This window comes from Arthrobacter rhizophilus (assembly GCF_026241105.1).
Classification (GTDB): Bacteria; Actinomycetota; Actinomycetes; order Actinomycetales; family Micrococcaceae; genus Arthrobacter.
Window position 1 is genome coordinate 1 of sequence record NZ_JAPFFT010000010.1, and the last position, 55745, is coordinate 55745.

General features: G+C 63.4%; 59 protein-coding genes (1 of these 59 running past the window's edge). 25 read left to right on the top strand and 34 right to left on the bottom strand.

Going from position 1 to position 55745, the window contains the following annotated elements; all coding sequences use genetic code 11:
* Positions 1-254 precede the first annotated feature (254 nt).
* Genes rpsN through rpmB form a run of 3 tightly spaced genes read right to left on the bottom strand, consistent with a single transcriptional unit; the run spans position 255 to position 968 of the window.
* On the bottom strand, positions 255-560 hold the full coding sequence (gene rpsN, locus OOZ51_RS10255; RefSeq protein ID WP_265979378.1) for a 30S ribosomal protein S14: 306 nt from the start codon (positions 558-560) through the stop codon (positions 255-257).
* 4 nt (positions 561-564) lie between these two features.
* Positions 565-732, bottom strand: coding sequence for a 50S ribosomal protein L33 (rpmG, locus tag OOZ51_RS10260; protein WP_003798558.1), 168 nt, complete (start codon positions 730-732; stop codon positions 565-567).
* On the bottom strand, positions 732-968 hold the full coding sequence (gene rpmB / locus OOZ51_RS10265) for a 50S ribosomal protein L28 (protein ID WP_011693744.1): 237 nt from the start codon (positions 966-968) through the stop codon (positions 732-734). Before rpmB ends, rpmG begins: the two co-directional genes overlap by 1 nt.
* A gap of 440 nt (positions 969-1408) precedes the next feature.
* Between rpmB and OOZ51_RS10270 the strand changes: the two genes are divergently transcribed.
* The 3 genes from OOZ51_RS10270 to OOZ51_RS10280 all read left to right on the top strand — a co-directional run bounded on the left by OOZ51_RS10270 (position 1409) and on the right by OOZ51_RS10280 (position 4309).
* A complete protein-coding gene (locus tag OOZ51_RS10270) occupies positions 1409-2905 on the top strand; it encodes a ferredoxin reductase family protein (protein ID WP_265979387.1) in 1497 nt (498 codons plus the stop codon).
* Positions 2902-3477 (top strand): FMN-binding protein, encoded by a 576-nt coding sequence (locus tag OOZ51_RS10275; RefSeq protein WP_265979388.1) that lies wholly within the window; start codon positions 2902-2904, stop codon positions 3475-3477. Before OOZ51_RS10270 ends, OOZ51_RS10275 begins: the two co-directional genes overlap by 4 nt.
* Before the next feature lie 61 nt (positions 3478-3538).
* A complete protein-coding gene (locus OOZ51_RS10280) occupies positions 3539-4309 on the top strand; it encodes an FAD:protein FMN transferase (RefSeq protein ID WP_265979389.1) in 771 nt (256 codons plus the stop codon).
* Here OOZ51_RS10280 and OOZ51_RS10285 read toward each other — a convergent pair.
* Both OOZ51_RS10285 and OOZ51_RS10290 read right to left on the bottom strand, forming a co-directional pair.
* Positions 4306-5067: an SGNH/GDSL hydrolase family protein gene (locus OOZ51_RS10285; protein WP_265979390.1), complete on the bottom strand. Its 762-nt coding sequence runs from the start codon at positions 5065-5067 to the stop codon at positions 4306-4308. The genes OOZ51_RS10280 and OOZ51_RS10285 overlap by 4 nt on opposite strands.
* A gap of 81 nt (positions 5068-5148) precedes the next feature.
* Positions 5149-5628, bottom strand: a complete 480-nt coding sequence (locus OOZ51_RS10290) for a MarR family winged helix-turn-helix transcriptional regulator (RefSeq protein ID WP_265979391.1) — start codon at positions 5626-5628, stop codon at positions 5149-5151.
* A 129-nt stretch (positions 5629-5757) separates the two neighbouring features.
* Here OOZ51_RS10290 and OOZ51_RS10295 point away from each other — a divergent pair, with 129 nt between their 5' ends.
* Together OOZ51_RS10295 and OOZ51_RS10300 are read left to right on the top strand one after the other, a co-directional pair.
* Positions 5758-6390: an NADPH-dependent F420 reductase gene (locus tag OOZ51_RS10295; protein ID WP_265979392.1), complete on the top strand. Its 633-nt coding sequence runs from the start codon at positions 5758-5760 to the stop codon at positions 6388-6390.
* A 60-nt stretch (positions 6391-6450) separates the two neighbouring features.
* The gene (locus OOZ51_RS10300) at positions 6451-6735 is read left to right on the top strand and encodes a YciI family protein (protein WP_265979393.1); all 285 of its coding nucleotides are present in this window, start codon (positions 6451-6453) and stop codon (positions 6733-6735) included.
* A gap of 129 nt (positions 6736-6864) precedes the next feature.
* Here the strand turns inward: OOZ51_RS10300 and OOZ51_RS10305 are convergent, their stop codons facing one another.
* The 5 genes from OOZ51_RS10305 to OOZ51_RS10325 all read right to left on the bottom strand — a co-directional run bounded on the left by OOZ51_RS10305 (position 6865) and on the right by OOZ51_RS10325 (position 14526).
* Complete coding sequence (locus OOZ51_RS10305; RefSeq protein ID WP_265979395.1) at positions 6865-7677, bottom strand: SGNH/GDSL hydrolase family protein; 813 nt, start codon at positions 7675-7677, stop codon at positions 6865-6867.
* A complete protein-coding gene (locus OOZ51_RS10310) occupies positions 7674-8582 on the bottom strand; it encodes an SGNH/GDSL hydrolase family protein (protein ID WP_265979397.1) in 909 nt (302 codons plus the stop codon). The genes OOZ51_RS10305 and OOZ51_RS10310 overlap by 4 nt, the downstream gene beginning before the upstream one ends.
* A gap of 163 nt (positions 8583-8745) precedes the next feature.
* Complete coding sequence (locus tag OOZ51_RS10315) at positions 8746-12198, bottom strand: ATP-binding protein (RefSeq protein ID WP_265979399.1); 3453 nt, start codon at positions 12196-12198, stop codon at positions 8746-8748.
* Positions 12195-13076, bottom strand: coding sequence for a DUF4194 domain-containing protein (locus OOZ51_RS10320; RefSeq protein WP_265979401.1), 882 nt, complete (start codon positions 13074-13076; stop codon positions 12195-12197). The genes OOZ51_RS10315 and OOZ51_RS10320 overlap by 4 nt, the downstream gene beginning before the upstream one ends.
* Entirely contained in the window at positions 13069-14526 is a 1458-nt protein-coding gene (locus OOZ51_RS10325; RefSeq protein ID WP_265979403.1) for a DUF3375 family protein, read from the bottom strand. Before OOZ51_RS10325 ends, OOZ51_RS10320 begins: the two co-directional genes overlap by 8 nt.
* Before the next feature lie 246 nt (positions 14527-14772).
* Between OOZ51_RS10325 and OOZ51_RS10330 the strand changes: the two genes are divergently transcribed.
* Both OOZ51_RS10330 and OOZ51_RS10335 read left to right on the top strand, forming a co-directional pair.
* Positions 14773-15075, top strand: coding sequence for a hypothetical protein (locus tag OOZ51_RS10330; protein WP_265979405.1), 303 nt, complete (start codon positions 14773-14775; stop codon positions 15073-15075).
* Between the two features lie 64 nt (positions 15076-15139).
* On the top strand, positions 15140-17092 hold the full coding sequence (locus OOZ51_RS10335; RefSeq protein ID WP_265979407.1) for an acyl-CoA dehydrogenase family protein: 1953 nt from the start codon (positions 15140-15142) through the stop codon (positions 17090-17092).
* A gap of 33 nt (positions 17093-17125) precedes the next feature.
* Here OOZ51_RS10335 and OOZ51_RS10340 read toward each other — a convergent pair whose 3' ends face one another.
* Complete coding sequence (locus tag OOZ51_RS10340; protein ID WP_265979408.1) at positions 17126-17530, bottom strand: YchJ family protein; 405 nt, start codon at positions 17528-17530, stop codon at positions 17126-17128.
* Between the two features lie 193 nt (positions 17531-17723).
* On the opposite strand from OOZ51_RS10340, the gene OOZ51_RS10345 reads away from it, so the two are divergent.
* Positions 17724-18443, top strand: coding sequence for a hypothetical protein (locus tag OOZ51_RS10345; RefSeq protein ID WP_265979409.1), 720 nt, complete (start codon positions 17724-17726; stop codon positions 18441-18443).
* Between the two features lie 99 nt (positions 18444-18542).
* Here OOZ51_RS10345 and OOZ51_RS10350 read toward each other — a convergent pair whose 3' ends face one another.
* Positions 18543-19034, bottom strand: coding sequence for a flavin reductase family protein (locus OOZ51_RS10350; RefSeq protein WP_265979410.1), 492 nt, complete (start codon positions 19032-19034; stop codon positions 18543-18545).
* A 243-nt stretch (positions 19035-19277) separates the two neighbouring features.
* Between OOZ51_RS10350 and OOZ51_RS10355 the strand changes: the two genes are divergently transcribed.
* A complete protein-coding gene (locus OOZ51_RS10355; protein ID WP_265979411.1) occupies positions 19278-20312 on the top strand; it encodes an aldo/keto reductase in 1035 nt (344 codons plus the stop codon).
* Here OOZ51_RS10355 and OOZ51_RS10360 read toward each other — a convergent pair whose 3' ends face one another.
* From OOZ51_RS10360 to OOZ51_RS10375, 4 genes are read right to left on the bottom strand one after another with little or no spacing between them, the layout of a single operon-like run.
* Positions 20313-21077 carry an IclR family transcriptional regulator gene (locus OOZ51_RS10360; protein ID WP_265979412.1) on the bottom strand — a complete coding sequence of 255 codons (765 nt, stop codon included), beginning with the start codon at positions 21075-21077 and terminating at the stop codon, positions 20313-20315.
* A 41-nt stretch (positions 21078-21118) separates the two neighbouring features.
* On the bottom strand, positions 21119-21544 hold the full coding sequence (locus OOZ51_RS10365; protein WP_265979413.1) for an RbsD/FucU domain-containing protein: 426 nt from the start codon (positions 21542-21544) through the stop codon (positions 21119-21121).
* Positions 21541-22302, bottom strand: a complete 762-nt coding sequence (locus OOZ51_RS10370; protein WP_265979414.1) for an SDR family NAD(P)-dependent oxidoreductase — start codon at positions 22300-22302, stop codon at positions 21541-21543. The genes OOZ51_RS10365 and OOZ51_RS10370 overlap by 4 nt, the downstream gene beginning before the upstream one ends.
* 40 nt (positions 22303-22342) lie before the next feature.
* On the bottom strand, positions 22343-23713 hold the full coding sequence (locus OOZ51_RS10375; RefSeq protein WP_265979415.1) for an MFS transporter: 1371 nt from the start codon (positions 23711-23713) through the stop codon (positions 22343-22345).
* A gap of 205 nt (positions 23714-23918) precedes the next feature.
* On the opposite strand from OOZ51_RS10375, the gene OOZ51_RS10380 reads away from it, so the two are divergent.
* Together OOZ51_RS10380 and OOZ51_RS10385 are read left to right on the top strand one after the other, a co-directional pair.
* Positions 23919-24299: an RNA-binding S4 domain-containing protein gene (locus OOZ51_RS10380; protein WP_265979416.1), complete on the top strand. Its 381-nt coding sequence runs from the start codon at positions 23919-23921 to the stop codon at positions 24297-24299.
* A 155-nt stretch (positions 24300-24454) separates the two neighbouring features.
* The gene (locus OOZ51_RS10385; protein ID WP_265979417.1) at positions 24455-25072 is read left to right on the top strand and encodes a uracil-DNA glycosylase family protein; all 618 of its coding nucleotides are present in this window, start codon (positions 24455-24457) and stop codon (positions 25070-25072) included.
* 81 nt (positions 25073-25153) lie between these two features.
* Here OOZ51_RS10385 and OOZ51_RS10390 read toward each other — a convergent pair whose 3' ends face one another.
* Entirely contained in the window at positions 25154-25735 is a 582-nt protein-coding gene (locus OOZ51_RS10390) for a hypothetical protein (RefSeq protein WP_265979418.1), read from the bottom strand.
* 98 nt (positions 25736-25833) lie between these two features.
* On the bottom strand, positions 25834-27084 hold the full coding sequence (locus OOZ51_RS10395; protein WP_265979419.1) for a Fic family protein: 1251 nt from the start codon (positions 27082-27084) through the stop codon (positions 25834-25836).
* A 174-nt stretch (positions 27085-27258) separates the two neighbouring features.
* Between OOZ51_RS10395 and OOZ51_RS10400 the strand changes: the two genes are divergently transcribed.
* The 10 genes from OOZ51_RS10400 to OOZ51_RS10445 all read left to right on the top strand — a co-directional run bounded on the left by OOZ51_RS10400 (position 27259) and on the right by OOZ51_RS10445 (position 37644).
* Positions 27259-28065, top strand: coding sequence for a FadR/GntR family transcriptional regulator (locus tag OOZ51_RS10400; RefSeq protein ID WP_265979420.1), 807 nt, complete (start codon positions 27259-27261; stop codon positions 28063-28065).
* 20 nt (positions 28066-28085) lie between these two features.
* A complete protein-coding gene (locus OOZ51_RS10405; RefSeq protein WP_265979421.1) occupies positions 28086-29114 on the top strand; it encodes an asparaginase in 1029 nt (342 codons plus the stop codon).
* A 36-nt stretch (positions 29115-29150) separates the two neighbouring features.
* Positions 29151-30566, top strand: coding sequence for an aspartate ammonia-lyase (locus tag OOZ51_RS10410; RefSeq protein WP_265979422.1), 1416 nt, complete (start codon positions 29151-29153; stop codon positions 30564-30566).
* A gap of 123 nt (positions 30567-30689) precedes the next feature.
* Positions 30690-32207, top strand: a complete 1518-nt coding sequence (locus OOZ51_RS10415; RefSeq protein WP_265979423.1) for an amino acid permease — start codon at positions 30690-30692, stop codon at positions 32205-32207.
* A 177-nt stretch (positions 32208-32384) separates the two neighbouring features.
* Entirely contained in the window at positions 32385-33254 is an 870-nt protein-coding gene (locus OOZ51_RS10420; protein WP_265979424.1) for a fumarylacetoacetate hydrolase family protein, read from the top strand.
* A gap of 86 nt (positions 33255-33340) precedes the next feature.
* A complete protein-coding gene (locus tag OOZ51_RS10425) occupies positions 33341-34651 on the top strand; it encodes an ATP-binding protein (RefSeq protein WP_265979425.1) in 1311 nt (436 codons plus the stop codon).
* Between the two features lie 122 nt (positions 34652-34773).
* On the top strand, positions 34774-35400 hold the full coding sequence (locus tag OOZ51_RS10430; RefSeq protein ID WP_265979426.1) for a transmembrane-type terpene cyclase: 627 nt from the start codon (positions 34774-34776) through the stop codon (positions 35398-35400).
* Positions 35401-35542: 142 nt separating this feature from the next.
* Positions 35543-35782 (top strand): helix-turn-helix transcriptional regulator, encoded by a 240-nt coding sequence (locus OOZ51_RS10435; protein ID WP_265979427.1) that lies wholly within the window; start codon positions 35543-35545, stop codon positions 35780-35782.
* On the top strand, positions 35779-36990 hold the full coding sequence (locus tag OOZ51_RS10440; protein ID WP_265979428.1) for a type II toxin-antitoxin system HipA family toxin: 1212 nt from the start codon (positions 35779-35781) through the stop codon (positions 36988-36990). The genes OOZ51_RS10435 and OOZ51_RS10440 overlap by 4 nt, the downstream gene beginning before the upstream one ends.
* Positions 36991-37098: 108 nt before the next feature.
* Positions 37099-37644, top strand: coding sequence for a DUF1003 domain-containing protein (locus OOZ51_RS10445; RefSeq protein ID WP_265979429.1), 546 nt, complete (start codon positions 37099-37101; stop codon positions 37642-37644).
* Between the two features lie 31 nt (positions 37645-37675).
* On the opposite strand, the gene OOZ51_RS10450 is transcribed toward OOZ51_RS10445, so the two are convergent.
* The 7 genes from OOZ51_RS10450 to OOZ51_RS10480 form a co-directional block, all read right to left on the bottom strand.
* A complete protein-coding gene (locus OOZ51_RS10450; protein ID WP_265979430.1) occupies positions 37676-38200 on the bottom strand; it encodes a phosphohydrolase in 525 nt (174 codons plus the stop codon).
* Positions 38197-39336 carry a serine hydrolase domain-containing protein gene (locus tag OOZ51_RS10455; protein ID WP_265979431.1) on the bottom strand — a complete coding sequence of 380 codons (1140 nt, stop codon included), beginning with the start codon at positions 39334-39336 and terminating at the stop codon, positions 38197-38199. The genes OOZ51_RS10450 and OOZ51_RS10455 overlap by 4 nt, the downstream gene beginning before the upstream one ends.
* 35 nt (positions 39337-39371) lie before the next feature.
* Entirely contained in the window at positions 39372-40418 is a 1047-nt protein-coding gene (locus OOZ51_RS10460; RefSeq protein ID WP_265979432.1) for an NADP-dependent oxidoreductase, read from the bottom strand.
* Positions 40419-41327 (bottom strand): tRNA glutamyl-Q(34) synthetase GluQRS, encoded by a 909-nt coding sequence (gene gluQRS, locus OOZ51_RS10465; RefSeq protein ID WP_265979433.1) that lies wholly within the window; start codon positions 41325-41327, stop codon positions 40419-40421.
* A 347-nt stretch (positions 41328-41674) separates the two neighbouring features.
* Positions 41675-42265: a TetR/AcrR family transcriptional regulator gene (locus tag OOZ51_RS10470; protein WP_265979434.1), complete on the bottom strand. Its 591-nt coding sequence runs from the start codon at positions 42263-42265 to the stop codon at positions 41675-41677.
* Between the two features lie 74 nt (positions 42266-42339).
* On the bottom strand, positions 42340-43437 hold the full coding sequence (locus OOZ51_RS10475) for a pyridoxal phosphate-dependent aminotransferase (RefSeq protein ID WP_265979436.1): 1098 nt from the start codon (positions 43435-43437) through the stop codon (positions 42340-42342).
* A 92-nt stretch (positions 43438-43529) separates the two neighbouring features.
* Positions 43530-44039: an SDR family NAD(P)-dependent oxidoreductase gene (locus OOZ51_RS10480; RefSeq protein ID WP_323054736.1), complete on the bottom strand. Its 510-nt coding sequence runs from the start codon at positions 44037-44039 to the stop codon at positions 43530-43532.
* Between the two features lie 334 nt (positions 44040-44373).
* Between OOZ51_RS10480 and OOZ51_RS10485 the strand changes: the two genes are divergently transcribed.
* Complete coding sequence (locus tag OOZ51_RS10485; protein ID WP_265979437.1) at positions 44374-44832, top strand: Lrp/AsnC family transcriptional regulator; 459 nt, start codon at positions 44374-44376, stop codon at positions 44830-44832.
* An 89-nt stretch (positions 44833-44921) separates the two neighbouring features.
* Here OOZ51_RS10485 and OOZ51_RS10490 read toward each other — a convergent pair whose 3' ends face one another.
* The gene (locus tag OOZ51_RS10490) at positions 44922-46610 is read right to left on the bottom strand and encodes an HNH endonuclease signature motif containing protein (RefSeq protein WP_265979438.1); all 1689 of its coding nucleotides are present in this window, start codon (positions 46608-46610) and stop codon (positions 44922-44924) included.
* A gap of 42 nt (positions 46611-46652) precedes the next feature.
* On the bottom strand, positions 46653-47108 hold the full coding sequence (locus tag OOZ51_RS10495; RefSeq protein WP_265979439.1) for an Lrp/AsnC family transcriptional regulator: 456 nt from the start codon (positions 47106-47108) through the stop codon (positions 46653-46655).
* Positions 47109-47211: 103 nt separating this feature from the next.
* Here OOZ51_RS10495 and OOZ51_RS10500 point away from each other — a divergent pair, with 103 nt between their 5' ends.
* Both OOZ51_RS10500 and OOZ51_RS10505 read left to right on the top strand, forming a co-directional pair.
* Complete coding sequence (locus OOZ51_RS10500) at positions 47212-47847, top strand: LysE family translocator (protein WP_265979440.1); 636 nt, start codon at positions 47212-47214, stop codon at positions 47845-47847.
* Positions 47848-47907: 60 nt separating this feature from the next.
* Positions 47908-48231 (top strand): hypothetical protein, encoded by a 324-nt coding sequence (locus tag OOZ51_RS10505; RefSeq protein WP_265979441.1) that lies wholly within the window; start codon positions 47908-47910, stop codon positions 48229-48231.
* Between the two features lie 9 nt (positions 48232-48240).
* Here the strand turns inward: OOZ51_RS10505 and OOZ51_RS10510 are convergent, their stop codons facing one another.
* Positions 48241-49239, bottom strand: a complete 999-nt coding sequence (locus OOZ51_RS10510) for a hypothetical protein (RefSeq protein WP_265979442.1) — start codon at positions 49237-49239, stop codon at positions 48241-48243.
* Between the two features lie 198 nt (positions 49240-49437).
* Between OOZ51_RS10510 and OOZ51_RS10515 the strand changes: the two genes are divergently transcribed.
* Entirely contained in the window at positions 49438-49911 is a 474-nt protein-coding gene (locus OOZ51_RS10515) for a DUF4383 domain-containing protein (RefSeq protein ID WP_265979443.1), read from the top strand.
* A gap of 114 nt (positions 49912-50025) precedes the next feature.
* On the opposite strand, the gene OOZ51_RS10520 is transcribed toward OOZ51_RS10515, so the two are convergent.
* The 6 genes from OOZ51_RS10520 to OOZ51_RS10545 form a co-directional block, all read right to left on the bottom strand.
* The gene (locus OOZ51_RS10520) at positions 50026-50700 is read right to left on the bottom strand and encodes a response regulator (RefSeq protein WP_265979445.1); all 675 of its coding nucleotides are present in this window, start codon (positions 50698-50700) and stop codon (positions 50026-50028) included.
* Entirely contained in the window at positions 50693-52102 is a 1410-nt protein-coding gene (locus OOZ51_RS10525; protein WP_265979446.1) for a sensor histidine kinase, read from the bottom strand. Before OOZ51_RS10525 ends, OOZ51_RS10520 begins: the two co-directional genes overlap by 8 nt.
* Before the next feature lie 240 nt (positions 52103-52342).
* Positions 52343-52846 (bottom strand): DUF456 domain-containing protein, encoded by a 504-nt coding sequence (locus OOZ51_RS10530; protein ID WP_265979447.1) that lies wholly within the window; start codon positions 52844-52846, stop codon positions 52343-52345.
* Between the two features lie 108 nt (positions 52847-52954).
* Complete coding sequence (locus tag OOZ51_RS10535) at positions 52955-54151, bottom strand: NAD(P)-dependent malic enzyme (RefSeq protein WP_265979449.1); 1197 nt, start codon at positions 54149-54151, stop codon at positions 52955-52957.
* 241 nt (positions 54152-54392) lie between these two features.
* Complete coding sequence (locus OOZ51_RS10540; RefSeq protein WP_265979450.1) at positions 54393-54995, bottom strand: TetR/AcrR family transcriptional regulator; 603 nt, start codon at positions 54993-54995, stop codon at positions 54393-54395.
* Between the two features lie 121 nt (positions 54996-55116).
* A protein-coding gene (locus OOZ51_RS10545; RefSeq protein ID WP_265979451.1) for an MFS transporter crosses the window boundary here: on the bottom strand, positions 55117-55745 show its final stretch. 700 nt of this gene lie beyond the right edge of the window; 629 of the gene's 1329 nt are visible here — the last part of the coding sequence; its start codon lies off the right edge, out of view; it ends in the stop codon at positions 55117-55119.

A 55745-nucleotide genomic window follows, 5' to 3' on the forward strand; every position in this document is an offset into this window, starting at 1 on the left:
GGAGTCTGTCGCAATTTTTCCGCATCAGCGGCGGCGACTCGAATTACTTTACACACCCCCAAGACCACAGGCAAATCCACGCCCAGAGGATCAAGAACCGCGGCAATCCGCGGTAAAACGGGCAGTTACGCCCAAAAAGAAGCCGTCGGCGTCGTGATCCGGCGCTGTGTGCTGCACCACTTAAACCGAAGCAACAGTTAAACGCAAGAAGGGCCAGCAACCAAACGGTTGCCGGCCCCTCTAGTGCTTCTGGATTACCAGGAAGACTTGGTGATGCCCGGAAGCTCACCACGGTGAGCCATGTCGCGGAAGCGAACACGGGAGATACCGAACTTCTGGAAGGTACCGCGCGGGCGGCCGTCGATGATGTCGCGGTTACGCAGACGGATCGGGGAGGCGTTGCGGGGCAGCTTCTGCAGGCCGAGGCGAGCAGCTTCGCGGGCTTCGTCGGTTGAGTTGGGATCAACCAGAGCCTTCTTCAGCTCGAGGCGCTTTGCAGCGTAGCGCTCAACGATGATTTTACGCTGTTCGTTCTTAGCGATCATTGACTTCTTAGCCATGTGTTTAGCGCTCCTCTCGGAATTCGACGTGCTGGCGGATTTTGGGGTCGTACTTCTTCAGGACCAGACGGTCCGGGTCGTTACGACGGTTCTTGCGAGTCACGTAGGTGTAGCCCGTGCCCGCAGTCGACTTGAGCTTGATGATCGGACGTACGTCCTTGTCCTTTGCCATTAGAGCTTCACTCCTCGTGCCAGGATTGCGGCGACGACTACGTCGATGCCACGTACGTCGATGGTCTTGATGCCACGTGCAGAGACCTGCAGGGTGACATTACGGCGCAGGGACGGAACCCAGTAGCGCTTCTTCTGGATGTTGGGGTCGAACCGACGCTTGTTGCGGCGGTGCGAGTGCGAAATGCTGTGTCCAAAGCCCGGCTCGGCTCCGGTCACCTGGCAGTGTGCTGCCATGACGACTCTCCTAAAAAATAATCTGAAACGGCCAGCAGAGTTCCTGCTTCCCGTGCGACAGGCGACGTCCGCAACCAGTCCACACCGTTTTCGGTAGTTCCCGCAGGCTGGACCGGTTGACTGGAATCAGCCAATGGTCACCGTTGCGGCGAAGGTAGTGGCTCCCGGACAACAGGCCGGGATACTGGGCGAATACTGGAATGCACGCAACTTGAGCCCCTAACTACCGGCCCGCGGATGTCCCGTTGTTGCCAACAGTCACCGCCAACCGGAGCAATTGCGCACGCTCCGCGCCACCTAGCGCCTAATAAGTCTAGGGTCTAGGGCAAATTAAGGCCAATCGGGTGTATAAGAGTCCCCCACAATACGGCCACTTAAATCATAAGTAGCGGCCAGTCCCTTCACAGGAGAACGAAAGGTTGAGAGTTCAATCTTGAGTCATGAAGTCACAACTCCTCGCCTCTCCAGGCCAACGTGTGGGAACACCCAAGGGTCAGCCTCCGGCACCCACGCGGCGCAATCCCGCCGCGGAAAGGTTTGCCGCGCAGCATCGCCGGCGCATGTTCCGAACGGACATGCTCACGGTAGCGCTGTGGGCTTCCCTCGCGGCAGCGCTGGCTTTGTGGCTAGCCGACGGCGGGGTGTCATCCATCGGCAATGTCACCCAAGCGGTTACCGCCGTCGGGATCCTGGCAGGGCTTGCCGGCATGGATCTGGTCTTCCTCATGCTTCTGCTCGCGGCGCGATTGCCTTTTGTGGACGGCGCAGTCGGGCATGACAGGGCGCTGGAATTTCATCGGAAACTCGGTAAACCGGCCCTCTATCTCCTCTTGGCACACGGACTTCTTCTGGCGATCGGCTACGGGATGGCCGAGGGTTTGGACCCCGTCAGTGAGGCCATTGCGCTCTGGGTCCTGGTACCCGATATGTGGCTGGCGTTCGTATCCATGGCACTGTTCATTGCCGTTGTTGTCACCTCGCTTGTGGCTGTACGGCGCCGCTTTCCCTATGAATTTTGGTATTTCGTTCATCTGCTCACGTATTTGGCAGTAGCAACCGCATTGCCGCACCAATTCAGTGTGGGCGGCCTGTTCGCTGAAGGCACTTGGCAACGCTGGTACTGGCTGCTCCTGTGCATCGCCACGGGTTCGGCGTTGACTTGGTTCCGCGTCGCCCAGCCCGTGATGGCCACATTCCGGCACCAGCTGACCGTGCGCCGCGTGGTGCGTCTTGCGCCGGGCGTCTTCAGCGTCGCAATGAGCGGTCTGCGATTGAACGAATTGTCGGGTAGCGGCGGCCGGTTCTTCGTATGGCGCTTCTTGGCTCCCGGCATGTGGTGGCAGGCACACCCGTTCAGTTTGTCGGCGGAACCGCAGGTCGCGCCGCCGCACACCGGGCCGTCGTCGGGCTTCATGCCGCGGCAAGGAAGCTTGCGTATCACCGTCCGGAACCTGGGCGCGGGTTCGGCCCGCTTGGCCTCGCTCAGGCCGGGAACGAAAGTGGCCATCGAAGGTCCTTATGGGGTCTTCAGTACGGCAGCCCGAAGCCGGGAACGCGTGGTGATGATCGGGGCAGGAATCGGGATCACGCCTCTCCGGGCGCTTCTGGAGTCCACTCCATTTTCTCCGGGCCAAGCGACGGTCCTGCTGCGGGGCAGCAGTGTGGATGAGCTATTCCTCGGCGACGAGATCCTGGAGTTGTGCAGAAAGCGCGGTGCCACGCTCTTCCACCTCACCGGCCCGCGGTCCGAGAATCCTCAGATCACGTGGTTGCCGGCCTCGGCAGGTGCCACCAGGCTGCGGGACTACGTGCCGGACATCGCCGACGCCGATGTCTACATCTGCGGCCCGTCCGCTTGGGCCCGCAACGTCTTGGCAGACGCGAAAAGCGCCGGTGTGCGGGAGGAACAACTCCACTACGAAAGGTTCGACTGGTGAGGCTCAGGGCAGGAATATCAGCAGCGCTGGCGTCGGCGGCGATCCTCCTGGTCGGTTGGCAGGCAGGTTCACACGTGTCGGACTCCAACGCCTCGGCGGTCACGACGTCCGCCACGGGCGCGACGGGCACCACCGGCGGGACCGGCAGCACCGGCAGCACGGGCTCGACGACGAACGGAACCACCGGGAGCGGCGCTTCCGGATCAACCTCTGGAACCGCAGCCGGCTCTAGTTCCAGCTCCGGTTCCGGCTCAGGCACCGGCACGAGCGCCAAGGCAGGCGCTGCGGCCAAGGCAGGCGGCACCTACGCGGGAACCTCGGTGCAAACCCGTTTTGGAACAGTACAGGTCCAGATAACGGTCAAGGCCGGCGTGATCACGGATGTCACCGCCCTGCATCTGACCGACAATGAGCAACGGTCCGTCCAGATCAGCAGCAGGGCGGCGCCCCTGCTCCGATCCGAGGTCCTCAGTGCGCAGTCGGCGAACGTCCAGACCATCGGCGGGGCCACCGTGACCAGCGATGCGTACTTGACGTCGCTCCAGGCAGCTCTCGATGCAGCCCACCTCTAAGCCCAGTGGGCCTCATCAGGGCAAAAATGAGCCGCGACTTCGTTCCCGCACGTTCACGAGCATGGGCACTGTGGTGAGCCTGGCCGTCCCCGCTGGTCCGGCGACCTCTCCCCAAGCTGCGGTGGACGAGCTCGAGGTGGCCATCGCCGTCGTCGAGCAGTTGTTCAACGGGCTGGATCAGACGTTTAGTCTCTACCGTCCCGACTCGGAGGCGAGCGCGATGGCCCGGGGCGAGTTGGCCCTGCCGGACGCCTCAGCGGACATGCGCCGGCTGTATGTCGAGGCCTCGGAGTGGCGCAGGCTCACCGAAAGTGCGTTCACAGCGGAACGGCCCGACGGCGTCGTGGACTTGGCCGGGATTGTCAAGGCACATGCGATACGGGAAGCCGGAACGTCGCTGCTGGCACTGGGCCTGAAGGACTGGTGCCTCAATGCGGGTGGGGATGTGCTGGTGGACGGTTCGCCGACACCGGGCAGCCTGCGGCCGTGGCTGGCGGGGATTGTCGACCCGGCGGATCGGACGACACTCCTGACCGCGTTTCCGCTTGTCAGCATCAAGCGAGCGCTGGCAACCTCCGGAACCAGCGAACGCGGCCACCACATTTGGTCAGCAGGCCTTCAAACTGAACGCGCCAAGGAGTTCCGCCAAGTTTCTGTCGCAGCGGCCGACATCATCACGGCCGATGTCCTGGCCACCGCCATCATGGCCGGGGGCGCCCGAACCCTCGCGCTGGCCACCGACCGCTGGGACGTGGACGTGCTCGCCGTGAAGAACGACGGCGGACTGCTCGCCACGCCGGGATTCAGGAAACTTGCTGCCCAGAACAGCTAGGGCCGGGTGAGTTGCGGATACTTCGGGCTCAGGCCGTCGCCCGACGATTTGCCCGTAACGCGGCGGACGACCCACGGGGCAGCGTGTTCACGGGCCCACCGCGCGTTGGCACGCAAAGCTTCCACCCGGGCAAGCTGGGGTTGAGGGACAGGTGGGGGCACCTCCAAGGAGCCCTCGTGTTCCAGCACTGCCAGGACGCGGTTTGCCATGTTGATGTGGCCAGCAGTGGACATATGCATTCGGTCCTGCGCCCACATGTGCCAGTCGTGGTATTCGCTGAAGCGCCAGTAGTCCACCAGCAGCGCACCATGGTTTTCGGCGATTTCGCGCAGCAGTTCGTTGTAGATCGCGGTGCGTCCGCGCATGGTGCCGAAAACCTTGGAACTGCGGGCGTCGAAACCGGTAAAGAGAAGCAACGTGGCGCCGGTGGCGCTTAGCTTCTCGATGCCGGCTTCGTAATCGGCCATGAGCCTGTCGATGTCCACTTTGGGGCGGAAGATGTCGTTCGCCCCGGCGTACAGGGTCACCAGCGTCGGTTGAAGCGCGACGGCGGCGTCCATCTGCTCCGCCATGACTTGCCGGAGCTTCTTGCCCCGGATGGCCAGGTTGGCGTAGCCGAAGTTGTCGTTGCTTTGGGCCAGCTGATGGGCAACGAGGTCCGCCCATCCCCTGACTCCGTTGGGGCGTGAGGGGTCGGCGTCGCCAAGCCCTTCGGTGAACGAGTCTCCCAACGCCACATACCGGGCAGAAAAATCCATGGCGCCAGTCTTTCATTACTGCGGGGCGGCCGTCACCCAGCGGCCGTCACCCAGCGTTCGCGCAGCTCAGCGTTCGCGCAGCTAGCGTTCGCGCAGGATCCAGTGATCGTCGTCCAGTCGCGCCACGATCTTCTCGCCGATCCGCGCCAGGTCCGCGACGTCGTCGTCGGTCATGGCATCCAACATCAACGAGCGGACGGCATCCACATGCCCCGGAGCGAGGGACTCAATGGTGTCCATGCCGGCGTCCGTCAGGTGCGCCACAGTGACGCGGGCATCGCCCGGGTGCGCCTCGCGCTCCACCCAGCCGCGTCTCTGCAGCTTGGTGACGACGTGCGACAGCCTGGACAGCGACGCGCTGGTGCGGGCCGCGAGCTCACTCATCGGGAGGAACCGCCCGTCCGCTTCAGACAGCATGGCGAGCACGTTGTAGTCGAACAGCGACAATTTGCCGGCCGCTTGCAGCTGGGTGTCCAAGGCCGCGGGCAGCAGGGTGTTGATACTCAGGAGGGCCAGCCAGGCACGGCGTTCGTCGGCATTGAGCCAGCGCGGTTCGGTCATGGATTCATCTTAGAAGGAAATTAATACTTGACACTTCAACTTAAGGTCATTATGATTTTAGTTGAAGCTTCAAGTAAGTGAATGCGGACCAATCCGCAGGACCATGAGCATCCAAGCAAAGGAACAACAATGGCTGACATCACCATCATCGGCACTGGCAACATGGCGTCCGGAATTGCGGCCCGCGCCGCCACCGCAGGCAAGAGCGTCCAGATCCTCGGCCGCGACGCAGGCTCCGCTGCTGCGCTGGCCGCATCGGTCAACGGAACCTCCGGCACCACGGGATCACCCGTGGAAGGCAGCATCGTGGTACTGGCCACTCCGTTCGAGGCCTCCAAGGCAGTGCTTTCTTCCTATGGCTCCGCGCTCAACGGGAAGACGATCGTGGACATCTCCAACCCCGTGAACTTCGAAACCTTCGATTCCCTCACCGTCCCCGCCGGAACCTCGGCCGCCGAAGAACTCCAGACCTTGGTCCCGGGCGCATCCGTGGTCAAGGCGTTCAACACCGTCTTCGCAGCCACGCTCGCGGAGGGCGAAGTGAACGGCCAAACCCTTGACGTGCTGGTGGCGGGCGACGACGCAGAGGCGACAGCCGCCGTCGTCGACTTCGTCAAAGGTGCCGGGCTGCGCCCGGTGAACGTCGGGCCGCTGCGCCGCTCGCGTGAGCTCGAAGCCTTCCAACTGCTCGTCATGACCCTGCAGATCAGCGAAGCCCACCCCGACTACAACTGGAACTCCGCGGTCAAGCTCCTGCCGTAGGGCGTTGCGGGTTCGGAGGGCGGCCCCTTTTGGCCGCCCTCCGCGTTGTAGGCTGGCGGCATGTTCGTCGTTTCACTGACATACAAGGTTCCCGACGAGATCGTCGACTTCCACCGCCCCGCACATATGGATTGGGTCAAAGAAGCGTTCGACGCCGGCACCTTCCTTGCGTCCGGACGCCGCGTTCCGGCGATCGGCGGTGTGCTGTTGTCCAACGTTGACCGTGCGACGCTGGACACTTCCTTGGCGACGGATCCGTTCTACGTCAATGGGGTGGCCGACTTCGAGATCATCGAATTCACGGTGACCACGGCGTCCACAGGGTACGAAAACCTGCTGGACTAGCCTGGCTGCGATTCTGGGGCGTCACGCAGAGCACATTTTTGGCGCCGCGCCTCGGCGAGAACCCCGGAAATTCGCTGCTTCGACGCCCGCCCATCCCCAAAAAGATGTCAGGCGTGACGCTGCCGCACCTCAAAGCCGGACTGGTTGAGGGAACATCCCCAGGCGCTCCGGCAAGACCACCGGCATGAGTGCGGGCCAGCGGGCACTGAGGTGATCCCCGCTCGAAACTCCCCTGAAACGGCGCGAGAGCCACGGTGCCACATCGCGCCTGAGCCAGGCGGCGTCGTCGGCCACGATCTCGGCACGGCTCCGCGGCTGCAGCGCCCCGAGCACCGGTGAGCCGAGCGAATGGGTGGCACCCAAAACTTCCAAGACCTTCTTCGCCATGTATTCGTGTCCGATTCCGGACATGTGCAGCCGGTCCGGAGCCCACATGCGGCGGTCCTGGTACTTTTCGAAGCACCAATGGTCCACCAGAAGCGTTCCGTAGGCCGCGGAAATGCGCCGGATGTGCTTGTTGAAAACGGCTGTGCGCAGCTTGAGCGGCTCCAACACCGGCGAGAGCGGCACGTTGTACTCAGTGAAAAGCAGGATTTTGGCCCCGCTCTCCGCGATCCTGGCAACGGCGTCCTCGAATCCGCCGATCAGGTCGCGCATGTCCAGCCGTGCACCGAGGAGATCGTTGCCGCCGGCGTGGAAACTGACCAGCGTGGGAGCCATGCGAAGCGCCGGCTTGAGTTGTTTCTCCACGATCTGTTTGAGCCGCAGCCCGCGGAGGGCCAAGTTGGCGTACTGCGTCTGCGGCTGGTGCCTGGCCAGTTCCTCGGCGACGCGATCGGCCCAGCCGCGGCAATCGTTCGGAAGGCGAAGGTCGGTATCGCCGACCCCTTCCGTGAAGGAATCCCCGACGGCGACGAATCGCAGCGGCATATGCGTGGTCATAGTCCTGTCCCCCCGTTGTCTTGAGCGGCGCCTTGTGCGTTGTCTGGCGCCTTGCTTCCGGTCGCGGCGGCGGCCGAGCCCGCCCCGGCGGCTTGGCGTTCCGCGAGTTTCCGCAGCCCCGCCTTCCGCGGAACCTTCACCAACTCCGGCCAACGTGGGCTCAGCATGTCCCCGAGTGTGACGCCGCGGAGCTTCCGGCCGAACAGCGGCAGGACCCACTCGTTTACCCAGCGGCGCTGACGACGTTCCCAATCTCGCAGTTTGAGGCGCTGCGGCGGTTCCCAATCCTTGGGAGAGAACTTATGCGGCACGCGGAGGTGATCCAGGACCTGCGCCGCCATGTATTTGTGTCCCGCTTTGGACATGTGGAGGCGGTCCGAGGCCCACATTCGGCGGTCGTGGTAGGCGTCAAGGCACCAATAGTCCACCAGCACGGCCCCGTACTTGGCCGCCAATTCGCGGACGCGTTCGTTGTAGAGTTCGTTCCGCTTCTTGAAGGGTTCCAGCACGGCCGAGACCTTGACGTCGTACCCCGTGAACAGGACCAAAGTGGCTCCCGTCGCTGCGAGGCGAGCCACGAGTTTTTCGTATTCGGCCATGAGTTGGTCCATATCCGTGCCGAAGTCCAGGATGTCGTTGCCGCCGGCATAGAGCGTGATGAGCGTGGGCTCCATGGCCAGGGCCCGGTCCAACTGTTCCTCAACGATATGGCGGAGGCGCTTGCTCCGGACGGCAAGGTTGGCGTACTCCCAGCCAGGTTCAGCCTTGGCCAGTTTCTCGGCCACGCGGTCGGCCCAGCCCCGGACGCCGTTCGGGAGCGTCTTGTTCCGGTCCCCCACGCCCTCGGTGAAGGAATCGCCCAAGGCAACAAACCGCCGTCGTCCGGCCTGGTCAGCATGAAGCACGTTCCCAGCCACCACGCCAGCGTAACCCCGCCCGGTTGCCCGCCGGCAAAGCCCAGGTTAATTCGACGCTCGCTCACCTATGGGGCCGTTTGGCCGAACGCTCGCTCACCTGATGTGATCGAGCGTCCGCCGAAAACACGACAAAAGTGAGCGAGCGTCGGAGTTAGCGGAGCACGATGTCCACGGGGTTGGCCTCGGAACGCCATGCACCCGGAACCCCCGGGCCGCCGATCACGGGAGCCGTGAGCACGCCGGAGCGGTTGGTCCGTTTGTCGCGCAGGATTTCGGTGACTGAGCCAAGGTGCCGGGAAAGGTCGATCACGTTCTCGGGCGCGGCCAGCAACAACTGGAAGCCGAACTCGTGCAGCGCCTTGATTCCCGCACCGGCGAATTCCTCCGAGGCCAGAACGAACGCCTCGTCCATCATCACCGTGCCGTAGGTCGTGAACCCCTGCTCGGCGATGCCCAGTTGGTAGCTCAGCGCCGCGGCCATGATGAACGCCGTGAATCGCTGCCGCTCGCCACCGGACATCGAGCCGGTGTCCGCGTGCATGTACACATCGGTCTTCTTGCCGCCCCGCGGGCCCTGGACGGACCGGTGCTCCTTGCACTGGATGAAAAGATGCCCACGGACATCCAGCACCTCGGCCCGCCAACGCCGGTCCTCCGGAGTTTGAGATCCGAGACGCTTGACGAGCGTTTCGAGCGACTTGTAGCGGTTGGTGAGTTCGACGTCGTCGTCCGCCTCGGGCGAGGCTGCGGCACCCGCCGCACGGGAGGGCCGCGTGTGACGCGTCTTCAACGCGTTGTGGATGGCGTCCTTGAACTGCTTCGCGGTGGCGGGCAGCGTCTGCTTGATGTCGAGTTCCAGGAAGCTTCCCTCATGGAAATTGACCTCGGACAGGATGCCGTTGAGGGGCAGGATGCGGCTGGTGATGGCGCGGCGTTCCTCGTCGAGCAGGTGCAGCAGCGTGCTGAACGATTCGTGCGTGCGCTGGTTGAAGAACTGCCGGAATTCGGCTTCCTGCGCGGGCAAGCCTTCGCTGACGATCTGGTGATAGCGGGACTCGAACTCCCCCGCTGCGCCGATGGAGGTGCCGTGGTCCGCGGAAATCGCGGTGCCCCATTCGCGCACGAAGCCTTCGAACATGCGCGTCAGCCGCTCGGCCAACGCCTGCCCGCGGGACTCTGCGGCGTGCAGCTCTGCCAAGAGCTTGCTCCGGACTTCCGCAGCCAGGGTGTCGAGTTCGTGGAGCTCGCTCACCTCGGCGAATGCGCTGAAGTACGGTTCGAGGGAAGTAACGGTAGTGCCCGACGGCGGCGCCTGGTCGAGGCGGTTGCGTGCGGCATCCAGGAGGGCATCAGCCGTGGTCATCTGATGGTCGAGGGTCTTGTATTCGCTCTGCAAAACCGCCGCCGACCCTGTGGAGGACTGGTGCTTTTCGCGCACGACCTCGATGTTTGCACGCAGGGGTTCCAAGTCGGCCTGCGCTGCCAGGGCATCTTTGAGCCGCTGTTCGATCTTCGCGAGCTCCTCGGCGGCCACCGCTGCCGAGACTTGTTCCCAACCACGCTCGTCGTCGGCAATGCGGCGCAGCGCCTCGAGTTGGCGCGTCATGCCTTGGTGGGAATCCTCACGGCTTTGGGCGAGTTCGGCGGCCTTCGCAAGCTCGTTTTCGAGCTCGCCGACTTTCGCAGCCAGGAGTTCCAGCTTGGAAGCATTGTCGAAACCAAGAACGTAGTCCTGCCGGCTCGTAAAGCGGTCGTCCTTCTCCACGGTGTGCCTGTTGCGCTTGACCACACCGCCCAGGCTCAGGCCTTTGTCCAGCTTTGCGAGTTCGTCCGGGTCTTCCACACATGGGTATGCGAAATCGAGGGCGATCCGCTCGCGGATCCACTCTCCGGCTTCGGCATTAGCCCCCAAGGTGAGGAGGTTCAGCTTCGTCAGCAAGTCGGCGTCGGACACGTCCTCCACAGCCAAAGCGCCGCCCGCGAGGGGTTTGGAGACGTCCACTGCGCGCAGCGCGCCGCGGACGGTGTTGTCGTTGAGGTAGCGCGTGACGGCGGCGAAATGCTCCCCCGGAACCAGCAGCGTCGTTGCGAGGTTCCGCAAGGCACGCTCGGCTGCGGGCCGCCACAGTTCCTCCCCCTCCGTGAGGTCGATCAGCTCGCCGCCGAACGGCATGCGGTCCTCGGGAACGCCGGTGGCTGCGGCGATCGCGGCGCGGTTTTCAATGCTCGACGGCGGCAGCAGGGACTTGCGCGTCTTCAGAGAGACGAGTTCCTGCTGGGCTGCCGCGAGTTCACGCTTCTTGGTGGCGTGGCCGTCGAAGGCCTCGAAGCGTAGCTCTTTCAACGCTTCGGAATCGTCTTTGAGTTCGGCGGAACGGCTCGCGGCTTGCTCGTGGGCCCGCTCCCAGCCCGCAGCCGTCCACTCAAGGTTCAGCCCGGCGTCGGCCAATGCCTGACGGGCCGCTTCCTCCACTTGCTGGCGGAGCTTGAGGCCCACCCGCGCATTTTCCAGCGACTGCTCGATCGCCGAAATCGCGTTGCCGCCCTGGTTGTTGTAATCCGATTCGAGCTGGCGCAGCTCCTTGGCCAGGGAGTCCCTGACGCCCCGCTCGGCGCTGAGTTCCTTGGCCTTCGCCTGGGCGAGGTCTTTGAAACGGGCCAAAGTCTTGGCGTGGACCGTGACGGAAAGTTGCTGCTTGTAGGCGTCGAATTCCTCGCCGCTGAGTTCCCGGAGCCGGTTGGCCTCCAGTAACGACTGGGCATACTCCTTGTTCATTCCGGGCACGGGAGCGAGCTGATCGCGCTGCTGGCGAACGTCCTCCAGCCGCTGCCTAATGGACATGAGGTTGCTGAATTCCTCGACGACGTCGTCCGCGGCAGTCAGCGTCGCGGGTGCGTCGAGCACCTGGTCGCGGAAGAACGTGTTGACGCTTCCGCCGAGCCCCTTGCCCGCCTGGATGACCCGGAGAAGGGGAAGGGCCTGGTCCGAGTTGATACCCAGAAGTCGGCGGAAACGCTCCGCAAAGGCCTTGTGCACATCGAAGATCTGGGCATCCGGAAAGATGGTCTCCAGCGCGCCTTTTGTGAAACGCTTCTCGGCGATGCCCTCGATCGCGCCTAGGTCCAGGGGCTTGTTGTCAATCACGTAGAACCGGCCGACGCTGGATTCCGTGCCGTTCTTGGGCAGGTCAAACAGGGCCGAGATGGTGATCTTGGTACCGGCTGCGTTGTCGAACGTCAGTGCGACGGCGGACCACGTGGCACCAGGGCGCTGAAAGGCACTCGCTGAGCCCTCGCCCACGGCCTTGTCGCCCACCTTTCCACGCATGTACGTGAACGTGGTCCTCTTGTCCTCCACAGCCCCGCCAGCCCGCTGCGCGGCAGCCTCGTTTGAGCGCGGCCGCGCATCGAAAACGCGGAGCATGGCATCGAACAACGTCGACTTCCCGACGCCCGAATTGCCCGTGAGCAGCGTGCCGTTGCGGTCCACGTGCATAGTGTGGGCGCCATGGAACGTGCCCCAGTTGACCACCTGGACCAAGGCAAGGCGCATCTGGCCCGGGTTGGTGAGTTCGCCGATCGGAAGCATGGTTGCAATGGTCACTTGGCTGCCTCCTTCTCAAGCGAAGCCCCGCCGGAGCTGTGGTCACCTGTCGCGACGTCGTCATCGGGGACCTCGGGTGACTCGCCGTCGTCGTCCGTTTCTGTTAGTTCGATCAGGGGTTCGGTGCCTGATTCGTCGGCTGCTACGGCAATCAGCCCTTCGATCTGGGCCGGGATGTCGCCGATATTTTCGAAGGGGAGGGCTAGCGGGAGGGCCTTGGAGATCGCGAAGGTGTCTTCGATGCCCGTCGCCAGGAGGAGTTGGCGGGCTAGGAGCTTCGTGACGGTGCGGTTGACGACGTCGGTGTCGCGGAGGGCGTCTTGTTGGCCGGATGGCTGGTAATGGGCCACGAGTTCGGCAATCTCTTCGCGGGTGATGACGGGATCGGTCTGGGCCGTGGCGTGGCGGTCCAGGAGGAGCCTCAGTCGCAGCAGCACGATGGTCTCGACACGGCTCAACGCGCGTTGTTGGCGAAGGATGCTCGAACGGGCGCTGCCGCCGATGGCTTCCGGATCAACGGGCCGGAGCACCGCGATCTTCCGTTCGTGGTCAAGCTGCAGGTTCAGGAAGAGCTCCGAGAGCCTGCTTCGGAGAATCACTTGGTTGTCCAGGAGGGTGGTCCAGAGCTTTTCGTCGCGGCCGCCGTCGATATACGGCCCCTTGAGCAGCCGCACGAGGGCCTGACGGACCTTCATGGGCAGCACGCCGGTATCGCCCGGGAACAGCGCCGCGCCGTCAACAAACGTGTCGCGAGGAGTGACGCGGAAAGGATCCGAGCGGACATGTCCATCCTGCGAAGGTCCGGACTGGACATGCTGCGTTATGTCCACTCCTTGCTCCGGAGAGGGGGCATGCTCGGTGGGGTGGGCGTCAGTCATCGGAATCCTTTGTCAGGGTCACGAGGGGCAGGTACGCGGTGCGCGTGCTGCCGTCGATTTGTTCGAAGTCGATGTCTTCCCACGCAGCCCGGTCAAACGACGCACCGCTGTGCAGCGCTTCGGACAGGAGGGCCCGGACTGTGTTGATGTGCCGTTCTTCCTCCGGGAGGTTGGTCCAAGCCTCCGCCAGCGTGGCGGCGCCTGCCATGGCGGCGCGGACGACGGCGGGCCTCGCCTTCGCGGAGCGCAGCGACCTGACGCGGTCCGAATCGCTGAAGGCAATGGGATCGGCGAGCTTGGGAGGCGCCGCGAACTCATCCGGATCGAAGAGCTTGACCATGGCGACTGATTCGAATCCCGCATTGAACAGCACCGGTCCGCGGACCAGGCTGGGACGGTCGCGTTCGTAGGGCATGGAGCGGATCGCTTGCTCGGCCTCGCGCAAGACCTGCCTGAGCCGGACCGACTGACGGATGTCATCGCTTTGGATGTAGTTGTTCAGGCTCTCCGAAAGCCGGCCGTAGATGCGCTGGATCTGGCTGTGCTGCGCACGAAGTTCCGCCACGAGGTTCTTGAGGGTTTCCCGGTCCTCATGGCTGAGGTCGTCGGCAAACTGACGGCTCAACACGTCACCGATCGCCGAACGGAAGCGCAACTGTTGCTGCGGATCCTCAAGGAACGCAGTGAAGGAGCGGAAGGTGCGGCCTTCGGGACTCTGCCGCAAGCGTTTGTCAGCCTCCAGGACCTGCGCCATGGTGGCGCCCTTGCTGAGGGATTCCTCGATGATCTGGTTGCGGAGCTCACCGACCAGTTCCTCGATGCGGTCGCGCATTTTTTTGTAGTCCGCGGGCAGGCTTGCCGCCAGGTCCAGGATGTTCCCTGCAGCTTCGACGGCTTCTTCGTCATCCAGGAGACCATCAAAGTCGCCGGAACTAATGTCTTCGATCAGCTGCTGACGCTCTTGAATCTCCTCCGAGAGGGACTCCAGGCGGGCGCTTTGGTCCGGATTGGTCTCGTTGGCGAGCTTTTCGACGTCGCCCAACAGCGTTCCGAGCCGCGAACCGTTGAGGGTGGAGCGTTCGCTGGAGAGACTATCGAGGAAAGCAAGGACGCGTGCGGCAGGCTCGGTGATTTCGTAGACGATCTGGCCGGACTGGCTGCGACGGGTCAGGAACTGCTTGCGGGTCCATTCGTCGGCAAACGCCTTGCCGCTCGCCTGCCCTCCCAGCCCGGGATCCTGCCTCCGGAGCTGCTCGAGGAAGGCGTCGACGTCGGCGTGGAACTCTTCAAGCGGAAGCTGCGGTCTTGTGCGGGTGAAGGACGCTTGGAGTACCGCGATGACCCACGGGGCCGAGCGTGTGAGAGCCCATGCGGGGCCCTTGGTGAGAAGCTCGAGGTCCCTGAGCCGTGCGCTAATGGCATCGGCTGAGGACATTGCTGAGCGGGACACTTACTCTCCTTCAGCTGCCGCGGAACCTGTTGGCAGCGGAAATCCCGAAAACTGCCCCGTACAAGGTTAACGCAGGGTGCGTCGCAACCCTTCCGTGATCTACCTAGCGGTAGGGTTTCGATCGCGTATCAACACGCATGGCGGCCGGTGTTGTTGCTAGCTGAACTGCCGATGTCGCCCCTAGTGTCGTCTCCAACGACTTCGACATTCCGACGTCGGCTTTGGCAGCGTTGCGGAGGGGACCCAATGCAGTTCGACCTTACGACTATGGACACCAGCACCTACGTTTTCGGCGGCACACTGGTCCTAGGCCTGGTTCTGGCGGCCTTCATCGTGGTAGCCGCCATGGCCACTCTCGCGTTGGTCGGGGCGGCGAGCCTGGCTTGGTTAACCGTGAAGAACGTGCTGGGCGGCCTGGTCCACGGCATCAATTTCGCGTGGGATCAGCTGGTCCACCAGGCCGGCAAGGTCGAGCTGCCAGTGGAATTCCCATCGCAACCCTCCCCTAGCACAGGTACCTACCCGCGGGTAGCATTGAGGGACAGCTGAAGGGTCCCCCACCCGAGGCGGATCCTGGGCTCGAACCGGCACAACCGGCAAGAGGAGCCTTCCTATGACCTCCGCCACTGACAACAAGAGCACCGACGTCACAGCGGCAGAAGCCCGCGCCGTCGCCGAGGCCGCCCGCGAAACCGAATGGAACCGCCCAAGTTTTGCCAAAGGGCTGTATCTGGGCGATTTCGATCTTGGGCTGATCCACCCTTGGCCACAAGCAAGAGCCGAAGACGTAGAGCGCGGCGAAGAGTTCATGGCGAAGTTGACGGAGTTCTGCGGCACCATGTCCGGCCGCATGATCGAGCGCGATGCCAAGATCCCGGACGAATACCTCGCTGGCCTCACCGAGCTGGGCGTATTCGGCATGAAGATTCCGCGCGAGTACGGCGGCTTGGGCCTGTCGCTGGTCTACTACGGAAGAGCCTTGGCTCTCCTGGGATCAGTCCATCCGAGCCTCGGCGCGCTGCTTTCGGCCCACCAATCCATCGGCGTCCCGGAGCCGGTCAAGGTCTTCGGCACGCCCGAACAAAAGCAGGAGTACCTGCCGCGTTGCGCCGCCGGCGCCATCACGGCTTTCCTGCTGACAGAGCCCGACGTCGGCAGCGACCCCGCCCGGATGGGCTGCACTGCAGTGCCAAGCGACGACGGCGAGTCCTACCTTTTGGACGGCGTGAAACTTTGGACCACCAACGGCGTCATTGCCGAGCTGGTGGTGGTCATGGCGGTTGTTCCGGCCCGCACGGGCCCCGACGGCACGGTCGTGAAGGGCGGCATCACAGCGTTCGTGGTGGAAATGGACTCCCCCGGCATCACTGTCGAGAACCGCAATTCCTTCATGGGCCTGCGCGGCATCGAGAACGGCGTGACCCGCTTCCACCAAGTTCGGGTACCGGCAGCCAACAGGCTAGGCCGGGAGGGCCAAGGGCTCAAGATCGCGCTCACGACCCTCAACACGGGCCGTCTCTCCATCCCCGGACTATGCGTGGCCGCGGGCAAGTGGTCGCTGAAGATCGCCCGCGAATGGTCCAACGCCCGCACCCAATGGGGACGTCCGGTCGGAAAACATGAGGCCGTCGGCAAGAAGATCGCCTTTATCGCCGCCACCACTTTTGCCCTCGAAGCCGTCTTTGAGCTCTCCGCCGAAATGGCCGACGCCGGGCAGAAGGATGTGCGGATCGAGGCCGCCCTGGCCAAGCTTTGGTCCACTGAGCTGAGCTACACGGTGGCTGACGAGCTGGTGCAGATCCGTGGTGGCCGTGGCTTTGAGACGGCTGATTCCCTTGAAGCCCGGGGGGAACGCGCGGTGGCTGCTGAGCAACTGCTGCGGGACATGCGCATCAACCGGATCTTTGAAGGCTCGTCCGAGATCATGCGCCTGCTCATCGCCCGCGAAGCCGTCGACGCCCACCTTTCGGCAGCGGGCGAGCTCGCTTCCGCGGACGCGACCCTGCAGGAGAAGGCGCGTGCCGCCGTCGGCGCCTCAGGTTTTTACGCAAAGTGGCTTCCCAAGCTCGTGGCCGGAGCCGGAATGGACCCCCGTTCCTATGGTGAGTTTGGGCGCTTGGCGAAGCAATTGCGGTATGTGGAACGGGCTTCCCGAAGGCTCGCCCGGCAGACGTTCTACGGGATGGGCCGCTGGCAGGCGAGGCTCGAGTACAAGCAAGCCTTCCTCGGCAGGATTGTGGATATCGGAGCAGAGTTGTTTGCCATGGCGGCGTGCTGCTCACGGGCCGAAATGCTGCTGCAGACCTCACCTGAACAAGGCGCGGCGGCCTACGAACTTGCCGAGGCCTTTTGCGAGCAAGCCCGGATACGCGTGGACGGGTACTTCGAGCAGTTGTGGCGGAACACCGACGATGTCGATCACGAGTTGTCATCGAACGTCTTGGCGGGCGACTACGCCTGGCTCGAGGCCGGAATCTTGGATCAGTCCGAAGGTACAGGCCCATGGATCGCCGATGCCTCCCCTGGAGCGTCATCGAAGGAGAGCCTGCACCGGAAGTACCGCTGAGGCTCGCTGCTGATCGAGGCAGCCCGGAAAGAGCTAGCCGACGTCGCCGTCGAGGTAGTACCAGCGGCGGTCAATCCGCACGAAGCGGCTGTTTTCGCGCTGGACCCCGCGTTCGCCGTCGGAACGGTAGTGCGCCGCGAACTCGACCGATCCTTCAAGGTCCAAGGGACCGCCGTGGCGCGTTGCCAGGATGTCCAGCCGCCGCCACTCAATATCCGGGTCCAAGTCCAGTGCCGCCGGGCGCGTGTCCGGGTGCCACGTGCGCAGAAGGTAGTCCCTGTCAAGGACCACGAAGGCCGAGTAGCGGGCACGCATGAGCTGCGCAGCCGTGGGCGCGTCGGCCTCCCCGCGATGGAAACGTCCGCAACACCCGGCGTACTGCTCCCCGGACAGGCAAGGGCAGGTGCCGTGGCGGAGTCGAGCGGAATCGAGTGGCATTGACGCCCTATCTGGACTGAATGGTGAGAGCTAGGCAACAAATTTTGTCACACCAGATAACAGCTTCGATACAACCTAGGCGAGGCGGAGTTTGACGGATGATTCATCCAGATTTCGCCCGTAGGCTAGGAGACATGCCCGCGGACCGAACGGTTGCGGCATCCACCTCACAACTCTGGCTCGGGGAGGCTACGTGGAGGATCCAACAACACTGGCCCTCAATCTGACCTTTTTCGGCACGCTCGGACTCGCCTCGATCATGTTCCTTGCTTTGGGCTTCTTGATGGTTGTCACCTTGGTGCTGGCCGGCGTCGTGAAGTTGCTCTCGATCATCCTTCTCGCCATGGTGGGGATCTTTCCGAAGCGCGATACGGTCCGGGTTGTGCACCTGCCGCCGAGGCCTCGGCGCGTCCCAGCCCTGGCGGAGTCTGGGGAATCGACGACGGCGGAAGCCAACTCCCTGGGGACGGGTGCGGTTGCCCCCGAGAAACCGCGCCCTGGAGTCCTCAGGACCACCAAGTTGCTGTGGTCCGCGGGATGGACTGCTTTCCGGACCTTCCCTTGGAAGTCGCTCGTGAATCCACGGACGTGGCCCAAGCCCGCGCAGGTCAAGGCCGGAATCGCAACTGCTGCCGCGGCCGTGGCCACAACCCAGGCCAAGGAACATCCCTTCGTGGTTGCGGTAAAGCCGGATCCGCCGGTCCTGAACAGTCAATGGGCGGCCGCCGTTGCCGAGGCTGACGCCCGGGCCGCGGCTCGGGAGGCTGAACACGCACAAGACGCGCCTGCCCAAGAGGCAACGCCTCACGAGAATGCCACGCCGGTCCGCGAACGCCAAGAAGACCCGCATGGAGGCAAGCCGGTCTCATCCGGACGAGTGACAGCCTCCGCAGGCGCCCGCCCCCGAGCGTAGAGTCCCAAGCGCCCGGCTGACCCAACTGACTCGCATTTGTTGTCGTTTTGGTGGCTCATAATGACACCTACTGCGAGTCAGTTGGGGCTGCGTCCAGTCTCAGGCGACCAGTTGCCTGAAGCCGGCCCCGTGGTAGATGAGGGGCTCGGCGTCGTGGTTGATCTCCACGGACTTCACCTCAAGGACGACGATCGTGTGGTCCCCGGCAGGGGTCTCGGAGACCACCTCGCATTCAAGCAGCAGTGCCGCGCCGTCGATCAGCACCGCACCGGCGTCGCTCGTGGACGTCGCAAGGCCCGCGAAACGGTCCTGGGTCCGGGAGGAAAGCTGCAGGCACGCGGCTTCCTGGCCCTGGGCCAGGACGGAAACGCCCAGCCGCGGGGCTCGACGGAGCTTGGGCCACGTAGTGGAGGAGTTCTGCACCGCGAACATGACCAGCGGTGGTTCCAGCGAGACACCCACAGTGAAGCTGGATGCCACCAGGGCCTCCGGCACGAAACCGACCATGGCACTGAACGCTGCCACGCCTGAGGGAAATTGGGCAAACGCCTGCTTGATCGAAGCGGCTCCATCCACCGTAGCCTGGGTCATGGCGGTTCCTTTCTCTGTAGTTTCGTGCCTGCCTTTCTACTAATTCACTCGACGCCGAGAACGGCAATATTTGTGTATTCGCATGTCGATTCAAGTCAATTCATAATTCGTCACTCGCTGTTTCATTACCTCGCAATACGAAAAGCGAAGAATTTGTACGCTTTTCGAGTGCCTCGGGCGCGACATGTGTAGCGTCGTGCCAATCCATTGCACAGCCTTGATTCTTCACGGAGGAAGCCGGAGATGAGCCTCAGCGAGCTTCGAACCCTGGGACGCACAGGCGCCCTGATCAGCCCGCTTACATTGGGCACCCTTAACCTTGGGACAGGCTCGGCGCCCACGGGCGCCGAAGAAAGCCTCCGCATTGTCCGTGCGGCCCTCGACGCCGGTATTACCAGCATCGACACCGCGGACATCTATTCACAAGGCGATGCGGAGACCATTGTGGGCCGGGCTCTCCATGGCCGGCGGGATGACATTTTCCTTTCCACCAAGTTCCATGGACAAATGGGACCGAATCCCACGCACGCCGGGAATTCCAGGCGCTGGATCATGAAAGCGGTGGAGGGCAGCCTGAACCGCTTGCAAACGGACAGGATCGACCTCTACCAAGCGCATCGTCCGGACTACAACACGGACGTCCTGGAAACCATCACGGCACTCAACGACCTCATCCGGCAGGGCAAGATCCTCTACTACGGAACGTCGGTATTCACGCCGTCCCAGCTTGTGGAGGCACAGTGGATCGCCACAACGAACCACCTCATACCGCCGGTTGTGGATCAGGTTCCCTATTCCTTGCTGGTTCGCGCGAATGAACGCGACGTCTTCGCGATCACGCAGCAGTACAACCTCGGCGTGCTTAGTTATGGACCGCTCGACGGCGGCTGGCTCTCCGGGAACTACCGCGTAGGAGCTCCCCAGCCGGCCAGCTCCCGCGCTTCGGCGGTTCCCGGGCGCTTCGACATCGCGGCACCATTCAACAGAAATAAACTCCTGGCAGCAGATGCCTTGGCCCGCGTCGCCGGACGGTATGGACTCACCCTCATCCAGCTAGCTGTCGGCTTCGCGCTGAACCATCCCGCAGTCAGCAGCGTGGTTGTCGGTCCACGCACGGAGGACCACCTGACCGATTACCTCAAGGCCGCGGACGTTGTCCTCAACGAAGCAGTCCTGGATGCCATTGACGACATCGTGGCGCCCGGCACCAACTTCCTGGAGCGGGACGCGGGGACAGTCGTCCCGCACCTTGAATACGCGGAACTACGACGCCGGTAATCAGCCCTCCGCGGGCGCCCCCGGCTCGCGCCAGCCCAGTTCCTGGGAGATTGCGTGGGTGGTCTCAAGCAGCTGGGGCAACAACAGCTTGAGGGCATCCAAATCGGCACGTTCTTTGAAAGCAGTGATCGAGATAGCACCCGCAACCGCCCCGGTATGGCTGTGGACGGGGGCGGCAATGCAATTGGAGAAGGACTCATACTCTCCCCGGTCCGCAGCCCAGCCATTTTTCCGGACGTCCTCAAGTACTCGGAGGAATTCTTCCCTGGACGTGATGGTTGTGGCGGTGAACTGCTCGAATGAGGCGTGATCCAATATCTGGTCTCTTTGGCGGGCTTGCAGGAACGCAAGGATGGCTTTGCTGACTCCGGCCGTGTGCACCACCACCGATCCGCCAATCTTGGTGTTGAGGGTGATGGAGTCCGGCGGTTCAATTTTGTCCACGTAGACAAGGTGGGCTGCTTCAGGAACCGCAAACTGGACGGTATGTCCCACCCGTTTGCTGAGTTGCAGGATATGAGGGTGAACCAGGGAACGCAGGTCAAACTGTTCGAGGGCGGACTGGGCTAACCCAGCAAGTCGGAATCCCACACCGAAGCGCCCGGAATCGTCCTTGCGGAGAAACCCGGCTCCAATCAGGGTATTGACCAGCCTCATCGCCGTAGTCCGGTGGACTCCCAACGAATCCGCAATGTCCTTGATTTCACGAGGCTGGTCACTGCAGTACTCAAGAATGTCTATGGCCCGCCCTACTGTCTGGGACACGTCATGGCACCTTTCTGTTCGGGCGGGCCGATAGAAGCTCGTCAGGTCTGGGGAAGCACTCCCAGGGTCAGAAGCACATTAGCGAATCGCCGTGAATCGCCCGTGACGATGCACAGCGCAAGATCAGCGGACCTTGCAAGATCATAAAACCGGAAGCGATCGACGAATTCATCCTTCGTGCCCTCGGGCATCAGTGTATCTATTTCACTGTGCACCAAGCATGGCCTAGCGTCCTCGGACGGAAGGATGCGTGTCAGCTTCTCGACCGTAACCATCTGCAGAACCACGTCGAGTACCTGGGGAACGGTTGGAGTGCCCGCCTGCAGGTTGAGGAAGATCGTGGATGCGTTTGGCCCCACGGCCGTCGCCGCGGAATAGTGCCCGTCCGAAATCAGGACAGTGGCCCCGTGTCCGGCAGCCGCCAGCGCGGAGATGATCTGCGGATGGGTAAGTTTGCCCTGGATCACGCGAAGTACTGCCCGCCGTTGATGTCTACAACAGTTCCCGTGACAAAGCGCGAATGTTCAGAAGCCAACCACAAGGCAGCCCCCGCGACATCTTCCGGAACTCCAGCCCTCCCCAAAGGGATGGTTGCAACGGTGGCGGCCTTTGATTCGGATGTGGTGAACGTATCGTGAAACGGCGTTGCCTCGATGAAGCCCGGCGCAAGAGCGTTGACTGTTATCCCGGATTCCGCCACTTCCTTGGCAAGTCCCCGAGTGAAGCCGAAAATGGCAGCCTTTGAGGTGGCATAGGCGGTTGCTCCGGCATGCCCACCGTTCCGCCCCGCAAGGGAGGCCACGTTGATGATCCGGCCATTGCGGTGAAGGTGGGGCAAGACTGCACGGGTCATGAGGAATGTCGCGTCCAGGTTGACACCCATCACCTGCCGCCAGAGGCTGTACTCCATGTCCAGGATGGATGATCGCTGGACGAGGCCTCCGACGTTGTTGACCAAGATGTCCAGCCCGCCAAAGTCATTGGCGATCTCCTCGACAGCTTCGCCAACGAGCTCCTCGCTGGTGGCGTCTACCTGAAGTGCTTTCAGTGGTTTACCAGAGCCGCTCTCCACCCGCCGGGCGAAGGCAGCATCGGGCTGGTGACTATTGTAGGTTATGGCCACTCTTGCCCCTGCCTCGGCGAGCGCCAGGGCCACACCCTGCCCTATGCCTGTCCCGCCTCCAGTCACAAGCGCTGTTTTTCCTCGGAGTGTAGATTCATGCACGGTACAGGGTCCTTTCTTTCGACTCTCCAGTCGTGGAGGGTCAGTTGGTTTCGGCTCGTTCTGCGGCCGCGACTGAACTCGGCACTGTGGTGCCTTCGGGTCGGTTGCGGGCATACAGGTAGGTGGCCAAGGCGGTGATGACAAGGCAAACCGAGAGGAAGAGCAGCCCGGCGAGGTTGCTGTGGGTGGCGTCATTGAGCAATCCGACTGCGAACGGAGCTACAAACCCTCCAACGTTGCCGATGGAATTGACCAAAGCCAGCCCGGCTGCTGCCGCGGCGCCCCCCAAGGCGGCCGACGGCATTGACAGGAGTGGGGCCGTAGCCGAAAAGACTCCCATGGCGGCGATTGTAAGGAAAGCGAGGGCTGCCACTGCGTTGACCGGTAAAAGGAACGCCGCCCCTGCGAGACCAGCGGCCGCAATCAGCATGCTGATGCTGGCGTGCGCGGCGCGTTTTCCGGTCCGGTCAGACCTGCGGCTCCAGTAATAAAGGAATGCGGCGGCCGCTCCGTAGGGAATGACCACGATGAAGCCAACCTGGACAGGACTAAGTTTGCCTAGGCCGGAGACCACAGTGGGAAGCCACAAACCAAAGCCGTAAATGCCGCACACCATACCGAAGTTGAGGAAGGCGTAGACAAGTGCTCTGCGATCCTTGAGCCCGCCCAGAAAGGTGTGCGGACCGGACTTCTGCTTGTCGGCGAGTTCCCGGGCCATCGTGTTGCTCAGCCAGTCCCGCTCCTCGGCCAACAGCCAATGAGCTTGTTCAGGCCTGTCCGTCAGCAACCGCGGAGCAAGAATCCCAAGCACGACGGCGGGGATGCCCTCAACAATGTAGAGCCACTGCCATCCATGAAGGCCCGCGACCCCGTCAAGGTTCAGCAGGAGGCCCGAAACCGGAGCGCCAATGGCGTTGGAGATCGGCTGAGCCAATACGAATAGCCCAAGGACTGTGACGCGCTGGGCGGCAGGGAACCACAGAGTGAGGTAGAAGACGACCGCGGGGAAGAACCCCGCCTCGGCTGCTCCGAGTAGGAAGCGGATGACGTTGAACGTCGCTTCACCATTCACAAGTGCCATCGCTGCGGCGCAAACGCCCCAGCTGATAAGGATGCGGGCAATCCATTTCCTCGCTCCGAAGCGGTACATTCCTCCATTGCTCGGAATCTCAAACAGGGCGTAGCCAATGAAGAAGATGCCGGCACCGAGCCCGTACGCGGATGCGCTCAACCCGATGTCCTCACTCATGGTGAGTTTGGCGAAACCGACATTGTTCCGATCCAGGAAGGCAATGAAGTACAGCAAGCAGATGACGGGAATGACCTTGCGTCGAACTTTCGCGAGAGTCCGGTCCCCCAGCTCACCGAACGACGGCCGTGTCGCAATTTGGGCAGGTAAGACACTTTTCATCAAGGCTCCTTTGACTCAATCAACGTAATGTTGCAGGCCCGATCAGTGAGCGGGCGATCGCTTCTTTGCTTCGAGCAATCCTTGCACATGCTGTGCAACATGTGCACCACTATATTCTCGGGTGCATTTCTTTCGTCGTCAAGGGTTTCGTGGAACGGAGCCGACGACGGGTCAGGCCGCGCGCCGACTATACTCGTTCGCAATCATGACTAGCCTTCCATCTTCCCCGAGCAACGTGCGCATTGACGCCTGGCTCTGGGCTATCCGCGCCTACAAGACCCGTTCCGCGGCCACAACCGCCTGCCGGGCAGGGCACGTGCGAATCAACGGGAACCCGGTCAAGGCCTCGCAATCAGTGATTGTCGGCGACACCATCCGGGTTCGCCAGTCCGGCTTCGAGCGCATCCTTGAGGTCCGCCGGCTCATTGCCAAAAGGGTGGGTGCCGAAGCAGCGTCCCACTGCTTCACTGACCACACCCCGGAGCGTCCCGCGGCGCCGGCCCTCGGACTTCCCCAGCGCGACCGCGGCGCAGGGCGGCCCACCAAGAAGGACCGGCGCGATATGCAGAAGCTGAAGGGACAGTAGCCCCGCCCAACGGGGCGGTTCAGGTGCCCGCTGTGCGGTCCGGCGTCGTGCGGTTTGGCACCTCGGCTCAGCAGGAGCGTGAGCGACGCGCAAAGCGACCGCGTAAAGTGGCAAGAGACGCCGATTCTGGACGCCGCGCTGCCGAAGGAGAGAACGTGACCATTGACTGGGACGAAAAAAGGGCCTTGCTACAGGAGCCCAATATTGCTGCCGTGACGCAGCTGTGCGACGAACTGATGGCCAAAAGGCCAGGTTCCTCCGTGCCTTACATCGATCCTGTGCATGACGAAGATGAGTGCCGGATTGTCACCCTCCATACGAGCCCGGGCAAAGGCACCGCCTCGGGATTCGTTTCGCACCTCAACGACGACGATGCCGCCCGCCGTGCTCAGCTGATCTATGACTCGGCAGAATTGGACGTGCGTTATGTCATGCCGTGGAACTCCTACCCGTGGGTCCGCGACCCCGACCTGCCGCCAGCACTGAGCGCGCAGGAGAAGACCGACGGACTCCGCCCGTTCCGCCAGTTCCTCAAGATCAACAAGAGGGTCTCCGCGATCGTCGCGCATGGCGCAGAGGCTGCGGCATTCCTGGCCCTCTACGAGAAGACCTACCATTCGCCGCTCCGGCAGCACGGAATCAAGGTCTACAAGGCAAGCGCGCTTGGCGGACGGGCGTTTGCCCTGTCCGAGACGAAGCAGCAGGAACTCCTGGCCAAGAACATCGAGATCTACCGGGACGCCATGCAGCGCGCGGGGATCCAGCACCTATAGAGGCGGGGCGGAGAAGGCACCTACGTGCGCGATCGAAGCCGATGATCGTATCGCGGTGCTTATCGCCGCGCGCAGATACCACTACGGCAATTGAGGGAGGAATTGGCGGTTCCTGATCCGCGATTCCCCGAAATCGACTCCGACCCGAGCGATCTCCCAAGGCCCGCGGCTATGATACTTTGGCCTGCCCACAGCCACATGGGGTACCCATCGGGGTGAGCGGAATCCAAGGGCTGGGGAGCTGAGGATGAAGTCGTCGATGTTGTCCACCAGCAGTTCGTCCAAAAGTTCGTGGAGGGCATGCACCAGGGAGACCTGAAATTCATGCACCGAAGCGGGTAGGTCTATCTCCAGCCCGGCTACCCCACCTGCGCCCAATACGATCAGCCTTTCGGCGCTCCCGGAAAAGGCTTCGAGCACAGGCAACCTTTCCAACCAGGAAACCGTCCGGCCCATGGCCGACTCAGGACTGGTGTTGCCCTTGGTCCAAACAGCCACATCCGCGCAAAAGTCCTCCACGACGCCAAGGTGCAGCAGTGTCATATGGAGCCCGCGGAACCTACGCAGTGCCCAGACGTAGCTGCCCAGTTCTTCGTAGGCGGATGGACCCGAGCCAATGCCCAGGACCGGCACCTCCACGGTGACAGGCGGCGCTGTCCGCATCGTTGAATCCCATCGCCCGCGCGGACGGTTGGCCATGGATGCAATTATGCTCCGGCAACAGTTCATTCGCCTCACGAATGCGGGTTCGACCGGTTGGCCTATTGAGTGTCTCTCAGTATCTGAGGCAGGAATCCCATCTGATCGAGGCGCCATGTCAGCAACGGTGTCAACTCACTCGGCACCAGGCGGAGGCGGTAAATCCTCCTACCGTCGCCAATCGGCTCGATGACGCCTCGATCAAGGAGCTTCCGGATGTTCTGGCTACGTGTTGCAGCCGAACCCGGGAAAGCGGATTCAAGGTCAGAGGCCTTGGCCTCCCCCTTCTCCGCGACGATGAACAGGGCCCTTGCTTCATTCTCCGTAAACCGCGCTGACTGCAGTCCTCTACGCAAAGCGGGCAGTAGAAGCTCGTCGATTACGAAACCTTGGGTCCCCAGCATCGAAAGTTTCCTCATGTCGGCCAGGAGTCCCTCCAGAACATAGGTAGACCACCGAATGAGCGCCGCAGGCTCTAGCGAATCAGCATCTTCGAGACGTTCGTAGTAGAGACTTCTGTTCTGGCCAAACACAGCAGTAGGGTTCAGCCCGCGGTAGCCGGCGGCATCGGAGAACCCGTGTCGCCTCATCGCCGCATACGTGAGGAGTCTTCCAACGCGCCCGTTCCCGTTGCCAAATGGATGAATCCACACGAAGCGGTGGTGGGCCAACGCAATCTTCAACAGTTCGAAGTTCTGCTCGACATCTGCGTTGATGAAATCCAGGAGTGAAGTCATGTCACTGTGGACATCACCCGGAGCGGGCGGGCGATGGGCGGATCCGCTGATGGTGACATCGCTCAGGCGGTAGGCGCCAGGCGTGCGATCACCCTCACGCTCCAGCCCTGCAACCGATATTCGATGGATCTCCCGAACCAGTCCGTGTGTCAGCATGGTTCCCGGGCTCACCGTTGCATCCACGAAGGCCGTTGCCTCTTGCAGCTGGACGATCTCTTGGACACCATCATTTTGCTGCACGTCGCCATAGCGATCGGCTCGTTCCACACCTGCCACGGCGTCGACAATCGATGTGCGGTTCCCTTCGATACGCGCGCTCATGATGTTCGACATCAGCTGGAAGACATCCTTCAACTGCGAAAAGACCGCAGGATGAGTCGTTCCGTCGCCCATGTCACTACGTATCCGTTCAAGCTCGATGATGGCCTTGGCCAGCGGGGAACTGAACAGGAAGTCGGGAAACTCGATGGGCTTCATCGCATAAGGATTTTCGCCAGGATAGTCATAACAATTAAGACTATGCCCGGTTTTACCCCTAGAAATCAACCCACTCGACATCATAAGAGCATCAGACAATTAAATCTGGGGCGTTCAGCATTTAAGCCGAAGGCCCACCCCTTTGCGCTCGTGCCATCGCGGGAAGCCCTAACGGAGACACGTGACTACCGAGTGAATCGACCCACCAGCCCCACCTTCACAATCCCAGCCCCACGTTGACACCGCCCTGTGACCCATGCCATATTCTTAATCGTGAACCTGTCAGACAGCCGGACAGCCGGACAGGCCGTCACTGGACAGCCAGCCACCAGCCAGAAAGCTGCGGCCGGCCAGCGCACCGCCACAAGCGGCGCCGTCCCCCGGCCGGCCCAAGCACCCACGCCATCAAACCCTCGGCCCCTCGCCCGTTTCAGCGCCGCGGAGTCCGTCTTCGGTGCCATTCGCAAGGACATCGAAGACGGAACTGTGGAAGTGGGCGCCAAGCTCAACTCCGAGGCCGCCTTGGCCGCGCAGTACGGAGTAAGTCGCTCGGTCATTCGTGAAGCCCTCCGTTCCTGCAATGCGCTCGGACTGACTGTCACGAAGACAGGCAAAGGGACGTTCGTCGTCGCAGACAGGGTGGCAAATGACCTCACGCTCGGCCAGTATTCGGCGCGGGACCTGAACGAGGCCCGCCCACACATCGAAGTCCCCGCAGCCGGCTTGGCCGCGAAACGCCGCAGCCCGGAAGATCTTGAACACCTCAAGGAGATCGTGGCGTCAATGCTCTCCGAGACCGACCCCGAGACCTGGGTCAGCCTCGACGCCAGTTTCCACTCCGTCATCGCCCGCGCCAGCGGCAACAAGGTCTTTGAAAGCGTCGTCGCGGACATTCGCGACGCGTTGGCCCACCAATCCGAAACCCTGAACATGGTGGCCGACCGCCAGCATGTTTCCGACGATGAGCACCTCCGCATTGTCGAAGCCATCGAATCCGGCGACTCTGCAGCCGCCGAAGCAGCGATGGCCGACCATCTCAGCGCCGTCAGCGTTGCCTTGGACACCATCCTCAGCAAATGATCCACCAACTGAAGGAAGCCATGCCCACCCCGCATGCAACGCGCAACACTGTGCCACAAAACACAGAGCCTAAACCCACCATTCCAGCAACCCCGCGCCATGTCCCGCTGGTGGAACAGACCCGGGACGGCCTGGTCGAGAGCATCCACTACGGATCCCTCATCGCCGTCGGACCCGACGGCGAGACGCTGCTTGAGGCGGGCGAACCCGACGCCGCGTTCTACCCACGGTCCTCCCTCAAACCGATGCAGGCAGTCGCCATGGTCCGCGCTGGGCTCAGGCTTCCGGAGAACCTCCTGGCCCTCACCGCGGCAAGCCACTCCGGCGCTGCAATGCACCTCGACGGCGCCGCGAAAATCCTTGAAATGCACGGCCTGGACAAAGGCGCGTTGGAAAACAGCACCGACCTTCCGTACGGCACCGCCGAGCGCGAAGAATGGCTCCGCGCCGGTGGCAAGCCCACGCAACTCGCGCAGAACTGTTCCGGCAAACACGCCTCCATGGCCGCCACGTGCGTGATCAACGGTTGGCCTGTCCAGGGCTACCTGGACCCCGAGCATCCCCTCCAGATGCTCGTGAAGGACACCATCACCGAGCTCACCGGCGAAGATGCGGCCGCCGTCAGCACGGACGGTTGCGGCACCCCGCTCTTCGCCCACAGCCTGCACGGCATGGCCCGGGCGTACAGCCGCTTGGCGGCGGCGGACAACGACGGAGCAGCAGGCCAAGTAGCCCACGCCATGCGCGCATACCCCGAGATGGTGGCCGGAGAGGGCCGCGACGTCACGGCGATCATGCGCACCATTCCCGGCCTGCTCGCGAAGGACGGCTTCGAAGGCCTCCAGCTCATCGGCCTGCGGAACGGCACCGGCGTCGCCATCAAGATCTCTGACGGCGGCGACCGCGCCCGCATGCCCGTCACCGTGCGCGTCCTCGAAGCCTTGGGGCTCGACGGCGGCCAGCTCGCGGCGCTTGCAAGCCCACCCGTGTTGGGCGGCGGCCACCCTGTGGGTGTGCTGCGTGCCGCGAACTTCCTCGAATCCTACTGACGCAGTCAAACAAGCACAGAAGACCTAAGGACAGCAATGACAACCGTCAATCACGCACGCCCGTTCCGCTCCGAACACGATCTTCTCGGTGACCGCGACGTCCCTGCTGATGCCTACTGGGGTGTGCACACGCTGCGTGCCATCGAGAACTTCCCCATCACCGGCCAGCCGTTGGCCAGCAACGCCAATCTCGTCAAGGGCCTCGCAGCGGTGAAGCTTGCCGCTGCGCGCACCAACCGCGAACTTGGCCTCCTGGATGACGAGCGGGCTGACGCGATCGAGCAAGCCTGCCAGGACATCATGGACGGCAAGCTCCACGAGCAGTTCATGGTGGACGTCATCCAGGGTGGCGCCGGCACCAGCTCCAACATGAACGCGAACGAGGTCATCGCCAACCGCGCCCTCGAAATCCTCGGCCACCCTAAGGGCGACTACGCCAGGCTGCACCCGAACGACCACGTCAACCTGAGCCAGTCCACCAACGACGTGTATCCCACGGCCGTCAACCTGGCCACCATCTTCTCGGTTCAAGGCCTTCTTGTGGCACTTCAGGAACTCCAGGTCGCCTTCGCGGAGAAGGGCGAGGAATTCCGCACGGTGGTCAAGATGGGCCGGACCCAGCTGCAGGACGCCGTCCCCATGACCCTCGGCCAGGAATTCGGCGGCTACGCCGTGACTGTGGGCGAGGACCGGGCACGACTGGCCGAATCCCAGCTGCTGATCCACGAGATCAACCTTGGCGCCACCGCCATCGGCACCGGCCTGAATGCCCCGCTTGGCTACGCCGAGGCAGCCTGCAGGCACCTCGCCGAGATCACCGGCCTGCCGCTGGTCACCTCCGTCGACCTCATCGAGGCCACCCAGGATGTGGGCGCGTTCGTCCACCTCTCGGGCGTGCTCAAGCGCGTCGCCGTCAAGCTTTCCAAGATTTGCAACGATCTCCGCTTGCTGTCCTCCGGACCGCGTGCGGGACTGGGCGAGATCACCCTCCCGGCTGTGCAGTCGGGATCGTCCATCATGCCAGGCAAGATCAATCCGGTGATCCCGGAAGTGGTCAGCCAAGTGGCCTATGAAGTCATCGGCAACGATGTCACTGTCACCATGGCAGCCGAAGCGGGCCAGCTCCAGCTGAACGCCTTCGAGCCGATTATCGTCCACAGCCTCCACAAGAGCATCTCCCACCTGGAAGCCGCGTGCCGCACACTCACGTCGCGCTGCATCCGGGGCATCACCGCGAACACCGAGCGGCTGCGCCTCACCGTAGAGCAGTCGATTGGACTCGTCACGGCCCTCAATCCGCACATCGGATACGCCTCTGCAACCGCCATCGCCCAAGAAGCGCTGGCAAGCGGCAAAGGTGTGGCCGAACTGGTTCTTGAACACGGATTGCTGACCTCGGGGCAGCTCGATGAGCTCCTCCGCCCCGAACGCCTGGCAAACCTCAGCAAATAGGCTGAGTCGCCTACCAAGCGACGACGGCGGCACTCACCAGCCGCCGTCGGGCCTGAGCGCCCGAACATACAGGCCGGACGGCGAGATCCGGACCCCCAACAGGACACCCCCCTAAGGATTCCCATGACCAATGCACCCATCACGGACCACACGGTCCCGCCACAGGCGCACGCCACTGAAAAGCTCCTTCATGCCGAGGACAAGGGCTATCACAAGAGCCTGAAGCCGCGTCAGATCCAGATGATCGCGATCGGCGGTGCCATTGGCACCGGCCTGTTCCTGGGTGCCGGCGGCCGCCTCAACGCCGCGGGCCCCTCCCTCGTCATCGCATATGCGGTCTGCGGATTCTTCGCCTTCCTGATCCTGCGTGCCCTCGGCGAACTCGTGCTGCACCGCCCGTCGTCGGGCTCCTTCGTCTCCTACGCCCGCGAGTTCTTCGGCGAGAAGGCTGCGTTTGTCTCCGGCTGGTTCTACTGGATCAACTGGGCCACCACCACCATCGTGGATATCACCGCAGCGGCCCTTTACATGAACTTCTTCGGCAAATATGTGCCGTGGATGGGCGTCATTCCGCAGTGGGCCTGGGCCCTGATCGCCCTTGTGGTTGTCCTGAGCCTGAACCTGGTTTCCGTCAAGGTGTTCGGCGAGATGGAGTTCTACTTCGCGCTCATCAAGGTGGCCGCGCTGGCGGCGTTCCTCGTGGTTGGCACCTTCTTCGTCATCTTCGGCACCCCGGTACCGGGCCAAGAGGTCGGCTTCAGCCTCCTCACGGACCACGGCGGCATCTTCCCCAACGGCCTGCTGCCCATGATCATCCTCATGCAGGGCGTGCTGTTCGCTTACGCTTCGATCGAGCTCGTGGGCACCGCAGCTGGTGAAACCGAGAACCCCGAGAAGATCATGCCCAAGGCCATCAACTCCGTGGTCTTCCGCATCGCCGTCTTCTACGTCGGCTCCGTCATCCTGTTGGCCCTGCTGCTGCCGTACACCTCATATGTCAAGGGTGTCAGTCCGTTCGTGACGTTCTTCGGCCACATCGGCATCCAGGCCGTGGACGTGATCATGAACCTCGTGGTCCTCACGGCCGCGCTGTCCTCGCTGAACGCCGGGTTGTACTCCACCGGCCGCATCCTGCGCTCCATGTCCGTGGCAGGTTCGGCTCCGAAGTTCGCCCAGCGCATGAACAAGGCCGGTGTCCCCTACGGCGGCATCGCCATCACTGCCGGCGTCTCGTTGCTCGGCGTCCCGCTGAACTACCTGGTCCCGGCCGATGCCTTCGAGATCGTCCTGAACGTCGCCTCGGTGGGCATCGTCGTCACCTGGGCCACGATTGTCCTGTGCCAGATGCAGCTCAAGCGATGGGCGGACAAGGGTTGGCTGAAACGTCCGTCCTTCCGGATGTTCGGCGCCCCCTACACCGGTTACCTTTCGCTGCTGTTCCTGGTGGGCGTGCTGGTCATGGTGTTCATCGACTCCCCGCTCACCATGTTGGTCACGGCAATTGCTTGCGCCCTCATGGTGGTCGGTTGGTACCTGTGCCGCAAGCAAATCCACGAGCTCGCCGCAGCCCGCGACGGTTTCACCGGCAGTTCGCCCGTGGTCGCCAACCTGCCGGTTGCCGGTTCAGAGGACAGGATCTAGGGTTCCAGCACTCAGTGCCCGACGGCGGCCGGCGCCTTCCCACTGAAGGTGCCGGCCGCCGTCGTGCGCTAAGTCCCCAACGTGCGCCGAGCCCCCATATCCCGCGAAATGTGACCAGGCCGATTTGAATCCCGGTGGCACTATGGAAGAAGGACACCCCGCAGCTCAAAGGAGAGAATGCACGTGAAATTTGCCCGTTTAGGACCGGCCGGCCAGGAGCAGCCGGTGGTCATAGCCACAGACGCTGAAGGCACCGAACGGTACTTCGATCTGCGCCCACTAACTGCTGACATCGACGGCGTCTTCCTCGCCGGCGGCGGTATCGCCAGTACGCAGGAAGCGCTCGACGCCGGAAGGTTGCCCGCCGTTCAAGCTGAAGGGCTGCGCGTCGGCGCCCCGATTGCCCGGCCAGGGGCCGTCGTCGGGATCGGCCTGAACTACGCGGCACACGCCGCAGAGTCCGGAGCCACACCGCCCGAAGTGCCAGTCGTCTTCCTGAAGCCCTCCAACACAGTGACGGGACCATTCGACGCGGCCCCCATTCCGCCTTCGTCGAAGAAGTACGACTGGGAAGTGGAACTCGGGATCGTCATCGGACGGGAAGCCACCTACCTGGCAGACCTGGACGAAGCGGCGGTGTGCATCGCTGGGTACGTTCTTGCCAACGACCTGTCCGAACGTGAACTGCAGCTCCCCGGCGCCGCCGGGCAATGGACCAAGGGCAAGACTCTCCCGCAATCCACTCCACTGGGGCCGTGGCTGGTTCCTGCTGGCGAGATAGACGCAGCTGCATTGCGCCTGCGCACCTGGGTGAATGGCGAGGCTCGCCAGGACTCCACCACCGCGGACCTGATTTTCGATCCTGCCACGCTTGTCCACCACGTGAGCCAGCACATGCTGCTGGAGCCTGGAGACGTCATCATCACGGGCACGCCGGAAGGTGTGGCTTTGTCCGGCCGCTTCCCGTATATCCGGTCAGGGGACGTTGTTGAGGTTGAAATAGGCGGGCTCGGCCGCCAGCGCAAAGAGTTCCACCTGGCAACGTAACGCAACGCCCTCGCAACCCCGCGCCGCCACCTGTTCGCCTATGCTCAACACCAGGCAATCGATGGCGATCCACCAAGGAGCAGGGCATGAGCAATTGGCGCATCAGGGACTTCCACTCGTCGGATATGGACGGCATCCTGCACCTTTGGGAGTCGCTCAAAGCGGACAATGTTGAGCCGGTCTATGCGCTCTCCGAGGTCCTCGCCTCGTGCGAGAAGGATCACGCCGTCGTGGCCGTGCAGGGCGACCAGGTGGTGGGCGCCGCCGTCGGACGCGCGGCCCACGACCAAGGCTGGATCGTCTTCCTGGCCACGCTGCCCGAGTTCCGCGGCCGCGGGATCGGCACTTCACTGCTGGCCGCCGTCGAGAATCGGATGGCTCCGCATGGCCTCAACAAGCTCTCGGCCCTGATGCCGGAAAGCGAAACCCGCGTGGAAGCGTTCCTAGGCCGCGGCTTCGTGGTGAAGAAAAACCTGCGCTACTTCGAGCGGACCATTCCGGTGCAGCGCCAAGAACTGGAGCCCCTGAGCCTGCTGGGCGGCCGGATCCTTGCCCGAGACCTGTGGGAAAACGTCGCCGGCATGCGGCGCGAAAAGGAACTGCTGGAACGCCGGCTTGTCCTGCCGCTGGCCGAGGCCGATCTCGCCGACGAGTACGGCGTGGTGCCGCCGCGCGCCGTCGTGCTCTTCGGTCCTCCAGGGACCGGCAAGACGACGTTCGCCAAAGCCATTGCGTCGCGCCTTGAGTGGCCTTTCGTGGAAGTCTTCCCCTCGCGCCTGGCCGCGGATCCCAAGGGCTTGGCGGGCGCGTTGCGCGAGACGTTCCTGGAGATCGCGGAACTGGAGCACGCCGTCGTCTTTATCGACGAGGTGGAGGAAATCGCGTCCCAGCGGTCCGGTGAGCCGCCGTCGCCCCTGCAGGGTGTCACCAACGAGCTCCTCAAGATCATCCCCGCCTTCCGTGAACAGCCCGGCCGCCTGCTGGTGTGCGCCACCAACTTCATCCGCGCCCTGGACACTGCCTTCTTGCGCCACGGCCGCTTCGACTACGTGATCCCCATCGGCCTGCCCGACGTCCATGCCCGCGAGGCTATGTGGCAGCGATTCATCCCGGCCACGGTGGTGGATTCCGTGGATGTCGCGTTGCTGGTGTCGAGGACAGAGGGCTTCTCTCCTGCTGACATTGAGTACGCGGCGCGCAGCGCCTCCCAGCGCGCTTTGGAAAAAGCAGTTTACGACGACGGTGCCTCCGCCGGGGGCTCCGCACCGACGTCGAACGGTCGCAAGGGACCGGTCACGCAGGACTATCTCGACGCAATCGCCGATACCCGCACTACGGTCAGCGACGAGGTCCACCAGGGCTTCCTCGAGGACATCGACGTGCTGGGTCGCGTGTAGTCAATCGCGGTTCGGCCGCCCGCCCGCCAATTCGCCGGAAGCGTGCGGGCTCGCCGGAAGATTCCGGCGAACGGGAGGGCTTCCGGCGAAATGGGCGGGGTGCCTGAGGACGAGGAGGAACAATGACCCTGTTTCTGACGATCCTGAGCGGCGTCGCGTGGACCGCGGTCTACGTTTGCGCGATCCTGGTCGGATTTCGCGACAAGAGCTACGCGATCCCGGCGGCAGCCCTGGGGCTGAACATCGCGTGGGAGGCCATCTACGCGGTGCATTCGCTCAGCACGAGACTCTCCGTGCAGGGAGTCATCAACATTGCCTGGGCGCTGGCCGACGTCATAATTGTCTACACGTTCCTTCGGTTCGGCAGGCGGGAACTTCCCGGATTTGTCACGCGGCCACTGTTCATCGGATGGGCGGTCCTGCTGGGCCTTGCAGCTTTCGCCGTGCAGTGGCTGTTCATCGCCGAGTTCGATTGGGATCCCGCATCCCGGTACGCCGCTTTCCTGCAGAATCTCCTGATGTCCGGCCTGTTCATTGCCATGTTCGTCACCCGCCGCAGCCTGCGAGGCCAATCCATGCTGATCGCCGTGGCGAAGTGGATCGGGACCCTCGCGCCCACCATCACCTTCGGCGTCCTCGAGAATTCACTGTTCATTCTGGGCATCGGTGGCCTCTGCAGCGTGTTCGACCTGACGTACATTGGGCTGCTGTGGTGGGCCAAGAGAAACCCTGGGGCTCTCGCAAACTAGGCATTAGCACCGGCACGAACGTACCGATTCGCGGCCACCACCCCTTGATCTGAACCCCGGAGGGGCGGAAAATGGTGAAACCGGCACGAACGTACCGGATGCGCCGCACGCGCATGCCCACAGAAGACGAGGAAGGGTGGACATGTCCCCCAAGGAATTCACCGAGTCCCTGGGCGCCAAGGTCCGTGCCCGCCGTGCATCGCTCAGCCTGAGCCAGTCCGATCTCGCTGACCTCGCTGGCGTCTCGGAGCGTTTCGTCCGTTTCGTGGAGCAAGGGAAGGCCACGGTCCAGTTGGAACCACTCTTGGCTGTGCTTGGCACGCTGGGCCTTGAACTCACGGTGAAGGCCGCGAGCCGCCAGACTGCATACAGCCAGTCATGACATTCCACCGCATCGCCGACGTCTATAAGCAAGGCGTCCTGGCTGCCCGCATCGAGCGGCATGAAGGCGGCACCAAGTTCAGCTATTTGCCGCGGTACCTCGAATCGGGCGGCCCTGCTGTTGCCACAACGCTCCCGCTGACGAACCAGGCCGTGTTCACGCCGAGCGGCGCCGTTCCGCCCTATTTCACCGGACTCCTCCCGGAAGGCCGCCGCCTGAACTCCCTGCGCCGGGCGGTCAAAGCCAGCGCCGACGACGAGCTCGCGCTCCTAATGGGCGCAGGAGGAGACGCCGTCGGTGATGTCCAGACCGTCCCCCACGGCGAGCCGCCCACGGAAGGGGGCTCCGCCGTCGTGCTCGATTCGAAGCTGCCCCTCGACTTCGACGCGCTGCTCGGCGATTCGGGCCTCATCGATCCCGTAGCACTGGCGGGTGTGCAGGACAAGTTGTCGGCCGGGATGATCTCGCTCCCGGTGGCGCAAGCGGGCAAGCGCTTCATACTCAAACTCAACGCGCCCGAGTTCCCGTTCGTGGTGGAAAACGAGTTCCTCATGTTCCGTTATGCGCGCAAGTTGCGGATTCCGGTGAGCAACGTCCAGTTAGTGCACGACGTCGGCGGGCGGGCCGGGCTGCTCGTTGAGCGTTTCGATCGCCTCACCGGAACTGACGGCACTCCGGTGCGTCTCGCCGTCGAGGACGGGGCCCAAGTGCTGGGACTGTATCCGGCGGACAAGTACAGCGTGCCTTTTGGCGAGGTGTGCGCCGCGTTGGCAGCCCATTGTTCCGCACCCCTGCCGGCCTTGCGGAACCTTGCCCTCCAGCTCGCGTTCGCTTGGCTCAGCGGTAACGGCGACCTCCATGCCAAGAATGTGTCCATAGTTCAGTCACAGTCAGGGGTGCAGTCACCGCTGGGCGAGTACACAATCGCCCCCGTCTACGACATCCCTTCCACCGTGGTCTACGGGGACAAGACCCTCGCGCTAGGCATCGGCGGGAAAAAGATCGGCATCTCCCGCAAACACTTCCTCGCCTGGGCCGGAAAACTAGGGTTGACAGGGCGCGCGGCGGAGGGAGTCCTGGAACTCGCCCTCAAGGCGTCGGGTCCGCTGATCACAGACCTCGACGCCGGAGCCTCACCCTTCGGGCCGATCCAGACCAGGGACTGGGTCAAAGAGCTCAAGCATCGGCGAAGGTTGATGGGCGGGTAACTCGGACCCGAGCCGAATCGCCGTTCAATCCTAGGTTCGCGCGTGTGGCGACGCTAGGCTCGCTCCCAGAGGCGGGATCGGCTCGCCGCGGGCCAAGGGATTGAACGCATGACACAGCAACAGACCGGAACCCTATCGATGTCCACAACGGGCGCCGCTCCGCATTCGCGCTCGTATCTGAGACCTACGCGGTTGCTCTCTCAGAGCGAACGGTCGAAGCTGCATCCGTCGGTCCTGGCGGAGGCCGAGCGCCGGGCCGCAAGCATTCAGCTTCGAGTCGCGGATGCAATCACAGCCTTCGCCGGATCGATGAACTTCGTCTACTTGCATATACTGCTTTTCGCCGTGTGGATGCTTGTGTTCGAACAGAGTCCGTGGCCGACGTTGACACTGATCGTCTCGCTCGAAGCGATCTTCCTCTCAACCTTCGTCATGATCGGCCAGAACCGCCAAGCGGTTTTCCAGCAGGTCAAGGCAGACCATGACTACAACGCCCAGGAGCAGTTGCTCGAGGAGAACACCGATCTCACGCGTGCGATTCACGAGCTCACGGGCCAGATCCACGAGCGGATTCTCGCGGAAGTCACCGCATCCGTTACCCGGGACGTTGCGGCCGCTGCCAAGCCGACGCAGGATGGCCCGACAAAGCCGTAGGCAGCCGAGACGTCCTAGACGAGTCGAGGTACTAGTCCCCCAGCTGATCCAGTTCGGGGAGAAGATCCGGGTTGATGCGTTGGAGGATCAGGTGGATTTCTCCCCGTGGCACGGCTTGATAAAGCACTTTCCGCGCGTCCGCGTAGCGAGTATTAGGGGCCTTATCAGGCCACTTCTCGGCAAGCGCCCGTACCCGCTCCCGTAAGGAGCTGTGGGCGTTGCAGGCGATCTTGACCAAGGTAGCGTCGTGATCCTCCGCGATGTGCAGAATGACAGCCTCATCACTGTCCGGGTCATCCTGGAAACGGCGGGTTACCCTCTCGATGATGCCCACGGCACGCTCGGAAACACCCATCTCAAGCAACGCCTGTCTAGTGATGGGCGTGTCCTTGGCGATGTCGTGCAGGTAACCTGCGATCCGGATGTCGTCGTCGAAATCGGCGAGCGCATCTCCTGCGGTCAACACGTGTTCACGGTGGGGCCGCTTCAGTTTGTCCTTCTGGCGGTTGTGCGCCACTTCGGCAAGGACCATGGCTGTTTCAACGGTGAAGGTCATTTTTCATCCTTCCGGGCCAGTTCGGCGACTGCCTTCCGCACGGCGGCGCTCAGCTCAAGGTTACGGCAACCAGCGCCGCCCGGCTCGGCCTGCTGCGGCACGTACCCGAAAGCGAGTTCATACACGGGGTCGGCGAACCCCAACGATGCGCTGGCGCCGTCGTGCCCGAACGCCCGGTAGCTGCCGTACGGCGAGCGTGCATGCGATTTCATGAACACCGTCCCAAAGCAGCTGGTCTCGCCGAATACCCGGTCTATGCCGAAGACTTGTTCGGCAGTGACGGTTTGGATGGTCTCTTCGCTGAGGAGGGGCGCGACGGCGGGACGGTCGCCGTCGGGGGCAAGTCCCGTGAGCGCCGCGGCGTAGACGCGGGCCATGCCTTCGGCGCTGGCAACGCCGGCGGCGGAACTCAGGCCCGCTGCCCGGACCTCGCGGATGTTGGGCAGGTCCAGGATGTCACCCACCACCGAATTGGCCGACAGGCCGAAATGGCTGGCAGGGTCGGTCCACGGAGCGGACTGGTCGGCAACCCAGCGTAGCGTGGCATAGCGGGATTCCTCGGAATCAGGAAGCCCCAGGAAGAAGTGGGCGCCCGTCACGGAGCGGATCCGCTGCTCGTAGATTTCCTGGAGCGTCGACCCCGTGATCCGGCGGCACAGCTCCTCCATGAAGACGCCGATGGTCAGCGCGTGGTATCCAAAAGCGGTCCCGGGCTTCCAGAGTGGCCGCATCTGCGCGAGTTTGGCGGCGGCCAGTTCGGAGTTGTTGTATTCCGCCATAGTAAGGCCGCCTTCAACGCCCAGCAGTCCTGCCTGGTGCGAAAGCAGTTGGGCCACGGTAATCGTGGCTTTTCCTTCGACTCCGAATTCCGGCCAGTACTTGACCACCTCGGCGTCGAGATCCAGGCGGCCTTCCTGGACCAGCAGCGCAATGACCAGCCCCGACACGCCCTTGGAGCAAGAGAAGACACCGGTTACCGAATCCGGGCGGCGGTGGGGTCCGCCGCTGATATCTAAAACTTTGACGCCGCGATGGTAGGCCGCGAGTTGGGCTGAATATTCCGGGTCCTCGCTGAGGTATCGGCCAAAGAGTTCGGCGACTGGTTCGAATCCGGGGGCAATCGTCTGTGCATCCACCCGGACAGCCTAGTCCCTTCTGCCCCCTAGCCTCGCTACGCTCGGCCAGGGAACCCGGCAGAGTGGGCCCAGCCGCGGGTGTCCATGGTCACCACGATCTTGCCTTTGGCGCGTCCCTGCTCCAGTGCGGCGAAGGCGTCGGCGATCTTTTCGAGCGGGTAGCTGCTGTCTACCACCGGTTCCAGCTTTCCTTCGGACACCAGGCGTGCCAGGAATTTCAGGTCCTCGCCGCTGGGGTGCATGAACAGGTAGCGGTACCGCACCTTCGCATCGCGGGCGCGGCCACGTATCCCAAGGCTGATGGCCCAGAACAGCACGGTCATCCAAGCCGGGGCGTCAAGGTCCTTCAAAGCTGTCTGCGGCTCGGGCATGCCCGCGATGCTGACCACTTTGCCGCCCGGCTTGAGGATCTTGAACGTCTGCTCCAGTGTCTCCCCGCCCACCAGGTCCAGGGCAGCGTCGAAGCCACTCAGGACTTCGGCCAGATTTTCCTTCGTGTAGTCGACGACGGCGTCCGCCCCGAGCCGCCGAACCAGCTCTTCTCCACGGGGAGACGCAGTGGTGGTCACCTCGGCGCCGAAGTACTTGGCCAGTTGAATGGCGAGGGTCCCCACTCCGCCTGCGCCTCCGGAGATGAAGAGCTTGGTTCCGGGCTTGACCTTGAGTTCGTCGCGTAGTGCCTGCAAGGCGGTGAGGCCGGCCAGCGGAAGGCTCGCGGCCTCGGTGTAGCTGAGCGACCTCGGCATGAGAGCCACAAGATCCTCATGGACCGCCGCGTGCTCGGCAAAGGCGCCAAGCAGGGCTTTATCCACCCGGGCAAACACCCGGTCTCCCGTGGAAAAGCGCGTGACGCCGGGTCCCACGGCTTCAACGATCCCTGCCAGCTCACTGCCGGCCACCAAAGGCAACCTCGGCCTGGTGATCACCCGGACCGCGCCTTCACGCTGCTTGTAGTCCACAGGATTGAGCCCCGCGGCAAACACCCTGATCAGGACCTCGCCCGCACCGGCAACCGGTCTGGGGACGTCCTGAAGCTCCATTGCGTCCGCACCGCCGTAGCGGGTCAGCACATAGGCGAGCACTTAGGCCCCTTTCCGGAGGGTTGATTGCTGAATGCCATTCCATATCCATGGTCCGCGTGGCAATCGGGCCGGATCAAATCTATCCAAGGCATCGCCAAGCGGCCCTCCCGGCAAGCCGAGCGATTCCAAAATCATGTCCCGCACCTCCGTGGCGGACAGTCCGACGGCGGCAAGGTCGCCTAGCGTCACCGCACCGTCGCGCTTGGCCAACCGGGCGCCGTCGCGGTTCAGCACCAGGGGAACGTGGGCATATTCCGGATCGGGCAACCCCAGCAAGGAGGCCAGATAGGCCTGGCGGGGTGTGGAGGACAGGAGGTCGTCGCCGCGGACCACCTGATCCACGCCTTGCTCCCCGTCATCCACCACCACCGCCAAATTGTAGGCCGTGACGCCATCGTTCCGTCGGAGCACAAAGTCATCCACGGCACCCGTATAGAGCCCGTGCAACTTGTCCTCCACAGTCCATTCCTGGGCTTCGGAGCGGAGCCGGATGGCAGCCGGGCGCGAGGCCCGGCGGATCTCAAGCTCCGCCGTCGAAAGGTTCCTGCACGTCCCCGGATAGGCGCCTTGCGGAGCATGGGGCGCGGACGGGGCTTCCTGGATCTCGCGCCGAGTGCAGAAGCATTCGTACGTCAGCCCCGCGTCGTTGAGCCACTCGATCGCGCCGTTGTACAGCACGGCACGGTCTGCCTGGCGAACGACGGCGCCGTCCCACGTCACGCCTACGGCTTCCAGGTCCCGGAGCTGGACTTCCTCGGCACCGGCCCGCGCACGGTCGAGGTCCTCGACGCGCAGCAGGAAGTCGCGGCCCGTGGAGCGGGCGAAGAGCCACGCGAGCATGGCGGTGCGCAGATTGCCCACGTGAAGCTCGCCGGAGGGGCTCGGGGCGAAGCGGCCAGCGGAAGTCATGGCACAAGACTATGCGCAGCCGGCCGGGCCTGCAGGATCCAGCACAAGAGCCCCTCAGCTACCGCAACGCGTTCGGTGGCTCAGGGGCTCTTAGGTGGTGCCGGCGCTGGGCTGGCGGAGTGCGGAAAGACGATGCGTGAACAAGAGTCAATCAGCGGCTGCGTCTTTGCGGGACGGTGTTTCGGGTGGCCGGGTGGTGTGCCGGGGGATCCGTAGCCTGAGGGTCCGGCGGTAGCCATTCCCTTTCGTTGTCACTATTTCAACAGGAAAACTACAACTGGGGCAACGGACTCAATCGTCATTGGTCAATCTGACCAATTCCCTGGCGGAAGGTAGACAGTCGATGGTCACTTTGCCGAAGTTGGCTCCGCAGCGGCCCAGGCAGCCATGGCTCCCCGAAGCGCAGCGCAGAGTTTGATGGACACTTGGTCCTTGTCCAGGCCGACCGTGTTGAGCAAATCGAAAATTTCACGGGGGTCAAAGAGGATGTTCCACAGGAACATGGCCTCGTCCCCCAGGGGCGGGAGGCCGAGTTCCTCACAGGCCTCCCGGAGTGGCCGCTCCAAAGCCTCGGCCTGGATGGTCAAGTAGTACGCACCGGAGCGAAGACGGGCCAGATACCCCTCGCCAGAGCGGGTGTGGACCATGGAACCGCCATGCTTGATGACCAGTCCCACCCAATGCCGGCTGACGCTCTCCAGCAGTTCCACTCCGGACGTGGTCTGGGCAACGCTGAAATCGCGCAGCTTCTCGCCAACACCAAAGCGGAACGCGGCCAGCACATCCTCCACCGAGGCGAAATGGCGATAGGCCGTTGCCGGGGAGATCTCGGCTTCACGGGCGATGTCCGTCATACTCACCGGGCCCTTGGCCTTGGCGAAGAGCTTCCCGGCGGCCCGAACCAGCTGGCGGCGGTTGCGTTGGGTGTCGCTGCGCATGGGCGCCCCCTTCCGTGTCAGATTCCAGCGTAGCGCCTGAGCGGCAGGCGCTACGCTGACGACGTCTGCGGCACTCACCGGAGCTCTGCCAGTCCGGCCGCCAGCCGCTCCACACCGGCGGTGATCGCCGCCGAGCTGGCAGCATAGGACAGGCGCAGGTGGTACTCACCATTCCGGCCGAACTCGCTGCCGGGACGAACAGCCACGCCGTGGTTGCGAAGGTGCGCCACCATCGCGGCTGCCGGGAGCTCGACGTCGTACTTCGGGAAAAGGTAGAACGCGCCTTCCGGCGAGCTGACCGTCAGGCCGGGAATCTGCTGGAGGCCGCTCGCCATGAGTTCTCGGCGCAGGGCATAGGAGGCATGCATGCGTTCGATGTCCGGTCCGCACGTCTTCAGCGCGGTGAGCGCCGCGTATTGCACGGCCTGGTTCATGGAGCCGTTGAAGGTGTTGTGGACCCGGGCCGCGGAGGCGATGACATCAGACGGGCCCCAGAGGTAGCCCACCCTCCAGCCGGTCATGGCGTAGCTCTTGGAGAAGGTCTGGCAGTAGATGGTCCGGCCGGCCAAGGCTTCGATTTCCAGCGCCGAGGTGAAGGGTTCGGGTGTGTAGACGAGATCACTGTAGGCCTCGTCGGAAAGAATCAAGGTGTCGGTTCCGGCCACCATGTCCGCGAGGGCTTCGAGCTCGCGGCGGGAGTGCACGATGCCGGTCGGGTTGGATGGGTTGCAGAAGACGAACATTTTGGCACCCTCAAGCGCGGTGGCCAGCGCCTCGAGGTCCCAGTGCAGGTCATCGGCCAGCGGCACGGGTACGGTGATTCCTCCGGCCATGCTGACGAGGTCCGCGTACAGGGAACAAGTGGGGTCCGGGATGACCACTTTGTCGCCGGGGTTGACGACGCCGAGGATCGCCGCGGACAGGCCGGCCGTGCCGCCCTGGGTGATAAGCACGTCCCCGGGGCTGGCCACTCCGCCGAAGCCGTCCTCGAGGGCGCGGGCGGCTGCTGCTCGAACCTGGGCCGGGGTATCGAAGTCCGGCTCGCCCATGGCCAAGGAGACGAGATCGCCCTTGCATTGGGGCTGCTGCACGCGCAGCGATGTGCGCTGGATGCGCTGCACAGCTTCGGAGGGCTGGAAATCGGCGACGGCGGTGGCTGGCTCGAGTGTCATGAGGGTACTGATCTGGGTGGTCGCTGAGGTTGTTCTGGCGGCGGGCGGGTTCGTAGCCGCTCGCGGGGACGGTGCGTAGAATCTGCGGGGTTTCATCGCTGCGACGCCCGAACTGCCGGTGATTGGCCGGCGGGCGCTCCGGCCCAGCGGCTGATCTCGATGTCACCTGAGGTGTCCCGCTGGATGGTAGGGGCGATGACCAATTCCTGGACCACGGTGCGCTGCGGCAGCGTCGCCACGAGGTGGATGGCTCGGGCCACGTCCTCGGGCTGCACCATGGCATCGCGTTCCTCCGCGCGGGGCGGCCGGGCACGGTTGTCCAAGATAGGAGTCGCCGTTTCACCGGGCAGGATGGTCACCGCCCGCAGTCCGTCGTTACGGAAGGTGTTATGAAGGTAGGTCATGAAGTTCCGGACCGCGGCCTTCGCTGCGCCATACGCGGCGCCCCCAAGCAGGTTGGGGTTCACGGCTGCGAGCGAGCTGATCCAGCGGACGTTGAGGACCTTGCTGGCGCTGCCTGCGTTATTGACCAGGATGTCCACCTGGCCGAGGTTCGCGTGGATCCACTCAAGCAGCGCGTCCACATCTTCTTTGGAGGTGATGTCCGCGGCGCGGGCGAACGCGTGGCCGCCGTCGAGCGTCCCATGCCGGTCCCGGCGCCGGTGATGATCGCGAGCTTGCCGTCCAGAAGTCCCATGGTTTCAGTTCCTTGCGTTCTTTGCGTGAATCATTTGAGATGTCCATCACATATGAGAAGCGTTAAGTTCACACAGTCAAGGGTTTCCCGTTACGGGCATGTAAATGATTCGCAACCATGGTTTGCGGGCGACCTGGTCCCGCTGGTGGGCCGCCCGGCAGGGATTGTGCGGGAGAATGGGATTCGGTTGGACATTCTGACCAGCTGAACCGTCGGCGATTAGGCAGAAAGCGATAGCCGTGCAGGAATTGGACTCAACAGACAAGCGCATCCTTGCCGCGCTCGACGACGACCCCCGGGTGCCGATCATGGTCCTCGCCCAGCGCTTGGGTTTGGCGCGCGGGACAGTCCAGTCGCGCCTGGAGCGCATGACGGCGTCGGGCGCTTTGCGTCCGAACAGCAGCCGCGTGCTGCCTTCCGCATTGGGCCGGGGCGTTGCGGCAGCGGTGAGCGCGGAGTTGGATCAGAGCCGGCTGAACGAGGCGATCGCAGCCCTGCGCAACATCCCCGAGGTCCTCGAATGCCATGCTCCAGCCGGCGACACCGACCTCATCATCCGCGTGGTCGCCACAAGCCCAGACGATCTATACCGCGTGTCCGAAGAGATCAGGCTGTGCCCCGGAATCGTGCGCACGTCCACAAGCATGTTCCTACGCGAGGTGATTCCGTACCGGACCACGGGGTTGCTGGAGAACTGAGGCACCTCGCCGAACTCAGCACCCGTCTCCGGCGTTGCGCACTCCCGACGTGCAGGACCCCGACGTGAAGGACACGGCCCATTTCGGGGTCATACCTGGAAGTAGTGGTTTCTTCGGGGTTTCCGATGCGGGTCAGTGTGGGGTGGCGGGATGAACCAAGGGATCCCGTTGCGGACCTGGATGCGCCAGTCTTCCTTGTGGATCAGGTGATGATGATGGCTGCAGAGCAACGTCCCGTTGGCTGTGCTGGTGGGTCCGCCCCGGGACCAGTACTCGATGTGGTGGGCCTCGCACCACGGTGCCGGCATGGTGCATTCGGGGAAAGCGCAGCCTTTGTCCCGCGCTGTGATGGCTTTGCGGATGTGCGGCGGGAAGATCCTTGAGGCCCGTCCGGTGTCCAGCACTTGGCCTTCGCCGCCCAGGACCACGGGGATGATATCCGCGTCGCAGGCGAGTTTGCGCAAAGTGGCTGCCGGGACGGGCCCGGTGAACGTGAAGGACGCGGTGCCCCTGCCCTGCCGGGGGCGGTTAAACAGGGCGCGCTGACCGGACTGCGAACGTTGTCCGGACTGCGAATGCCGACTGTATTGGGTGAAAAGTTCGCGGTGGTCGATGGTGGCCAGGATCTGCGGGCGGTGGCCGCCCGTGGCGGGCAGGGACCCTGCGGCCAGGGCGAACTTGCAGGCGCCGATCAAACCGTCAAGGAGCTTCTGCGCCCTCGAACGCCGGTCCAGCGGCTCAGCATTGTCCGATGCCTCGTCGGACGAATGGCCGAATGATTCCACGGAGGCATGAACTTCGCCCCGGGGTATGCGGGTTCGGGGGTTGGCGGCGGTGTTCATGACCGTGAGCAGGTGTTCGTATTGCTCGGTGGTCGCGAAGATCTCCACATGCTGCAGCCCGTGCTTGGGACGCCGCAGGAAGGCCCCCTGATGGTAGCGGAGGGATTCTTCGGACGGTTCCGGGCCGTCCTGGTCAATCGCCTCGACCCAACGCCGGGCAACCCGGGCCAGGAAATCCTGATCATTTTCCTCCGCGGTGCGGGCCAGGGCGTGTTCCATCTCCTCAGCCTTCTCCGGGCTGCAAACCGGACGCACTTTCTCCAAGGCTATCGTGATGATCCCGGCCGAGCGGGACCCGATCACCCCGGTTGCCAGCGCCGCGGCCGTTTCCTCGTGCCGGGGAGGGACCGTTTGTCCGGTGAGGCCGCGGCTCGGTAGCAGCTCCTGAGCCAAGGCGAGCCGACGCCTGGCCTCGACGGCACTGATCCGCAGCAACGAACGCAGATGATCGGCCGTGGACCTGAACTCCCCGCCACGAACGCCCCTCGTTTCTCGGATGGAAGGAGTCGCAGCGGCCTCGGAAGTCCAGCCCACTCCAGAGCCGGTATCCGCATGAGAGGCCGAGCCCGTTGTCCAACCCGGCTGGGTAGTGGGTTCATCGCTCCGTGCCCTGTCCAGCCCCGAAGCGGCGACCACCTGGAGATAATCCAGGGCGCGGGAGAGTTCCTCCACACCGGAGGCGAACGCGACAGCCTCCTGGAAACCCAAGACTCCAACGTCGTCGGCCGCCCTTTCCGCCAACGACCTCAGTGCTACCAGGGCCCCGTCCAAAGCGGCCTGCCGACCGCCCCCATCGTGCGGATCCACCAACACCAGCCCACCCGGAGGCCCGCCCGGGACCGCGGCAAAGCGTGGAACACGGGCATGACGGGACACTCCGAAAAGCCCACGGGACGCGAGGCCCTGCCGGGTGTCGAAGTATCCGATCGCTTCCATGGAAACACTCTGCCAGGAGGGTGCGACAAAATAAGGCCGAACTCAGACCGGCGGTCCCGCGTTCGACTTCAGGTTCTTCATCACCAAGGTCGAGGTGAGGCGCTCGACGGCGGGAAGTGCCGTGAGCTGGTCGTCGTAGAAACGCTGGTAGGCCGGGAGGTCGGCGGCGATCACGCGCAGCAAATAGTCCGGTGAGCCGAAGAGCCGCTGTGCTTCGACAATGTTGGGGTTAGCCGCCACGCGGTCCTCGAAGTCCGACATGGTGGTGCGGTCCACCTGGCGTAGGGTCACGAAAACGATCGCCTCGAATCCCAGGCCAATGGCCGCTGGATCGATGTCCGCCCGATAACCCCGAATCACGCCGGAAGCCTCGAGATCACGCAGCCGTCTATGGCATGGAGCCACGGTCAATCCAACCTTGGCCGCGAGCGCTGTGGCAGTCATTCGTCCATCCTCTTTGAGGTGTCGCAAAATAGTTCGGTCAATTCCATCAATCACGCAATTATCTTACCGACTCAGCGGCAAGCCGGGCTAAATATGGGAACACTTATGGGCAGATTTTTCATAAGGTTCATGATGTACCCACCAGCCAGGAGCCACTATGAATCCCCACCTCTTCCTCGCCTTCGTGATTGTCGCCGTCACCTTGGCCTGCACCCCTGGCGTTGATTGGGCATATTCGATCGCTGCTGGCTTGCGGCGGCGCAGCTTCGTCCCTGCCGTGGCTGGCCTGTGCACTGGATACGTCCTGCACACGGCCCTCCTGACGGCCGGACTCGCCGCCATTTTAGCCGGCGTTCCGGGGCTCCTTGGCTGGCTGACGATCGCGGGCGCCGCCTATTTGCTCTGGCTCGGCGTAAGCACCATACGCTCGTGGCGCGGCGCAAGCTTCAGCGCGGATGACGCCGTCGGGCAGTCCCGAAACCAGTTGCGCACCTTCCTGCAAGGCATGGGCACCAGCGGCATCAACCCCAAGGGCCTGCTGTTCTTCCTGGCACTGGTGCCGCAGTTCGTGAGCCCGGAAGCGTCGTTGCCGGTGCCGGTGCAGTCTGGAGTGCTGGGCCTCACGTTCGTGCTGTTCGCGGGCATCATCTACACGGCGGTGGCGATGACTTCCCGAAAGCTGCTGCATTCCCGGCCTTCCGCCGCACGCGTGGTGACCCTCGGCAGCGGCATCATCATGGTGGGGCTCGGGGCCGTTCTGATGGGCGAACAGCTGCTTCCGCTGCTCCGGTGACGCGAGCGTCAGGCGAGATCGCTCTGGCGTTCTGTTGCGGGGCGGCATATCGTCGGCTTCATGTCCGATGAGTTTTCAGCCCTCGTGGAGGCCTTCAAGAAGGTCGGTGTATCTAGGGCGTACGGCCCTCCCCTGCAGATCGGCGGAGAAGAACTGATCCCAGTAGCCTTGGTGTCCTTTGGGTTCGGAGGGGGCGGCGATGGAACCAATGCTGCGGGCGGTGGCGGCGGCGGTTTTGTGCTCCCGGTCGGGGTCTATGGCCGCAATGCCAGCGGACGCGTGACTTTCCAGCCGAACACCGTGGTTGTGATGGCCATGTTGCTGCCACTTGTCGGTGCGGTGGGCGTTTCCGTTCGAGGAGTCCTTCGCGCGCTTCGGTCGTAACCGCCCGGCCTAACCGCCAGGCTCGCCGAAGTCCTTGTTCCACAGCCGGCGCACCTCGACGTCCCTGCGGATCCCATCCACCGCCTCCAACTCGGTCCCTTCGGACTTACGCTGAGCCCGCTTGATGACAAGGGGATGCGGCGGGCGCGGGCCGGGTGCCGTCCGCCTGACCTCAAGCATCGACAGGGCCCGGTCCGTGAGTGCGTCATTGCGCAGGGCGAGGCTGGTCTTCTTCCTCCGGAGCACCTCGGCGAGTGCGGCTTGGGCCGCCGCCCGCTCCCCCAACGCCCGGAGCGACTGCGCCCGTATCAGCAAGAGCGCCGCCGAGAGGTCGTCCGCGTTGCGGAGCCCGTCCGTCCACCTGACGACGTCGGCGTGCCGCTCAAGTGCCGCCGCTGCGGTGCAGCGGGCCAGTGCGGTGGGCAACGACGGCGGCAGGCTAGCCAGGATGTCGAGGGCCTCCGCCGTCTGGCCTGTCTCCCGAAAACAGTGCGAGAGGGCAAGGAACACCGATTCCTCGCTGAACAAGACCCGAACATCAATCCGCTCGGCAACCTCGACCCGCGTGACCACCCTGCCAAGGCAACTGCCGGAGAACTGGCTGGCGGCGTCGTCGATCCGTACGGACAGGCCCCGCTGCAGCAGTTCCGACGCGCGCAGATATCCGCCGTGCTTGTACGCAAGCAGCCCGGCAAGCACGTAGCAAAGCCCGGCCCAGCCCGGGTAGGCGCGGGCCAGGGTGATGAGGCGGTCCGGCTCCGTGCTGGTAAAGATGGCGTCGTACACGGATTTGGCGGTCTTGCCGGCTAAGCGCTTGAGCTTGGGGACATCCCCGTCGACGTCGATCCGGCCAGCGGCCTTTCCCTTCAGGACGCCGGCAATCGCACCGCCCAGGCCCTCCGCGAGTCCACTCACCGAGGTGCGGACATGTCCGTCACGGAACGGTGTGATGTCCCTCGGGTCGCCGAAAATCGCTCCTTGAGTACCCGGAATCGATGGCTCACTCACGGTTGCCCCGCCGTCGCAGGATAATGCATTGCAGAATTGGGCATCACAGAACCATGCTAGCTGCGCTTTGTCCCACGCCCTCCCCTCTATTTCCCGGGTTTTCGGGAGTAAGATATCCTCGTCGGCAGGGTTCCGACTCCTTGCCGCGATGCGGCCCTCCATTTGAAGGGCCGATCGAAATCGTGATCGGGAGGAGCTATGACCACTGCTTCACATCCCGCGCAGCACCACCATGTGATGGGGCTGTCGCTGCACAACACAGCACTGGGTTTGGGCTGGGTTTTCCTGGCTGTTGGCGTCTTGGGATTTATCCCGGGCATCACCAGCAACTACGGCGCCATGGCCTTTGCAGGACATGACTCGGGCGCCATGCTTCTTGGAGTCTTCCAAGTATCCGTCCTGCACAACATTGTCCATTTGCTGTTCGGCGCGGCAGGCCTGTACCTCGCGAGGACTGGAAGGATGGCGCGCGGTTACCTCATTGGTGGCGGCGCAATCTACCTCGTCCTGTGGATCTACGGCCTCATCACCATGTCGAACATGAGCGCTGACTTCGTGCCCATGAACGCCGCGGACGACTGGCTGCACCTGGTTCTCGGTGTTGCCATGGTTGCCCTTGGCCTATGGCTTGGACGCGATGCAAGGGAGGAGTCGAAGAGCCGCGCCATGTAGCTCCCTGACTCCGCAGCACTCTGCAATGCACGACGACGGCCGCCCCTTTTGGGCGGCCGTCGCCTTGTGTCCTGGGTGCCCAGCCGTTCCGGGTTGCCTAGCGTTCCAGGTTGCCTAGCCGAGCAGCCGGTGCTCATAGGCGAAGGCCACCAGTTGAAGCCTGGTACGCAGCCCGAGCTTGCTGAGCACACTGCGCAAATGGGATTTCACTGTGGCCTCAGAGACAAACAAGCTCTCCGCCATCTCCGCGTTCCCCAAGCCTTTGGCCGCCAGCAGGAACACGTCACGCTCGCGCGGCGAGAGCTCGTCCATTACGGCGAGGTCCGGCCCGGCCACCGGCACCGTCCTGGCTGCGTGTTGGAAGAGCTCGTGCACCGAACCGGGCGCGATCACCGAGTATCCCGAGTAGACCGTCCGGATCGCGGCCAGCAGGAACTCCGGCTCCGCACTCTTGAGCAGGTATCCGCTGGCGCCCGCCTGCACGGCCTCAACTACGGCCTGGTCCCTGTTGAACGTGGTCAGGGCAATGATCTTGGGCTTGTCCACTCCTGCCGCATCGGCTTCCTCCGTGATACGACGCGTGGCCCCGACTCCGTCCAGCACCGGCATCCGAAGGTCCATCAGCATGACGTCCGGCCGCTGCTTGGCTGCGAGCGCCACGGCCTGTTCGCCGTCGTCCGCCTCCCACGCCATGTCCATGTCTGCTTGGCTCTGCACCAGCATGCGGATGCCGGCGCGGAAGAGGGGCTGGTCGTCTACCAAGGCAACCGTGATCTGCGCTTCAGCCACGTCCGGCGCTTTCCCGCTCAATGGACGACGACGGCGAAGCGCCTTCGAGTGCAAGCGCCGGCTCCTGCTCAATGCCCTTTGGGGACGCGGTTTCCTGGTCCGCAGCGCCTTCCAGGCCTTCTTCCGAGGGGAGAGGTACCGAGCGTGAACCGTAGGGGATGAAGACCGTCACACGGAACTGCTCGCCGTCGGGCCCGGAACTCAGCCAACCGCCGGCCATGTGTGCACGCTCCCGCATTCCGGGGATGCCGCGCCCCACACGCGCCACCTCATCGCCGTCGCCCGTCCCGCCAATCGAAACGGACGCCGGCAGTCCGGAAGCAACGTGCATGGTCAGCCCAGGGCCGCTCCAGTCGAAGTGAAGCCGCACAGCGGTGCCGCGCCCGCCGTGTTTGAGGGCGTTCGTGAGGCATTCCTGGACAATCCGGAAGACGGCGAGTTGCTGGCCCGCGCCAAGCTCAACCGGGACACCGGTCTCGCTCTGTTGGACCTTGAGGCTTCCTTGGCGCATTCGCTCCACAAGGGGCCCGACGTCGGTGAGCCGGGGCTGCGGGGTGACCAGGCCGTCGTCGCGCACTCCCTCGATGACGCGCTGGGCGTCCACCAATGCGTGGCGGGCCGACACCGCGATGTTCTCCAAGGCGTCGAGCACTGCTTTCGGTTGGTCCTGGCTGAGGTAGCGTGTGCCGTCGGCTTGCGCGGCAATGACCGCGAGCGAGTGTGCCAAGACGTCGTGGAGGTCGCGGGCGATCCGGGTGCGTTCCTGCTCCACGACGAGCTCCACCTCGGTCTCCTTGAGGTTGGCTTGGACGAGGTTCCGGGCTTTGAAGAGGCTTCCGCGTTCTTCGTAAAGGCGCAGCGCAATCCCGACGGCAGCACAGCTTGCAGCGATGAGAAGAAGGAAGGAGAAGAGTTGCCAACCGTAGTTGGCCAACGCGTACCTGTCGCCCATGAACAACTGTCTAAACCATCCAACGCCGCCCCCGTATCGCCACGAAAGCATGATGAACGTCATCACACCGGCGAAAACGACGTTGCTCCCGGCTACAACAAATTGCAGACGACCTCTCGCGGTCCACATGGAGAACCCCAAGCCAACGAAGGAACCCAAATAGATGGGCCAATCTTCGGAGTATGGCTGCGGGATAAAGTACACCAACTGCCCCATCAGCAAAGCGGCCGTGAACCCCAGAGAGAGGACAGGCCGCCACGCCGAGACGGCAATGGCGAATGCGGTCAGGATTAGTATCGCGAATCTTGACAGGATGAGCGTCCACAATTCGGGCCAATGGGCAATCCACGGAGCCATGGATCCCGCTTCCGCCACGCACCACAGGGCGAAAAAGATGACGGCCGCCGCGGGGGCGCCCCATTGCCGTGCAACTTTCAGTGTCTGTTCCATGTCAGCCACCCTATCCACGGCCCGGGACGCGTCGACGCCGATTCTGCCCTCCTGCGTCCGATCTCCACCCGGAAGCCAGCGGATTCATCCTTGGAGCCAACCCGAGACGTGAGCGAGCGTCTGTCAAAAAGGCGCTAAAGGTGAGCGAGGGTTGGTCGAGGCAAACGCTCCATCACATATCGGGCCCAAACCCCCAACGCTCCATCACATATCGGGCCGTGAGCTCGATCGGGCGGGGCCCTAACCGGCAACCGCGGCGACCCACACGCCAACTACCCAAGTGCTGGCCGCGAGGCAGGCCAACCCGAATTCCGCCAACATCCCCAAACCAGTGGCTTTGAGCGCGGCGCCACTGGAGACCAACGCCTTCTTGACGTCCTTGGTCCGCAGGAGTTCGCTCACGAGGAGTCCGACTGCGAACCCCACAAAGAGCCCCACCACCGGAAGAACGAACATCCCCACAATTCCCAGCACAATTCCGGCAAGCACCGATCGGTTGGGGATGCTGTGCTGCTTGAGCTTCCGGCCGGTGAGCACGGTGCTCGACGCCATGCCTGCCAGGACACATGCCGCGCCGATCCCGAAGACCACCCAGCCGGTCGTTCCGGCTCCACCCCAGATGGCCCATGCCAACAGGCTCAGTCCAATCAGGATGCTCCCCGGCAGTACCGGGATGATGGTGCCGACGACGCCTACCGCTATGGCCACGCCGCAAAGAACGGTCACTATCGCTTCGGCGTTCATGGGGCCCAGTCTAGGTGCGCGGCCAGAGCGACCTAAGCAAAGAACGACGGCGACCCTCCCCAGCACGGGAGAGTCGCCGTCGTCGGCTCTTGGGGCCGAAAGCGCGGGCTATTCAGCAGCCGCTGCGGCAACAGCCGCCGTGACCGCAGGCGCAACTCGGGGATCCAACGGACTGGGAACGATGTAATCGGCGGAGAGCTCTTCCTCGGCCAGCGCGGCGATGGCGCGGGCTGCGGCGATCTTCATGGCCGGGGTGATCCGGCGCGCGCCAGCGTCCAAAGCTCCGCGGAAAATCCCTGGGAAGGCCAGGACGTTGTTGATCTGGTTCGGGAAGTCGCTCCGGCCCGTGGCCACGACGGCCGCGTACTTGACGGCAACCTCGGGCAGGACTTCCGGGTCCGGGTTGGACAGCGCGAACACAATCGAATCCTGGTTCATGAGCTTCAGGTGTTCCTCGGCCAGTTTGGACGAGGAAACGCCGATGAACACGTCCGCGCCCGTAAGGGCTTCGGCGGGTCCCCCGGAAAGGCCGCGGGGGTTGGTCCGCTGGGCGAAGCGGGCCTTGACACTGCCCGAATCGGCCACCAGATCGGCGCGCTCGGCGTTGATGATGCCCTTGGAATCCAGCAGGACGACGTCCTTGACGCCCGCAGTCAGGAGGATCTCGGACACGGCGATCCCCGCGGCGCCCGCACCGGAAACCACAACCTTCAGTCCATCAAGTTCACGGCCGGTCACCTTGGCGGCGTTCGTCAGGGCCGCGAGAACCACGACGGCGGTGCCGTGCTGGTCATCGTGCATGACTGGGCAGTCGAGGGCCTCGATGAGACGCTCTTCGAGTTCGAAGCAACGCGGTGCGGAGATGTCTTCGAGGTTCACGGCACCGAAGCTTGGGCGCAAGCGGACCAAGGTCTCGATGATTTCGTCCACGTTGGTGGTGTTGAGGACCAGCGGAATCGAGTCCAGCTCGCCGAAAGCCTTGAAAAGCGCGGACTTTCCTTCCATGACCGGGAGGGAGGCGCTGGGGCCGATGTTGCCAAGACCCAGGACTGCGGTGCCATCGCTGACGACCACCACGAGGCGCTCGGCCCAGGTGTGCGTGCGGGCAAGCTCGGGATTGGCGTGGATCGCCCTGCTCACCTCAGCGACGCCGGGGGTGTAGGCAATGGAAAGGTCACGCTTGTTCAAGAGCGGCACGGTGCTGGAAACGGAGAGCTTGCCGCCTTCGTGGGCGGTGAAGATTTCCTCTTCGCTCAGCGCCAGGGCAGTCAGGTTCTGTTCAGGGGTGATGGTCTCGACGGACACGTCGTTGTCTCCTCAGGCTAGCCGTGAACCCACGGCACAATTCGGGCAGGTATCGAGGCTTCGGTGCCGAACCAAAGGGTGGGTGGTCCGTGCTGTGAAACTCCTGCGGATATGGGCTGCTAGCCGCTTGGGTCCTGTCTTCGTAGACAGGTGCTTGATAGGAAGACTAGAGACATCCAGCCATAAACACATACTTTTGGTCATAGTGGTCTAGACCAGTTACGCCAGTTGCCGGGAAAAGCTACGCGTCCGCAATCAACTTGCAGGCGTTCTTCAGGTCCTTCTCGGCATCGAAAAGCGAGATCCGACGGCAGTTGACCGACTGGACCAGACCACTGATCACGTGCACCAGAATCCGCGCCCTGCCAGCGTCGCCGATCGCCGCCGCGACCATCTCGGCAGAGAGAACTTCGATGTCTCGCAAAAGCACGGGGATGTCGCCGTCGCGGGTATCCCACGTGCGGGAAAGACAGTGTTCGACGGCGGGCTGCATGACCCGCATGTGGAAAATCTCCATCCCGAGACCGGTGAGTTCCTGCTGGCTGCACCGCGAAGACGCCGGCTTGGCATCATTGAGTTCCCGTAGCTGCTGGCGGTAGACCGCGAGCATCAGATGGACCGTAGACGGGAAGTAGCGGTAGAGCGTCCCAAGGGGAACATGGGCCCGGGTGGATACGTCCGAAAGGCTCACGGTATCGAACTGCCGCTGGGCGAAACCTGCGGCAGTCTTCAGTATCCGGGCGTAGCGCAGTTGCTGTCTCGGCGTGGTGGGAGCAGCCGCCATTTGGGGCAACCCCGCGGCCAGATCCAGCGAATACGGTTCCAAGGAGTTCGGTTCGGACATTTCCGGCGTTCTGTTGGTTTGGGCTTCGTTCTGGGAGATTGCGCGGCCCCCCAAAGACCGGGCGCGTCCTGACAATGATACGGCAGCAAGTTGTCCGTTCCCTGAGAAAGGATTCGCAGGCCTACGCGACGCCCTTGATCTTCACCACGAATACGGCGCCCAGCAGGCCGATGACGGCTGCGGCCACGTATAGCGAAACGTAGCCACCCCAGAACGCAACAAAGGGATAGGCAATGAGCGGCGCGATCACCTGTGGCATGGAGTTGGCCACGTTGATCACACCAAGGTCCCGGCCCCGGTCCAGCGCAGTGGGCAGCACTTGGGTAATGAGGGCGAAGTCGACCGCCAGGTAGGCACCAAAGCCGATACCGAGCACTACCGCGCCAGCAATGGCGCCTGTCCAGGTGGGGTCGAACCCGAGGATCAAGGCAGCTAGCGAAATGACGATGGAGGAGATAATGACGAGGGGTTTCCGTTTGCCCATGCGGTCGCTGATGGCACCTCCCACCACGCTTGTGACGATCACCATGACGGCATAGAGGCCCGTGAGGATGAGAACCCCGAACTCAGGCTTGATCCCCTGCATTTCCTCAAGATGCACAGCATCCTTGAGGAAGAAGAGCAAGTACAACGTGACCAGGTGGTTGCCGACATTGACCAGGAATCTCGTCAGCCAGGCCCACGCGAAATCCGGATACTTGACCGGCGAGACCCAGAACCCCTTGAGAAAGGTCCACAGCCCGAACGGTG

What these genes read in the sequence shown, in the direction of transcription:
- rpsN (WP_265979378.1), bottom strand. Translation starts at nt 560, where the DNA reads ATGGCTAAGAAGTCAATGATCGCTAAGAACGAACAGCGTAAAATCATC.
- rpmG (WP_003798558.1), bottom strand. Translation starts at nt 732, where the DNA reads ATGGCAAAGGACAAGGACGTACGTCCGATCATCAAGCTCAAGTCGACT.
- rpmB (WP_011693744.1), bottom strand. Translation starts at nt 968, where the DNA reads ATGGCAGCACACTGCCAGGTGACCGGAGCCGAGCCGGGCTTTGGACAC.
- OOZ51_RS10270 (WP_265979387.1), top strand. Translation starts at nt 1,409, where the DNA reads ATGAAGTCACAACTCCTCGCCTCTCCAGGCCAACGTGTGGGAACACCC.
- OOZ51_RS10280 (WP_265979389.1), top strand. Translation starts at nt 3,539, where the DNA reads ATGGGCACTGTGGTGAGCCTGGCCGTCCCCGCTGGTCCGGCGACCTCT.
- OOZ51_RS10285 (WP_265979390.1), bottom strand. Translation starts at nt 5,067, where the DNA reads ATGGATTTTTCTGCCCGGTATGTGGCGTTGGGAGACTCGTTCACCGAA.
- OOZ51_RS10290 (WP_265979391.1), bottom strand. Translation starts at nt 5,628, where the DNA reads ATGACCGAACCGCGCTGGCTCAATGCCGACGAACGCCGTGCCTGGCTG.
- OOZ51_RS10295 (WP_265979392.1), top strand. Translation starts at nt 5,758, where the DNA reads ATGGCTGACATCACCATCATCGGCACTGGCAACATGGCGTCCGGAATT.
- OOZ51_RS10300 (WP_265979393.1), top strand. Translation starts at nt 6,451, where the DNA reads ATGTTCGTCGTTTCACTGACATACAAGGTTCCCGACGAGATCGTCGAC.
- OOZ51_RS10305 (WP_265979395.1), bottom strand. Translation starts at nt 7,677, where the DNA reads ATGACCACGCATATGCCGCTGCGATTCGTCGCCGTCGGGGATTCCTTC.
- OOZ51_RS10320 (WP_265979401.1), bottom strand. Translation starts at nt 13,076, where the DNA reads ATGACTGACGCCCACCCCACCGAGCATGCCCCCTCTCCGGAGCAAGGA.
- OOZ51_RS10330 (WP_265979405.1), top strand. Translation starts at nt 14,773, where the DNA reads ATGCAGTTCGACCTTACGACTATGGACACCAGCACCTACGTTTTCGGC.
- OOZ51_RS10335 (WP_265979407.1), top strand. Translation starts at nt 15,140, where the DNA reads ATGACCTCCGCCACTGACAACAAGAGCACCGACGTCACAGCGGCAGAA.
- OOZ51_RS10340 (WP_265979408.1), bottom strand. Translation starts at nt 17,530, where the DNA reads ATGCCACTCGATTCCGCTCGACTCCGCCACGGCACCTGCCCTTGCCTG.
- OOZ51_RS10350 (WP_265979410.1), bottom strand. Translation starts at nt 19,034, where the DNA reads ATGACCCAGGCTACGGTGGATGGAGCCGCTTCGATCAAGCAGGCGTTT.
- OOZ51_RS10355 (WP_265979411.1), top strand. Translation starts at nt 19,278, where the DNA reads ATGAGCCTCAGCGAGCTTCGAACCCTGGGACGCACAGGCGCCCTGATC.
- OOZ51_RS10375 (WP_265979415.1), bottom strand. Translation starts at nt 23,713, where the DNA reads ATGAAAAGTGTCTTACCTGCCCAAATTGCGACACGGCCGTCGTTCGGT.
- OOZ51_RS10380 (WP_265979416.1), top strand. Translation starts at nt 23,919, where the DNA reads ATGACTAGCCTTCCATCTTCCCCGAGCAACGTGCGCATTGACGCCTGG.
- OOZ51_RS10390 (WP_265979418.1), bottom strand. Translation starts at nt 25,735, where the DNA reads ATGCGGACAGCGCCGCCTGTCACCGTGGAGGTGCCGGTCCTGGGCATT.
- OOZ51_RS10405 (WP_265979421.1), top strand. Translation starts at nt 28,086, where the DNA reads ATGCCCACCCCGCATGCAACGCGCAACACTGTGCCACAAAACACAGAG.
- OOZ51_RS10410 (WP_265979422.1), top strand. Translation starts at nt 29,151, where the DNA reads ATGACAACCGTCAATCACGCACGCCCGTTCCGCTCCGAACACGATCTT.
- OOZ51_RS10415 (WP_265979423.1), top strand. Translation starts at nt 30,690, where the DNA reads ATGACCAATGCACCCATCACGGACCACACGGTCCCGCCACAGGCGCAC.
- OOZ51_RS10420 (WP_265979424.1), top strand. Translation starts at nt 32,385, where the DNA reads ATGCACGTGAAATTTGCCCGTTTAGGACCGGCCGGCCAGGAGCAGCCG.
- OOZ51_RS10425 (WP_265979425.1), top strand. Translation starts at nt 33,341, where the DNA reads ATGAGCAATTGGCGCATCAGGGACTTCCACTCGTCGGATATGGACGGC.
- OOZ51_RS10430 (WP_265979426.1), top strand. Translation starts at nt 34,774, where the DNA reads ATGACCCTGTTTCTGACGATCCTGAGCGGCGTCGCGTGGACCGCGGTC.
- OOZ51_RS10435 (WP_265979427.1), top strand. Translation starts at nt 35,543, where the DNA reads ATGTCCCCCAAGGAATTCACCGAGTCCCTGGGCGCCAAGGTCCGTGCC.
- OOZ51_RS10440 (WP_265979428.1), top strand. Translation starts at nt 35,779, where the DNA reads ATGACATTCCACCGCATCGCCGACGTCTATAAGCAAGGCGTCCTGGCT.
- OOZ51_RS10445 (WP_265979429.1), top strand. Translation starts at nt 37,099, where the DNA reads ATGACACAGCAACAGACCGGAACCCTATCGATGTCCACAACGGGCGCC.
- OOZ51_RS10450 (WP_265979430.1), bottom strand. Translation starts at nt 38,200, where the DNA reads ATGACCTTCACCGTTGAAACAGCCATGGTCCTTGCCGAAGTGGCGCAC.
- gluQRS (WP_265979433.1), bottom strand. Translation starts at nt 41,327, where the DNA reads ATGACTTCCGCTGGCCGCTTCGCCCCGAGCCCCTCCGGCGAGCTTCAC.
- OOZ51_RS10470 (WP_265979434.1), bottom strand. Translation starts at nt 42,265, where the DNA reads ATGCGCAGCGACACCCAACGCAACCGCCGCCAGCTGGTTCGGGCCGCC.
- OOZ51_RS10475 (WP_265979436.1), bottom strand. Translation starts at nt 43,437, where the DNA reads ATGACACTCGAGCCAGCCACCGCCGTCGCCGATTTCCAGCCCTCCGAA.
- OOZ51_RS10490 (WP_265979438.1), bottom strand. Translation starts at nt 46,610, where the DNA reads ATGGAAGCGATCGGATACTTCGACACCCGGCAGGGCCTCGCGTCCCGT.
- OOZ51_RS10500 (WP_265979440.1), top strand. Translation starts at nt 47,212, where the DNA reads ATGAATCCCCACCTCTTCCTCGCCTTCGTGATTGTCGCCGTCACCTTG.
- OOZ51_RS10505 (WP_265979441.1), top strand. Translation starts at nt 47,908, where the DNA reads ATGTCCGATGAGTTTTCAGCCCTCGTGGAGGCCTTCAAGAAGGTCGGT.
- OOZ51_RS10515 (WP_265979443.1), top strand. Translation starts at nt 49,438, where the DNA reads ATGACCACTGCTTCACATCCCGCGCAGCACCACCATGTGATGGGGCTG.
- OOZ51_RS10525 (WP_265979446.1), bottom strand. Translation starts at nt 52,102, where the DNA reads ATGGAACAGACACTGAAAGTTGCACGGCAATGGGGCGCCCCCGCGGCG.
- OOZ51_RS10530 (WP_265979447.1), bottom strand. Translation starts at nt 52,846, where the DNA reads ATGAACGCCGAAGCGATAGTGACCGTTCTTTGCGGCGTGGCCATAGCG.
- OOZ51_RS10540 (WP_265979450.1), bottom strand. Translation starts at nt 54,995, where the DNA reads ATGTCCGAACCGAACTCCTTGGAACCGTATTCGCTGGATCTGGCCGCG.